The organism is Streptomyces sp. NPDC047028, assembly GCF_040644095.1.
Taxonomy (GTDB): domain Bacteria; phylum Actinomycetota; class Actinomycetes; order Streptomycetales; family Streptomycetaceae; genus Streptomyces.
The window spans coordinates 128,843-180,263 of sequence record NZ_JBEYVS010000009.1; the positions used below are offsets into that span (position 1 = coordinate 128,843).

Annotated in this window: 45 protein-coding genes and 1 tRNA gene; 21 read left to right on the forward strand and 25 right to left on the reverse strand. The window is 71.3% G+C overall.

Annotation, left to right across the window (positions count from 1 at the left end; genetic code table 11):
- Positions 1-267: 267 nt before the first annotated feature.
- Together ABZ854_RS11170 and ABZ854_RS11175 are read right to left on the reverse strand one after the other, a co-directional pair.
- Entirely contained in the window at positions 268-2,850 is a 2,583-nt protein-coding gene (locus ABZ854_RS11170; RefSeq protein WP_361207689.1) for an FtsX-like permease family protein, read from the reverse strand.
- Positions 2,847-3,635 (reverse strand): ABC transporter ATP-binding protein, encoded by a 789-nt coding sequence (locus ABZ854_RS11175; RefSeq protein WP_129308728.1) that lies wholly within the window; start codon positions 3,633-3,635, stop codon positions 2,847-2,849. Before ABZ854_RS11175 ends, ABZ854_RS11170 begins: the two co-directional genes overlap by 4 nt.
- Positions 3,636-4,183: 548 nt before the next feature.
- Between ABZ854_RS11175 and ABZ854_RS11180 the strand changes: the two genes are divergently transcribed.
- Together ABZ854_RS11180 and ABZ854_RS11185 are read left to right on the forward strand one after the other, a co-directional pair.
- Complete coding sequence (locus ABZ854_RS11180; protein WP_361207693.1) at positions 4,184-4,591, forward strand: DUF485 domain-containing protein; 408 nt, start codon at positions 4,184-4,186, stop codon at positions 4,589-4,591.
- 101 nt (positions 4,592-4,692) lie between these two features.
- Entirely contained in the window at positions 4,693-6,276 is a 1,584-nt protein-coding gene (locus ABZ854_RS11185; RefSeq protein ID WP_361207866.1) for a cation acetate symporter, read from the forward strand.
- A gap of 71 nt (positions 6,277-6,347) precedes the next feature.
- Here ABZ854_RS11185 and ABZ854_RS11190 read toward each other — a convergent pair whose 3' ends face one another.
- The 3 genes from ABZ854_RS11190 to ABZ854_RS11200 all read right to left on the reverse strand — a co-directional run bounded on the left by ABZ854_RS11190 (position 6,348) and on the right by ABZ854_RS11200 (position 11,643).
- Positions 6,348-7,265, reverse strand: coding sequence for a cellulose-binding protein (locus tag ABZ854_RS11190; protein WP_361207696.1), 918 nt, complete (start codon positions 7,263-7,265; stop codon positions 6,348-6,350).
- Between the two features lie 240 nt (positions 7,266-7,505).
- A complete protein-coding gene (locus ABZ854_RS11195) occupies positions 7,506-10,637 on the reverse strand; it encodes an SUKH-4 family immunity protein (protein WP_361207699.1) in 3,132 nt (1,043 codons plus the stop codon).
- Between the two features lie 10 nt (positions 10,638-10,647).
- Positions 10,648-11,643: an SMI1/KNR4 family protein gene (locus tag ABZ854_RS11200; RefSeq protein WP_361207702.1), complete on the reverse strand. Its 996-nt coding sequence runs from the start codon at positions 11,641-11,643 to the stop codon at positions 10,648-10,650.
- Between the two features lie 261 nt (positions 11,644-11,904).
- Between ABZ854_RS11200 and ABZ854_RS11205 the strand changes: the two genes are divergently transcribed.
- Positions 11,905-12,423, forward strand: a complete 519-nt coding sequence (locus ABZ854_RS11205; RefSeq protein ID WP_361207705.1) for a YwqJ-related putative deaminase — start codon at positions 11,905-11,907, stop codon at positions 12,421-12,423.
- A gap of 103 nt (positions 12,424-12,526) precedes the next feature.
- The gene (locus ABZ854_RS11210) at positions 12,527-13,024 is read left to right on the forward strand and encodes an SUKH-3 domain-containing protein (RefSeq protein WP_361207707.1); all 498 of its coding nucleotides are present in this window, start codon (positions 12,527-12,529) and stop codon (positions 13,022-13,024) included.
- Between the two features lie 12 nt (positions 13,025-13,036).
- Here ABZ854_RS11210 and ABZ854_RS11215 read toward each other — a convergent pair whose 3' ends face one another.
- Positions 13,037-14,359 (reverse strand): histidine kinase, encoded by a 1,323-nt coding sequence (locus tag ABZ854_RS11215; protein ID WP_361207710.1) that lies wholly within the window; start codon positions 14,357-14,359, stop codon positions 13,037-13,039.
- A 166-nt stretch (positions 14,360-14,525) separates the two neighbouring features.
- On the opposite strand from ABZ854_RS11215, the gene ABZ854_RS11220 reads away from it, so the two are divergent.
- From ABZ854_RS11220 to ABZ854_RS11255, 8 genes are all read left to right on the forward strand, one after another.
- A complete protein-coding gene (locus ABZ854_RS11220; protein ID WP_361207713.1) occupies positions 14,526-15,386 on the forward strand; it encodes a hypothetical protein in 861 nt (286 codons plus the stop codon).
- A gap of 22 nt (positions 15,387-15,408) precedes the next feature.
- Positions 15,409-15,480, forward strand: a tRNA-Gln gene (locus ABZ854_RS11225).
- Between the two features lie 114 nt (positions 15,481-15,594).
- On the forward strand, positions 15,595-17,043 hold the full coding sequence (glmU, locus tag ABZ854_RS11230; protein WP_361207716.1) for a bifunctional UDP-N-acetylglucosamine diphosphorylase/glucosamine-1-phosphate N-acetyltransferase GlmU: 1,449 nt from the start codon (positions 15,595-15,597) through the stop codon (positions 17,041-17,043).
- Positions 17,044-17,197: 154 nt separating this feature from the next.
- A complete protein-coding gene (locus ABZ854_RS11235) occupies positions 17,198-18,178 on the forward strand; it encodes a ribose-phosphate diphosphokinase (protein ID WP_361207719.1) in 981 nt (326 codons plus the stop codon).
- A gap of 233 nt (positions 18,179-18,411) precedes the next feature.
- Positions 18,412-19,011: a 50S ribosomal protein L25/general stress protein Ctc gene (locus ABZ854_RS11240; RefSeq protein ID WP_361207722.1), complete on the forward strand. Its 600-nt coding sequence runs from the start codon at positions 18,412-18,414 to the stop codon at positions 19,009-19,011.
- Between the two features lie 191 nt (positions 19,012-19,202).
- On the forward strand, positions 19,203-19,805 hold the full coding sequence (gene pth, locus ABZ854_RS11245) for an aminoacyl-tRNA hydrolase (RefSeq protein ID WP_361207726.1): 603 nt from the start codon (positions 19,203-19,205) through the stop codon (positions 19,803-19,805).
- Between the two features lie 86 nt (positions 19,806-19,891).
- Positions 19,892-20,383, forward strand: a complete 492-nt coding sequence (locus ABZ854_RS11250) for a hypothetical protein (RefSeq protein WP_361207729.1) — start codon at positions 19,892-19,894, stop codon at positions 20,381-20,383.
- Positions 20,384-20,545: 162 nt separating this feature from the next.
- The gene (locus ABZ854_RS11255; protein WP_361207732.1) at positions 20,546-21,241 is read left to right on the forward strand and encodes an LPXTG cell wall anchor domain-containing protein; all 696 of its coding nucleotides are present in this window, start codon (positions 20,546-20,548) and stop codon (positions 21,239-21,241) included.
- Positions 21,242-21,317: 76 nt separating this feature from the next.
- On the opposite strand, the gene ppc is transcribed toward ABZ854_RS11255, so the two are convergent.
- On the reverse strand, positions 21,318-24,050 hold the full coding sequence (ppc, locus tag ABZ854_RS11260; RefSeq protein WP_361207734.1) for a phosphoenolpyruvate carboxylase: 2,733 nt from the start codon (positions 24,048-24,050) through the stop codon (positions 21,318-21,320).
- A 303-nt stretch (positions 24,051-24,353) separates the two neighbouring features.
- On the opposite strand from ppc, the gene ABZ854_RS11265 reads away from it, so the two are divergent.
- Positions 24,354-25,358, forward strand: a complete 1,005-nt coding sequence (locus tag ABZ854_RS11265; protein WP_361207868.1) for a fatty acid desaturase — start codon at positions 24,354-24,356, stop codon at positions 25,356-25,358.
- Positions 25,355-26,029 carry a TetR/AcrR family transcriptional regulator gene (locus tag ABZ854_RS11270; protein ID WP_361207736.1) on the forward strand — a complete coding sequence of 225 codons (675 nt, stop codon included), beginning with the start codon at positions 25,355-25,357 and terminating at the stop codon, positions 26,027-26,029. The genes ABZ854_RS11265 and ABZ854_RS11270 overlap by 4 nt, the downstream gene beginning before the upstream one ends.
- Positions 26,030-26,035: 6 nt before the next feature.
- Here the strand turns inward: ABZ854_RS11270 and ABZ854_RS11275 are convergent, their stop codons facing one another.
- Together ABZ854_RS11275 and ABZ854_RS11280 are read right to left on the reverse strand one after the other, a co-directional pair.
- A complete protein-coding gene (locus ABZ854_RS11275; RefSeq protein ID WP_361207739.1) occupies positions 26,036-26,398 on the reverse strand; it encodes a glyoxalase in 363 nt (120 codons plus the stop codon).
- Between the two features lie 40 nt (positions 26,399-26,438).
- Positions 26,439-27,254 (reverse strand): trans-aconitate 2-methyltransferase, encoded by an 816-nt coding sequence (locus ABZ854_RS11280; protein ID WP_361207742.1) that lies wholly within the window; start codon positions 27,252-27,254, stop codon positions 26,439-26,441.
- A gap of 88 nt (positions 27,255-27,342) precedes the next feature.
- On the opposite strand from ABZ854_RS11280, the gene tamR reads away from it, so the two are divergent.
- Positions 27,343-27,840, forward strand: coding sequence for a MarR family transcriptional regulator TamR (gene tamR / locus ABZ854_RS11285; protein WP_361207745.1), 498 nt, complete (start codon positions 27,343-27,345; stop codon positions 27,838-27,840).
- On the opposite strand, the gene ABZ854_RS11290 is transcribed toward tamR, so the two are convergent.
- Complete coding sequence (locus ABZ854_RS11290; protein ID WP_361207748.1) at positions 27,799-28,617, reverse strand: response regulator transcription factor; 819 nt, start codon at positions 28,615-28,617, stop codon at positions 27,799-27,801. The genes tamR and ABZ854_RS11290 overlap by 42 nt on opposite strands.
- Positions 28,618-28,895: 278 nt before the next feature.
- Between ABZ854_RS11290 and ABZ854_RS11295 the strand changes: the two genes are divergently transcribed.
- Positions 28,896-29,339, forward strand: a complete 444-nt coding sequence (locus ABZ854_RS11295) for a GNAT family N-acetyltransferase (protein ID WP_361207751.1) — start codon at positions 28,896-28,898, stop codon at positions 29,337-29,339.
- Between the two features lie 13 nt (positions 29,340-29,352).
- Here the strand turns inward: ABZ854_RS11295 and ABZ854_RS11300 are convergent, their stop codons facing one another.
- Together ABZ854_RS11300 and ABZ854_RS11305 are read right to left on the reverse strand one after the other, a co-directional pair.
- Entirely contained in the window at positions 29,353-30,018 is a 666-nt protein-coding gene (locus tag ABZ854_RS11300; protein WP_361207871.1) for an adenosylcobinamide amidohydrolase, read from the reverse strand.
- Between the two features lie 109 nt (positions 30,019-30,127).
- Positions 30,128-30,760, reverse strand: a complete 633-nt coding sequence (locus ABZ854_RS11305) for a type III effector protein (protein ID WP_361207754.1) — start codon at positions 30,758-30,760, stop codon at positions 30,128-30,130.
- A gap of 126 nt (positions 30,761-30,886) precedes the next feature.
- Here ABZ854_RS11305 and ABZ854_RS11310 point away from each other — a divergent pair, with 126 nt between their 5' ends.
- Together ABZ854_RS11310 and ABZ854_RS11315 are read left to right on the forward strand one after the other, a co-directional pair.
- Positions 30,887-31,318, forward strand: coding sequence for an Hsp20/alpha crystallin family protein (locus ABZ854_RS11310; protein WP_361207756.1), 432 nt, complete (start codon positions 30,887-30,889; stop codon positions 31,316-31,318).
- A 145-nt stretch (positions 31,319-31,463) separates the two neighbouring features.
- Complete coding sequence (locus ABZ854_RS11315; protein WP_361207759.1) at positions 31,464-31,901, forward strand: DUF2267 domain-containing protein; 438 nt, start codon at positions 31,464-31,466, stop codon at positions 31,899-31,901.
- A gap of 54 nt (positions 31,902-31,955) precedes the next feature.
- Here the strand turns inward: ABZ854_RS11315 and galK are convergent, their stop codons facing one another.
- The 3 genes from galK to galT are packed head-to-tail and all read right to left on the reverse strand — an operon-like array spanning position 31,956 to position 35,130.
- Positions 31,956-33,110 (reverse strand): galactokinase, encoded by a 1,155-nt coding sequence (gene galK / locus ABZ854_RS11320; RefSeq protein ID WP_361207762.1) that lies wholly within the window; start codon positions 33,108-33,110, stop codon positions 31,956-31,958.
- Positions 33,110-34,072, reverse strand: a complete 963-nt coding sequence (galE, locus tag ABZ854_RS11325; protein WP_361207765.1) for a UDP-glucose 4-epimerase GalE — start codon at positions 34,070-34,072, stop codon at positions 33,110-33,112. Before galE ends, galK begins: the two co-directional genes overlap by 1 nt.
- Positions 34,069-35,130, reverse strand: coding sequence for a galactose-1-phosphate uridylyltransferase (galT, locus tag ABZ854_RS11330; protein WP_361207768.1), 1,062 nt, complete (start codon positions 35,128-35,130; stop codon positions 34,069-34,071). Before galT ends, galE begins: the two co-directional genes overlap by 4 nt.
- Positions 35,131-35,350: 220 nt before the next feature.
- On the opposite strand from galT, the gene ABZ854_RS11335 reads away from it, so the two are divergent.
- Both ABZ854_RS11335 and ABZ854_RS11340 read left to right on the forward strand, forming a co-directional pair.
- Complete coding sequence (locus tag ABZ854_RS11335) at positions 35,351-37,042, forward strand: sodium:solute symporter family protein (RefSeq protein ID WP_129308702.1); 1,692 nt, start codon at positions 35,351-35,353, stop codon at positions 37,040-37,042.
- A gap of 19 nt (positions 37,043-37,061) precedes the next feature.
- Entirely contained in the window at positions 37,062-37,400 is a 339-nt protein-coding gene (locus tag ABZ854_RS11340; protein ID WP_361207771.1) for a hypothetical protein, read from the forward strand.
- 181 nt (positions 37,401-37,581) lie between these two features.
- Here ABZ854_RS11340 and ABZ854_RS11345 read toward each other — a convergent pair whose 3' ends face one another.
- The 4 genes from ABZ854_RS11345 to ABZ854_RS11360 all read right to left on the reverse strand — a co-directional run bounded on the left by ABZ854_RS11345 (position 37,582) and on the right by ABZ854_RS11360 (position 44,401).
- Complete coding sequence (locus ABZ854_RS11345) at positions 37,582-38,253, reverse strand: response regulator transcription factor (protein ID WP_361207774.1); 672 nt, start codon at positions 38,251-38,253, stop codon at positions 37,582-37,584.
- Positions 38,254-38,460: 207 nt separating this feature from the next.
- Positions 38,461-40,398: a PQQ-binding-like beta-propeller repeat protein gene (locus ABZ854_RS11350; RefSeq protein ID WP_361207776.1), complete on the reverse strand. Its 1,938-nt coding sequence runs from the start codon at positions 40,396-40,398 to the stop codon at positions 38,461-38,463.
- A 91-nt stretch (positions 40,399-40,489) separates the two neighbouring features.
- Entirely contained in the window at positions 40,490-42,298 is a 1,809-nt protein-coding gene (locus ABZ854_RS11355; RefSeq protein WP_361207779.1) for a PQQ-binding-like beta-propeller repeat protein, read from the reverse strand.
- Between the two features lie 294 nt (positions 42,299-42,592).
- Complete coding sequence (locus tag ABZ854_RS11360; protein WP_361207782.1) at positions 42,593-44,401, reverse strand: ABC-F family ATP-binding cassette domain-containing protein; 1,809 nt, start codon at positions 44,399-44,401, stop codon at positions 42,593-42,595.
- Between the two features lie 156 nt (positions 44,402-44,557).
- Here ABZ854_RS11360 and ABZ854_RS11365 point away from each other — a divergent pair, with 156 nt between their 5' ends.
- Entirely contained in the window at positions 44,558-45,151 is a 594-nt protein-coding gene (locus ABZ854_RS11365; protein ID WP_361207785.1) for a Uma2 family endonuclease, read from the forward strand.
- Between the two features lie 6 nt (positions 45,152-45,157).
- Here ABZ854_RS11365 and ABZ854_RS11370 read toward each other — a convergent pair whose 3' ends face one another.
- From ABZ854_RS11370 to rsmI, 6 genes are all read right to left on the reverse strand, one after another.
- Positions 45,158-46,051 (reverse strand): 4-(cytidine 5'-diphospho)-2-C-methyl-D-erythritol kinase, encoded by an 894-nt coding sequence (locus ABZ854_RS11370; RefSeq protein ID WP_361207874.1) that lies wholly within the window; start codon positions 46,049-46,051, stop codon positions 45,158-45,160.
- 11 nt (positions 46,052-46,062) lie between these two features.
- Positions 46,063-46,935, reverse strand: a complete 873-nt coding sequence (gene rsmA, locus ABZ854_RS11375; protein WP_361207788.1) for a 16S rRNA (adenine(1518)-N(6)/adenine(1519)-N(6))-dimethyltransferase RsmA — start codon at positions 46,933-46,935, stop codon at positions 46,063-46,065.
- Positions 46,936-47,190: 255 nt separating this feature from the next.
- A complete protein-coding gene (locus ABZ854_RS11380; RefSeq protein ID WP_361207791.1) occupies positions 47,191-48,594 on the reverse strand; it encodes a ubiquitin-like domain-containing protein in 1,404 nt (467 codons plus the stop codon).
- A 127-nt stretch (positions 48,595-48,721) separates the two neighbouring features.
- Positions 48,722-49,618, reverse strand: coding sequence for a TatD family hydrolase (locus ABZ854_RS11385; RefSeq protein ID WP_361207794.1), 897 nt, complete (start codon positions 49,616-49,618; stop codon positions 48,722-48,724).
- Between the two features lie 43 nt (positions 49,619-49,661).
- On the reverse strand, positions 49,662-50,099 hold the full coding sequence (locus ABZ854_RS11390) for a hypothetical protein (protein WP_361207796.1): 438 nt from the start codon (positions 50,097-50,099) through the stop codon (positions 49,662-49,664).
- A gap of 353 nt (positions 50,100-50,452) precedes the next feature.
- Positions 50,453-51,301 (reverse strand): 16S rRNA (cytidine(1402)-2'-O)-methyltransferase, encoded by an 849-nt coding sequence (gene rsmI / locus ABZ854_RS11395; protein ID WP_361207799.1) that lies wholly within the window; start codon positions 51,299-51,301, stop codon positions 50,453-50,455.
- Positions 51,302-51,421: the final 120 nt, after the last annotated feature.

The window sequence follows — 51,421 nt, forward strand, 5'->3', positions numbered from 1 at the left end:
GCTCGGGGGGTCGAGAAGCGGCCCACCCGGGTCGGGGCTCGGGGGGACGAACAGTGGCCCGCAGGGGGGCGGGGCTCCGTGGGCCGAGAAGGAGCCCAGGCCGGTCGGGGCTCGGGGGGTCGAGAAGTGACCCACCCGGGTCGGGGCTCGGTCGGGCGAACAGTTGCCCACCCCCCAGGTACGCCAATGCCCGGCGCCGGAAGTCGGGTGACTTTCGGCGCCGGGCTCCTCCGCAACCCCCGTGTGCGGTGGCTTGTGGGGTGGTGGTCAGTCCGTGGCGATGGCGTTCAGGACGTTCATGCGGCCCGCCCGGAACGCCGGGATCAGGGCGGCGAAGAGGCCCACGAAGGCGGAGCCGATGAAGACGCCGATGATCGTCGGCCAGGGGATGTCCAGGATCTTCAGGCCCTGCAGGGCGAGGAGCTGCTGGGCGGTGGCGCCCCAGCCCATGCCCAGGCCGAGGCCGAGGAGGGCGCCGAAGACGGCGATCACCACGGACTCCAGGCGGATCATGCGGCGCAGCTGGCGGCGGGAGAGGCCGATGGCCCGCATGAGGCCGATCTCCCGGGTCCGCTCCACCACCGACAGGGCGAGGGTGTTCACGACTCCGAGGATCGCGACGATGATCGCGAGGGCCAGCAGGCCGTAGATCATGTTCAGCAGCTGGCCGATCTGGTCCTTCAGCTCCTGCTTGTAGTCGGTCTGGTCGCGGACCGTCACGCTCGGGTCCTTGTGCAGGGCCGTCTTCAGGGCCGTGTAGGCGGCGTCCTGCTGCCCGTCCTTGGCGCTGGCGAAGACCAGCTGGTCGAGTGGCATGCTGCCGGCGGGCACGTACTTCTTCAGCGTGGCCAGGGAGGTGTACTTGGCGCCCTGGTCGATCAGGTCCTTGCTGTTGGTGATGGCGCGGACCGTGAGGTGGGCGGTGGCCCCCTGGTCGAACTTGACGGTGATCTTCGAGCCGAGGTGGATGCCGTGGGCCTTGGCGAACTTCTCGTCGACCGACATCGAACCGGGCAGGTAGGCGTCCTTCAGGTCGCCGGCGACGGTCTTCTTGTGCAGGTCGGTGGCGTAGGTCGGGTCGGCGCCGGTGATGTCCGTCTTCTTGAGCGTCTTGCCGTCGGGGGTGGTGAAGTCGGCCTGGATCGGCCGGTACTCGGTGACGTGGGTCAGGCCCGCGGTGTCCTTGATGGCCTGCACGTCCTGCGGCTTGATGAGCTGGCCGTTGTCGCCCATCACGATGAAGTCCGTGCCGACGGTCTTGTCGAGCTGGTCGGTGGCCGAGGCGACCATCGAGGAGCCGACGACCGACAGGCAGGCGACGAGGGCGAGGCCGATCATCAGGGCGGCGCCGGTGGCGCCGGTGCGGCGCGGGTTGCGCAGCGCGTTGCGCTCGGCCATCCGGCCGACGGGGCCGAAGACGCGCAGGATGATCGCGCCGAGGACGCGCACCAGGCCGCCGGCGAGCAGCGGGCCGATGACGACGAACCCGATCAGGGTGAGCACCACGCCGAGGCCCAGCCAGCCGGAGCCGGCCTTGGCCTTGTCGGCGTTGGCGGCGGCGAAGAGGCTCGCGGTGCCGGCGCCGGTGAGGACCAGGCCGATCACGGCGCGTAGGACACCGGCCTTGGCGTCGGTGGGCGCACCGGAGTCGCGCAGCGCGGCCATCGGCGAGACCTTGCCGGCGCGGCGGGCCGGCAGGTAGGCGGCGAGGACGGTGACGACGACGCCGAGGATCACGCCGAGGACGGGGGTCGTCCAGGCGATCGTCAGGTCGTCGGTCGACAGGTGCATGCCCATCTTGCCCATGAGCTTCATCAGGCCGACCGCGATGCCGACGCCGGCGCCGACGCCGAGCGCGGAGCCGACCAGGCCGAGCAACAGGGCCTCGACGAGCACGGACCGGTTGACCTGCTTGCGGGAGGAGCCGATGGCCCGCATCAGGCCGATCTCCCGGGTGCGCTGGGCGACCAGCATCGAGAAGGTGTTGATGATCAGGAAGATGCCGACGAGGAAGGCGATCCCGGCGAAGCCGAGCATCGCGTACTTCATGACGTTCAGGAAGCCGCTGATCTGCTTCTGGTTGGCGTCGGCGACCTCCTTGGCGGTCTGCACCTTGTAGCCGTGGCCGCCGAGCGCGGCGGTCACGTTCTTCTTCAGCTGGACGTCGCTGACGCCCTTGGCGGCGGTGACGTTGACGTTGGTGTAGACGCCCGTCTTGCCGACGAGGGTCTGCTGGGCGGTCTTCGTGTCGAGGTAGAAGATCGCCGCGCCCGGGTTGGTGACGGTGAAGGTGGCGATGCCGGACACGCGCGCGTGGTGCGTGCCGACGGCGGTGAGGATGCCGATGTCGTCGCCGAGCCCGATGTGGTGCTTCTTGGCGGTGTCCGCGTCGACCATGACCTGGTCCGGGCCCTTGGGCGCCGTACCGGAGGTCACCTTCATGGTGCGGGCGTCGTTGCCGTTCCAACTGCCGACGATGGTCGGAGCGCCGCTGCTCGGGGAGAGCTTGTCGAGCTTGCTGTCGACGACGGTCACCGAGGTGGAGAACACCGTCCCCTCGGCCTTCTTCACGCCCGGCGTGTGGCGCACCCGGTCGACCACGGAGGCCGGCATGACCGGCGGCTTGCCGGTGCTGGAGGTGGTCTCACCGGTGTCGGAGGAGCCCTTGGCGCCCACCTGCACGTCGGAGGACGTGGCCTGGAACAGCTTGTCGAACGTGGTGTTCATCGTGTCGGTGAAGACGAGCGTCCCGCAGACGAACGCCACCGACAGCAGCACCGCGACGGCGGACAGCGCCATCCGGCCCTTGTGCGCGAAGAAGTTGCGCATGGAGGTCTTCATGACGGTCATGACGTACGCCCCCGGGCGTCGAAGTCCTTCATGCGGTCCAGGACCTGGTCGGCCGTCGGCTGGTACATCTCGTCGACGATCCTGCCGTCGGCGAGGTACAGCACGCGGTCGGCGTAGGAGGCGGCGACGGGGTCGTGGGTGACCATCACGATGGTCTGGCCCAGCTCGTCGACCGAGCGGCGCAGGAACCCGAGGACTTCGGCGCCGGCGCGCGAGTCGAGGTTTCCGGTCGGCTCGTCACCGAAGATGATCTCGGGGCGGGCGGCGAGCGCGCGGGCCACGGCGACACGCTGCTGCTGACCGCCGGAGAGCTGGGTCGGCCGGTGCTTGAGCCGCCCGGCGAGGCCGACGGTCTCCACGACCTGGTCCAGCCAGCCCCGGTCCGGCTTGCGGCCGGCGATGTCCATCGGCAGCGTGATGTTCTCCAGCGCGTTCAGCGTGGGCAGCAGGTTGAACGCCTGGAAGATGAACCCGATCCGGTCCCGGCGCAGCTTGGTGAGCTTCTTGTCCTTCAGGCCGGTGATCTCGGTCTCGTCGAGGTAGATCTGACCGCTGGTCACGGTGTCGAGCCCGGCGAGGCAGTGCATCAGCGTGGACTTGCCGGACCCCGAGGGGCCCATGATCGCGGTGAACTGGCCGCGGGCGATGTCCACGTCGACGTGGTCCAGTGCGACGACACGGGTCTCCCCGGCGCCGTACGCCTTCACGACCTGCCGCGCCCGCGCGGCGACGGCCGTAGTCCCTCCAGTACCCCCGTGCCTGGGAACAGTCACAGCCGAAGTCACGGTATATCTCCTATGTCGGTCAGCAAGTCGGTGTCGGCGTCCCGCCGAAGCGGTGCGTCCTGAGTGGTGCGGCGTACGGTGTCTTCGTACGTCGACGAGTCTCGCGGGCGGCAGTGGTGCCGCGCGCTGGTGCGGAGCCCCCTCTTCTCCGGGGGAAATCCCCACCCCCGCTGGTTCGGTCAGCCACCCCCCGGCGGCGTAAAGCCAGGTTAAGGACCGCACGGGGCCCTTCTCGTCCTCCGGGGGGACGAACCCTCCCCGACCCGTAGTACGGAGGAACCCCTAGGGGCTGTCCACCGACGGGTGGAGTCCGCCTAGGGGTCGGCTCCACCCCCCGGCCCTACGCCGGCACCCGTTTCGAACCGGTTCGGACCCCCAGCCTGCACCCTTCCGCGGCGTGAGGGTCAACAGGCAAGCGCATACCGACCGTCCAGTTCGCTGAAACCCTCGCGCATCGCGGCTACCTGCGAGTAACGTGCGTCTCCACTCCCACCCCCCACCTCCCTGCGGTCCGCCGCCGCGGACCCGAACCACGCAAGGAGCCCGGGATGTCACACGACCACCCGCCGCACCTCACCTATCCCTGGCAGCCCCCACCGCCACCGCCCATGCCGCCCGGCCCGCCCCGGCCACAGCCCCCGCGCGAACCCCTCGGCCACCACAGCGACCTGCGCGTCCTGCGCGGCGCCTACCGACTGCAACGGCGCACCGCCACGGTCACCGCGCTCGGCTACTTCACCCTGTTCCTGGTGCTGTCCGCGTTCGCCCCGGACGTCATGACGAGCACCGTCGCCGACGGCATCCCCGCCGGACTGCTGCTCGCCCTCCTCCAACTCCCCGTCACCTGGCTGGCGATCGCCCTGTACGAACACACCGCGCGCCGTCACGTGGACCCCCTCGCGGACCGCATCCGCAAAGAGGCCGAAGTGGACGCACGCCGAGGAGCCGGCCGATGAGCACCCCCCTGACCGCCGCCCTCGGCGCCCCCTTGAGCACGCTCGCCGCCGGGCCGCCCGACCCCGCCGGCTTCACCGGGTTCAGCGGCTCCGGGCAGACGATGTCCCTGGTCGCCTTCTCCGCCGTGGCCACCGTCACCCTGCTGCTGTGCGTGATGACCGGCCCCGACCGCGAGGACGACCTCGACGAGTTCTACACCGGCTACGGCTCCCTGTCCCCCCTGCGCAACGGCCTCGCCATCGCCGGCGACTACATCTCCGCCGCCACCGTCCTCGGCACCGGCGGCGTGGTCGCCCTGTGCGGCTACGACGGTGTCGTCCTCGCCCTCAGCACGGCCCTGTCCCTGCTCCTGCTGATGTTCCTGCTGGCCGAACCCCTGCGCAACGCGGGCCGGTTCACCATGGGCGACGCGCTGGCCCGCCGCATGCCGGGCCGTGCGGTGCGGATCTCCGCCTGCGCGGTCACCATCGCCGCGCTGCTGCCGCTGATGCTGGTCCAGCTCGCCGGCACCGGCCAGCTGATGGCGTTCATCCTCGGCTTCTCCAGCGAGACCCTGCAGACCGGCTGCGTCATCGGACTCGGCGTCCTGATGATCAGCTACGCGGCGATCGGCGGCATGAAGGGCACCGCCCTCATCCAGATCCTGAAGATAGTGATGCTGCTCGGCTCCGGCGCCGTCATCGCCGTACTGATGCTGCGCCGCTTCGACTGGGACCCCGGCGCGCTCTTCCACACCGCCGCCCGGCAGAGCGGCGCCGGAACGGCGTTCCTGCACTCCGGGCTCCAGTTCGGCGGCTCGGCCACCCCCCGCCTGGACATGATCACCTCGGAGCTGACCATCGTCCTCGGCGGCGGCGTGCTGCCGCACGTCACGATGCGCATGTACACCGCGTCCAGCGCCCGCCAGGTGCGCCGCTCGATGTCCTGGGCGGTGTCCATCGTCGCGGCGTTCGTCCTGGTCATCACCGTCGTCGGGTTCGGCGCCACGGCCCTGTTGGGCCGTACGGCGATCGGGCTCGCCGACCCGCAGGGCAACACGGCGTATCTGCTGGGCACGCGCGCGGTGTTCGGCACCGACGTGTCCACGGTGGAGACGTTCCTGTTCACCATGGTCACCACGGCGATCTTCCTGACCCTGCTCGCCTCGGTCGCCGGCATGATCCTCGCCTGCGCCAACTCTCTGGCCCACGACGTGTTCGCCGCCCGCGTCCGGGCGATGCCGGCCCGCCGCGAGATGACCCTGGCACGGCTGTCCGCGCTGGCCATCGGCGTGCCGACGATCCTGCTGGCGACCCTGGTGCAGCACCACAGCCTGCAGCCGCTGGTCACCCTCTCCTTCTGCCTGGGCGCCTCGGCGATCGCCCCGGCCCTGGTGTACGGCCTCTTCTGGCGCCGCTACACCCGCACCGGACTGCTGGCCACCCTGCTCGGCGGCTCACTGACCGTGTTGCTGCTCATGCCGGGCACCAACCTCGTCTCCGGCTCACCCACCTCGGCGTTCCCGCACGCCGACTTCAACTGGTTCCCGTTCACCACCACGGGCATCGTCTCCATCCCGGCCGGCTTCCTCCTCGGCTGGCTGGGCACGGTCCTCTCCGGCCGCGGACAGGCGGAGGAACAGCGCCGCCAGTATGAGGGGGTGGAAGGCCGCATCCTGGCGGGGGCGGTACGGAAGGGAAGCTGACGCACGCCCGTCGTCCGAAGGGAGGCCGGTGTGCGGGCGGTCACTCGGCCGGGGCGCCGGTGTGCGGGCGGTCACTCGGCGGGGGCACGGCCCGTGAGGGTGATCAGGCTGTTGCGCACGTGATCCATGTGGGCCTGGAGGTCGTTGCGCGTCTCCTTGTGCCCGCGCAGCACCCGTTCGGTCTGCCGGGCGACGCGCTCCTCGCGCACCCGCGCCTCCGCGACAATCTCGGCGGCACGCACCTCCGCCTCCTCCAGACAGCGGCGGGCCTCCTCCTCCGCGTCCGTGAACTCCCGTTCCACCTCGGCCAGGGCGGCCTCCGCGCGGGCCACCCGCTCGTCCGGCGACACCTGCGCCGCGACCCCCTCACCGGTGTCCGCTCCCGCGACCGCGCCCTGGGCGTCGAGACCGGCCTCGACCTCGGCCAGCCTCTCGGCGTGCTCCCGCGCCTGCTCGGCGAGCATGCCCGTGGTGCGCTGCCGTACCTCGCGCAGCGCGGCGAGCGCCTCACCGCGCCGCTCCTTCACCTCGCGCCGGGCGCCGACGCGCAGGTCGTCGGCCTCGGCCTGGGCCGCCAGGAGCCGCTGGCGGGCACGGTCCTCGGCCTCCGCGCGAAGCGCGTCCGCGGCCTCCTGCGCCTCCCGGCGGACCGCCTGGGCGCTCGCCTCGGCCTGCGCGACCTGTTTCTCCGCCGCGCGCCGGGCACGCACCCGTACGTCCGCCGCCTCGTCGAGCACGAGCTGGTAGAGGCGCCGGGCGCTCTCCCCGAGCGACTCGTACGTCTGCGGCGCGAGCTGGGCGACGGCCTCGCGCAGCGCGACGGCCTCCGCCTCCATCTCCCTGGCGAGCACGGTCAGCCGCGCGGCGCGCTCCCACGCGGCGTCCCGGTCCCGCGACAGGGCCTCCAGGTACGCGTCGACCTGAGCGGGGCGGTAGCCGCGCCCCCGGATGGTCACGAAGCCATGCGGCGGCACCGATGCGCTGCTCACCCTGGGAACCCCTCTCCACCGGACATACACGACAGGATGATTTCGCGCATATCTTGATGGATCGGACGTAAGTGTTCATAACGCGACACTCCGCAGGCATGTCGCGGTCGAAGCCGGCACGAGTTCGTGCACGACGGTGGTGCGGGGCACGCCGAAGGGCCGGGCCCGACCATCCGACCGGACCCGGCCCCTCGGCCGTTCAACCCCTGTGGGCTGGGACGTCGCCGCCCCCGCGGACTCCTACAGCAGCCCGTCCCACATCTGCTCCAGCAGCACCGACCACCAGCTCTCCGGCGAAGCCAGCGCAGCCGGATCCAGGGAGGACAACTGGGCCTGGAAATCCACCGTCCAGCGGCCCGCCTGCTCCTGGTTCAGCCCGTACCGCAGCCGCCACATCCGGCCCAGCAGCGCCAGACAGCGCGCGAACTCCGGCAGCCCCGAGTTCACGAACTGCGGCGCCACCGGCGCACCGCCCGGCCCCGCCTCCACCGGCACGGCCACGATGTTCGCGGTGCCGTACTGCACACACACGGCCCGGCCGAAGTCCGTCCCCATCACGAGGTACGACCCCGCGTCCGGCGCCGGCTGCACCCCGCGCTCGGCCGCCAGCTCCGCCAGCGTCGGCACCGGACGGCCCGGCTGGGCCTGCGCCCAGAAGAACGGACCGAGGTCCACCGGCAGCCCGGCCGCCACCAGCGTGTGCGCCACGACCGGCGGCACACCCTGCCGCGACACCGCCTGCTGCTCGAACCGGAACACACCGGGCCCGAACACGCCCGCCAGCTCCTGCCCGATCGCCTCCGGCGGCACCGGCGGCACGGGCTGCACCGGCGGCAGCGGCGCCCGCACCGGCGCCGGCCGCGCGGGACCGTCCGCGACCTGGTGCAACTCGCCCTGGTGCGCCAGCAGTTGCTGCATACCCTGCTGCCGGCTGGCGTGATCGGTGCCGTACGGCGCGATGCTCGTGATCCGCGCCTGCGGCCACTGCTCGCGGATCATCCGCGCACAGTACGCGCCCGGCAGCTCACACGACTCCAACTCGGTGTGCAGCTCCAGCACCTGGTCGGCGGGCACGTTCATCGCCCGCAACTCGTGGAAGATCTGCCACTCCGGGTGCGGCGTGCCCGGCGCCGAACGCCGGATCAGCTGCTGCTCCGAACCGTCCTGCGCGCGGTAGCGCAGGACCGCCTGGTAACCGGGGCCGACCGTCGGCTGCCCCTGCGGCGGATACCCGTACGCCCCCGCCTGCCCCGGCAGCGGGACACCGGCGGGCGGCATCGCGCCGGGAGGCGTGGGCTGCGCCATCCCGGGAGCACCGGGCACCGGCGGCGGCATACCGGGCCCGCCCGGAGCACCGGGGCCGGGCGGCATGCCCGGGACACCGGGAACACCGGGAGCGCCAGGAGCACCCGGCGGCATTCCGGGAACACCCGGGGCCGGCGGGGGCGGGGGCGCGCCCGGACCGGCCACCGGCGGCGCGGCCAGGACGGTCTCCGCGTGGTGTACGGCACCCCGCGCGCCCGGAGCACCCGGCGCACCCGGCGGCTGCGGCGCGCCAGGAGCGGCGGGCATACCCGGGGTCCCCGGGGCGCCGGGCGGGTTCGGCATGCCCGGCGCGGGCGGGGGCGGAGGCGGGGTGCCCGGGGCCCCGGGAGCACCGGGGGCGTTCGGCGGCGGCGGTACCGGGCCGGGTCCGCCCAGCAGGCTCGGATCGGCGAACACTGTGGCCGCGTGGTGGACGTTGCCCGGCGGAGTACCGCCCGGCGCGCCGGGCGGGCTGGGCGGGCTGGGAGCACCCGGAGCGGCCGGCACCTCGGGCTGCCCGTCCGGTCCGAGCGCCGACACCAGCTGGGTGCGGACGTAGCCGCCCGGAGGCGTTCCCGGCTCGGCAGGCGCGGGCGGCGGGGGCGTACTCCCCGGGCGTCCGCCCGGCGCACCGGGCGCACCCGGCGGAGGCGGCGGCGCGCCCGCCCCGGCACGGCCCTTCCGCGGCGGCGGCGCGGCCTTGCTCGTCGCGGCGTCCGCGATGTCCCCGGCGTTCGGCGCGAGCGGCCGCCCGGGAACGGCCGAACCCGACTGCGACTGCGCCGCGTTCGGGTCACCGCCCGGCGCCGGCGCCTGCGGGTAGCCGTACGGCGGAGGGGTGCTGCCCTGCGGCGCACCACTCCCCGGGACCGGGGGCGCGGGCGGGGTACCGTGCGCCGGAGCGTACGCCGGTGCGCCCGGCGGGGGCGTACCCGGTGCCGCCTGGGCCGCCGGCGCCTCCGGGTAGCCGTACGACGCCGGACCCGGCGGGGGCGTACTCCCCTGCGGAGCCCCGGGAGTCACCGGAGCCGCCGGCGCCCCCGGCCCGGACGAGTCGTCGAGCGCCCGCGAGACCCTCGTACGCGGCAACTGGCTGCCCCCCGACATCAGCGCCGTCTTCGCGTCCGGCGCGGCCGCCGGCGGACGCGGCGGCTCGTCGGCCTGCTCGCTCAACGGCGGCGCGAACACCGTCGCCGGCAGCGGCACCGAACGATCCTCCCCAGCCTCGGCGTTCGTGTCCGTACCGGCCCACGGCGTCGCCCCGGGGGACGCGTCCCGCACGCCGGACCCGGCGCCGGTACCACCCGTGGGCGCGTCCGCACCGGACCACGGCGCCGCCTGCCCCGACGTGTCCCGCGCCCCGGCCACCGCACCCGTCCCGCCGGTGTTCGTGTCCGTACCGGTCCACGGCGTGGCTCCGGCGGGCGCTTCCTGCTCCCCACCTGTCGCCCCGGCCCGGCCGGCCGCCGCAGCGGGCACCCCGGCCTGCGTCTCGGCCAGGCCACCGGGGGACGGAGCCACACCGGGAACGAAACCCGCGCCGGAACCCGAAGCCCCAGCCGCAGACGGGGACGGAGACGGCGGCGCGGCGGCGGCCGGAGCCGCGACAGCATCCGCGGCCGCGGCCGAACCGGAACCCACCCCCGCGCCCGAATCCGCACCCGCGCCCTCGCCCGACCGGCGGTCCGGGATGCCCATCCTGTCCGCCGCCTCCTGCAACCACTCCGGCGGACTCAGCAGGAACGACGTCTGGTTCAGGTCCACCCGGGCCGCGGCCGGCGCCGGAACCGGCGCCCCGGCCTCGTCGGGACGGCCGTACTCCTCCTCGTACCGGCGGATCACCTCACCCACCGGCAGCGCCGGCCACAGCGTCGCCTCACCCGTGTCCCGGGCCAGCACCAACCGCTGCCCACCCGCGTCCGAACGCGGACCGTCCGCCCGGTCCTCGCCCCACACCACGAAACCCAGCTCGAACTCCCGCACCCGCACCTCACGATGCTGGTACGACGGGACGTCCCCGTTGATCCACTCCTCGGCGCGCTCCTGCGCCTGCGCGAAAGTCACCATCGCTGAACGCTCACTCCCCCACCGGAACCGACGACACCGGAACGGCACGCGCGAAACCGCCGTCCACCATCAGATTCGCCACCGTCTCCAGCTCCGGCGGATTACCCGCCAGCCGCGACAGGAACCCGTCGAAGTCCTCACCGCACGGCAACAGCAACCGCTCCACCCGCTCCGCCGGCGGACACGACGGATCCACGTCCCGCACATCGTCGTACGCGCAGAACCACACCGAACCCAGCCGCTCGCCCTTCACCTTCACCGCGAGCAGACCACCCTGCACGAAACCCACGCACAGATAGTCCTTCGTCAGATGGTCCCGCAGACACTTGTTGACGTACACCAGGTCATTGACCGCCGCCTCCTCACGCACCGTGAAGAACGGCTGGTCCACCAGCAGACCCAGCTCGGCGTCCAGCGCCGCACCCACCGGAGCACAACCACCCGCCGCCTTCAAGAACGACCGGTACGCACCCGGCAGCCGGTACCCGAGGTCCTCCTCGACCCCCTGCACCTGCGCCTCCGACACCGCCACACCCGACTTCGGCAACCCGAAATGCGCCGGACGCGTCTCCTGCAACGGCCGCGTCCCCCGCTTTCCGTGCTCCACCCGAGCCGTCGCCACCCCACCGTGATGCCGCAGCAACGCCTTCACCTCGACCGGCACCAGCTCCAGCCGCCGCGACCCCACCACGTGATGCCACGTCCAGCCGTGCGGCGTCGCCACATCCGGCACCGTGTCCCACAACTCGTGCCCCGTCGCCGCGAGCGCCGCGTTCGCCGACACATAGTCCGTCAGCCGCAACTCGTCGACACCGAAACCCTCCGGCGGATCGGCGATCTCCGCCGCCGCACGCGCATACGGAGAGAAATCGGGGTAACCGCCGTCATCGACCCGTACCCCTCTCGGGTGACGTGCCGCCCGCACCGGATCCGGGAAGTGCACGACCTGCCCGGCATAGGCCGCGTTCGGCGGCGCGGCCTCCTGCCCGAGCCGACCTGTCGTCATGGCGGTTGCCCCCTGCGGCGTCATCTCTGGCCTGAACGGCGGTATCGATCGCGGATGCCGACAGCCTAAGCGCTACCCGCACCCCGGTCACCGGCCCACCATGACGACGAGACAACCGCCACTCCCCCACCGTGACCAGCCGTCACCCCGCCGTGACAGCCCGCCCCCCGCCGGGCGTGTCGCGCCGCCCCAGCTTCCGCACCAGCCACGGCATTTGGCACTCTGTGTCCTTCGGGGGACACCCGGGAGGGGAAGACGACCATGAACACGGCACAGACCGGAGGAACCGACATGCGGGCGGCCGGCGACCCCCGCATCGACTGGAGCGGCACCGACACACCCCCCGCACCCACCCTCCTGCACCGCCGCGACGGCATCCTGCCCACCGTCGCCGCCGCCCTCTCCGTCCGCGGCGCCACCCTCACCGGCACACCCGCCCGCGGCGAGGAACCCCCACCCCTGCACCCCCTCGTCCAGGACTTCCTCGACACCCTCACCAGCGCCCAACGCGACCGCTTCACCGGCCGCTGCGCCGAGACCATCCTCATCTCCCGCCACATCAGCGCCGCCGACGCCGCCCGCAGCAAACGCGCCGCCCGCAAACCCATGAGCAACAGCGAGGCACGCAAAGCCCTCAAACAGGCCAAACTCACCACCCGCCGCATACGCGAGGACGGCGACCCCCTCCACGGCAGCTTCGCCACCCCCTGCCGCACCTGCACCGCGCTCAGCGCCCACTTCGGCGTCCGCATCGTCGACCCCACCGCAACCGGCGACTGACCCCCCGGCGTCCCGACCCCGGAACCAACCGTCCCGGAACCACCCCGTCACCGGAACCACCGCACCCCGCGAACCACCGGCACACCCGACGAGCGAAGAGCATATGCACCCCGACCGCAGCTCCACCACACGCTTCCCCGTGCCCGTCGACGCCGCCCTGCGCGCCGCCGGCTGGCACCCCGGACGCTGGGACATCAAACAAGCCGAGATCTGGGCCGACACCCTCCGCGAACACACCTCACCCGCCGGCCACCAGCACACCGTCTTCCCCGCCGCCGTCGAAGCCTGGGCCGAATTCGGCGCCCTGCGCATCACCCCCACCGGCCCCGGCCGCCAGATCGCCCCCGCCACCCTCCACCTCGACCCCCTCCACGGCCTCCACCACGCCCGCACCCTCGGCGACCTCGGCCGCGCCCTCGGCACCGAGGTCTGCCCCCTCGGCGAGGAAACCGACACCGACGCCCTCCTCGCCATCGACACCGAAGGCCGCGTCTACACCCTCGACCACACCGGCGACTGGTACGCCGGCCCCGACATCGACCACGCCCTCGCCACCCTCATCGCCGGCATCGAACCCCTACGCCTCACCGCCACCCCCTGAGCCGACGGCCCCCTACCCCACCGCCGGAATCACCGCCGACACCCGGAAACCCCCCACATCCGTCGGCCCCGACACGAACACCCCACCCAGCCCCAGCACCCGCTCCCGCATCCCCACCAGACCGTTCCCACCCGACGGCAACCCCACCGCCGACGCCGACGCCGGCTCACCCGGCGGCTCGTTCTCCACCTGCATCGCGATCTCCGCCCCCCGATGCGCCAACCGCACATGCGTCTTCGCCCCCGCCGCATGCTTGTGCACGTTCGTCAACGCCTCCTGCACCACCCGGTACGCCGTCTGCTCCACCTCCGCCGCGTACACCCGCACCTCCCCCTCCACGGAAAGATCCACCACCATCCCCGCCGCGGCCGACTGCCCCACCAACTCCTCCAACTCCGACAGACACGGCCCGCCCTCGTCATCAGCCGCCCGCGAAGCATCAGCATCGGCCGCCGCAGCCGCAGCCACCCCCACCGCAGCCAACGGCACAGCAACAGCACCCCGGCCGCCCGCACCCTCCCCCGCCCGCAGCACCCCCAGCATCTCCCGGAGCTCCGTCAAAGCCTGCCGCCCCATGTCCCCCACCAGAGCGGCATTCCGCACCGCCTTCTCCGGATCCTTCCGCGCCACCGCCTGCAACGCCGCCGCATGCACCACCATCAACGACACCCGGTGCGCGACCACGTCATGCATCTCCCGCGCGATCCGCGTCCGCTCCTCGCTACGCGCCCACTCGGCCCGCTCCTCCGCCCGCTCCGCCAGCAACTGAAGCTCCCGCTCCAGACTGTCCGCCCGCTCCCGCAAACTCTCCATCAAACGCCGCCGCGCCCCCACGTACAGACCCAGCAGCAACGGCGGAGCCGTCAGCCCCACCGACGTCGTGATCGACGCGAACGGCACGAACCAGTCACCCAGCGCGAGATCCCCCCGCGCCATGTCCTGCCGCACCCGCACGAACGACACGATCATCGTCCCCAGCAGCGACATCCCCGCCAACGCCGCGATGACCCGCCGCGGCACCTCGCACGACGCCAGCGTGTACAGGCCCACGATGCCCATCAGGAAGCCCATCTCGGCCGGCGTGATCGCGATCGCGACCAGCACCACCGCGATCGGCCACTGCCTGCGCACCAGCAGCACCGACCCCGCGAGCACCCCGAACAGGACCCCCACCCACACCGGAATCCCCGCGTCCCGCGCGAACGGAACCCCCTCCGCACCGCACTCCACCGCGGACACCAGCGCCAGACACCCGTCCAGCACCGCCCCGCGCCGCCGCGCCCACCACCAGGGGCCGGTCAGCCCCCTGGCGCGGTCTTCCCCCGTCATGGTCATGCACCCAGCCTACGGGCGAGGACTACACCTCTTCCGGTGAGTTTCGCCTACCGGCCCGCAGCACGCTCCCGCCTCGAACGCCGTCGAAACAATCCGGTATCCCTCGAACTGCTGAACGTCCCCCGTTCACGACCGGAACCAGCCATTCCGGCTGGACGGTATGCCTATGACGTACACGAACGGCAAATACGCCGACTTCGAGGCACTGCGCGAGCGAGCGGTTGCCTTGCGGCGGGCCGGACTCAGCCGACGGCAGATCCGCGACCGCCTGCACGTCGACAACAACGACATCCTCAACCGCCTCCTGGAGGGCGAACCGCCGCCGGCCTGGACGAAACGCCCCAACGCGAAGGACGACCTGCGAGCGAGGGCCAGGGAGCTACGACTCCAGGGCTGGACCTACGACCAGATCCAGGTGGAATTGGGCTGCTCCAAGAGCTCGATCTCGCTGTGGGTGCGGGATCTGCCTAAGCCGGAACGCCGGGACCCGTCCGAGCAAGCCAAGCTCGCGTCACAGAAGAGGTGGAAGCACGAACTGGCAGTCCGCGACGAGGAGCGACAGAAGACGAAAGCAGCGGCTCAAAGCCAGGTCGGCCACCTGTCCGACCGAGAGGTGTTCCTGACAGGCGTGGCCCTCTACTGGGCGGAGGGCGCCAAGGACAAGGCATACGACCGCCGCGAAAGGCTGCAATTCATCAACAGCGACCCGGACGTCATCAGCTTCTACCTGCGGTGGCTCGACACACTCGGCGTCGAGCCGGAGCGCCTACGGTTCCGGGTCAGCATCCACGAGTCGGCTGACGTGACGGCAGCCGAAGAGTTCTGGGCTGCCTTGGCGGGCGTGGAGCCCCCCACGTTCCAGAGGGCCACACTCAAGAAGCACAATCCAAGGACGAGCCGGAAGAACACGTTGGAGGCATACCGAGGCTGCCTGGTCATCTACGTATCGAAGAGCGCCGATTTGTATCGTCGCATGGAGGGCGCTTGGTACGGCATAGTAGGAGACGCCACTCGACGGCTGGAGTAAATGTCCGGTTTAGTCGATATATTCCCCCGTGGTGTAATTGGCAGCACTGTGGCTTTTGGTGCCATCTGTCCGGGTTCAAGTCCTGGCGGGGGAGCTTTGCTCAGTTCGGGTCCTGGCTACACAGCCAGGACCCGCTCTCATGCCCCCCCCGAAGTGCCACCGGTATCCTGCGGGATGTCCAACCCCACCCAAAGCCGAAGGGCATCCCGTGAGCGCCATTCGCCCGGCAGCCGTCGTCGTTCTCGCAGCGGGTGAGGGCACCCGTATGAAGTCGGCCACGCCGAAGGTCCTGCATCAGATCTGCGGCCGTTCCCTCGTGGGCCACGTGCTGGCCGCCGCCGGGGAGTTGGCGCCGCGGAACCTCGTCGTCGTGGTGGGCCACGCCCGTGAGCAGGTAGCCGCGCACCTCGCCGAGATCGACCCCGGTGTGCGTACGGCGGTACAGGCGGAGCAGAACGGGACCGGGCACGCCGTGCGGATGGGCCTGGAGGAGCTGGGCGGTGCGGTCGAGGGGACCGTCGTCGTCGTGTGCGGCGACACCCCGCTGCTGACCGGGGACACGCTCGCGCGGCTGGCGCGGACGCATGAGGCGGACGGCAACGCCGTGACCGTGCTGACGGCCGAGGTGCCGGACGCGACCGGGTACGGGCGGATCGTGCGGGACGAGATGACCGGTGCGGTGACCGCGATCGTGGAGCACAAGGACGCCTCGGACGCGCAGCGGTCGATCCGGGAGATCAACAGCGGGGTGTTCGCGTTCGACGGGGCGCTGCTGGCGGACGCGCTGAAGAGGGTGCGGACGGACAACAGTCAGGGTGAGGAGTACCTGACGGATGTGCTGGGGATTCTGCGGGAGGCCGGGCACCGGGTGGGTGCTTCGGTGGCCGGGGATCACCGGGAGATCGCGGGGATCAACAACCGGGTGCAGTTGGCGGAGGCCCGTCGGACCCTGAACGACCGGCTGTTGACGCGGGCGATGCTGGACGGTGTGACCGTGGTGGATCCGGCGTCGACGTGGGTGGATGTGACGGTGGAGTTCGGGCAGGACGCGGTCGTGTATCCGAACACGTTGCTGACGGGGTCGACGCGGGTCGGTGCGGGTGCCGAGGTGGGGCCGAACAGCCGGCTGAACGACACCGTGGTGGGTGCGGGGGCGCGGGTGGACAACACGGTGGCCGATGGTGCGCGGGTGGGTGAGCTGGCGTCGGTGGGGCCGTACGCGTATCTGCGGCCGGGGACGCGTCTGGGTGTGAAGGCGAAGATCGGTACGTATGTGGAGACGAAGAACTCGTCGATCGGTGAGGGGACGAAGGTTCCGCATCTGTCGTACGTCGGGGATGCGACGATCGGTGATTTCACGAACATCGGGGCGGCGAGTGTGTTCGTGAACTACGACGGGGAGAGCAAGCATCACACCACTGTCGGGTCGCACTGCAAGACGGGTTCGGACAACATGTTTGTGGCGCCTGTCACGGTGGGGGACGGTGCTTACACCGCTGCCGGGTCGGTGATCACGAAGGATGTGCCGGCTGGTTCGCTGGCTGTGGCACGCGGTCAGCAGCGGAATATCGAGGGTTGGGTGGCTCGGAAGCGTCCGGGGAGCGCGGCGGCGAAGGCGGCCGAGGCGGCGTCCCGGCGGGGTGGGGGCGAGGCCTGACCGGAAACGGGTGCGCCAAACACGGCGTACCGTGATAAGTGCACATCCGCACGAGTGCATACCCGCACCCCTACCAGCCGATTCGGGCTCGCGCGCGCACGCGTGACGCAGTATGAGCAGTCGGCCGGCTGAGAACCTCTGAGGAGACAGTGCTGTGACCGGGATCAAGACGACCGGCGAGAAGAAGTTGATGTTCTTCTCCGGCCGCGCCCACCCCGAGCTTGCCGAGGAGGTCGCCCAGAAGCTGGGTGTCGGGGTCGTCCCGACGAAGGCCTTCGACTTCGCCAATGGTGAGATCTATGTGCGGTATCAGGAGTCGGCGCGTGGTGCGGACTGTTTCCTGATCCAGAGCCACACGGCGCCGATCAACAAGTGGATCATGGAGCAGTTGATCATGATCGACGCGTTGAAGCGTGCGTCGGCCCGTTCGATCACCGTGATCGTGCCGTTCTACGGTTACGCGCGGCAGGACAAGAAGCACCGTGGACGTGAACCGATCTCGGCGCGTCTGATCGCGGATCTGATGAAGACGGCGGGTGCGGACCGGATCCTGACGGTCGACCTGCACACGGACCAGATCCAGGGCTTCTTCGACGGTCCGGTGGACCACCTGTTCGCGCTGCCGCTGCTGGCGGACTACGTGGGCGGCAAGGTGGACCGGGACAAGCTGACGATCGTGTCGCCGGACGCGGGCCGGGTGCGGGTGGCGGACCGCTGGTGTGACCGGTTGGGTGCGCCGCTGGCGATCGTGCACAAGCGCCGGGACAAGGACGTGGCGAACCAGGTGACCGTCCACGAGGTCGTGGGTGAGGTCGAGGGCCGCGTGTGTGTTCTGGTGGACGACATGATCGACACGGGTGGGACGATCTGTGCCGCCGCGGACGCGCTGTTCGCGCACGGTGCGGAGGATGTCATCGTGACGGCGACGCATGGTGTGCTGTCGGGTCCGGCGGCGGACCGGTTGAAGAACTCGCGGGTGAGTGAGTTCGTGTTCACGGACACGTTGCCGACGCCGGGTGAGCTGGCTGCGGATCTGGACAAGATCAAGGTGCTGTCGATCGCTCCGACGATCGCGAGCGCGGTGCGTGAGGTGTTCGAGGACGGGTCGGTGACCTCGCTCTTCGACGAGCAGTGAGGTTTCTGCAGATCGTTGCGCCGGCTTGCGTTCCGGCGTAGCTGAAGATCCTTTTGGGTACGGCCTTCCCGCCGAGTAGACTGCTGGAGTTGCTCGGCGAGGGAGGCCGTGCTCCGTTTCCGGCGGGTGCCGGTGCGGGGTGTGGTGGTCCGTTATCGACGCGCTCTTCGTAGCAGGCCGTTCGTGGCCGGGTGACCACGTCCGCCGACTAGTTCTACGAGGAGTTGATCCCCATGTCCGAGGTGAAGCTTTCCGCCGAGACCCGCACCGAGTTCGGCAAGGGTGCGGCCCGCCGTGTCCGCCGCGCCAGCAAGGTCCCCGCCGTGCTGTACGGCCACGGCACCGAGCCGCTGCACCTGACCCTGCCGGGTCACGACCTGCTGCTGGCGCTGCGTACGCCGAACGTCCTGATCTCCCTGGACATCGACGGCAAGGCCAACGAGCTGGCGATCCCGAAGGCCGTGCAGCGCGACCCGCTGAAGGGCTTCCTGGAGCACGTCGACCTGCTGCTGGTCAAGCGTGGCGAGAAGGTCAACGTCGAGATTCCGGTGCACACCGAGGGCGAGCTGGCCCCGGGTGGCAACCTGCTGGAGCACGTGCTGAACGCGCTGCCGGTCGAGGCCGAGGCGACGCATATCCCGGAGGCCGTGACGGTGTCCGTGGAGGGTCTGGAGGCGGGTGCCTCGATCCACGCGAAGGACATCACGCTGCCGTCGGGCGTCACGCTGGCCGTCGAGGAGGACGCGGTCGTCCTCCAGGTGCTCGCGGCGCAGGCCGAGGAGGCCGCCGAGGGTGAGGGTGAAGAGGTCGCCGAAGAGGTCGCCGAGGCGTAAGTCTCGTGGCCGCGGCGGTGCTGGGCGGCGTTTGACCGGCGCCCGGCGCTGTCGGCTGTGCCCACCCTCCCCCACCCTCGGCTTCGCTCGGGCGGGGGGACCCCCATCGCCCTGTGGAACGATTGCCCACAGCAGTTGTGGATCAGCCGCTGCTTCCTTCCCGGAGGCAGCGGCTGCCTTCGTGAGGAGTCGTGGACGTGAGTGCCCCCGTCAATGCACCCTGGCTGGTGGTCGGGCTCGGGAATCCCGGGCCGGAGTACGCCATGAACCGGCACAATGTCGGGTTCATGGTGGTGGATCTGCTCGCGGAGCGGATCGGGGGGAAGTTCAAGCGGGCCGGGAAGGCTCAGGCGCAGGTGCTGGAGGGGCGGATCGGTCCGGTGGGGCCGGCCAACCGGCGGGTGGTCCTGGCGAAGCCGATGTCGTACATGAACCTGTCGGGTGGGCCGGTGAACGCGCTGCGGGACTTCTACAAGGTGCCGCTCGGACAGGTCGTGGCCGTCCATGACGAGTTGGACATCGACTACGGCACGCTGCGGCTGAAGCTGGGTGGTGGCGACAACGGGCACAACGGGCTGAAGTCGATGACGAAGGCGATGGGCGCGGAGTACCACCGGGTGCGGTTCGGGATCGGTCGGCCGCCGGGGCGGATGCAGGTGGCGGACTTCGTGCTGAAGGACTTCGGTTCGGCCGAGCGCAAGGAGCTGGGCTATTTCGTGGACCGGGCGGCGGATGCGGTGGAGCGTCTGCTTGCGGAGGGGCTGGAGCGGGCGCAGAGCGCGTACAACTCCTGAGGTGTGTGCGTACAACTGCTGACTTGTCCTGTGATGGCGTCCACTGGAGTTGACCGGTCGTAGCGGTATGGCCAATGATCCCGGCCATGCCTGCCACAGCCATCCGTGCCCGCCAGGCGTCCGTCTCCGCGTTGCGGTGGGGGCGGGTGTCGGTGATGGGCGCGCTCGCCGTGCTGATTCTGTTCGCGGGGGTGTGGGGTTCCTGGGGGACCGCGCAGTACGTGATGCTGACGAAGGGGCGTGAGCGCGGCACCGTGAAGGTGGTGCGCTGTGCGGGGGACGGTTGTACGGGTGCGTTCCGGCCGGTGTCGGAGGGGGCGCGGGCGCGGGACCGGGTGGTGATCGACCAGGCGGTCGCGGTGCGCCGGGGGCGGACGTACGACGTGGTGGTGGAGCCGGGGACGGACCGGGTGGTGCGGTCGGGGCCGGCGGGGATCCTGTACGCGTGGGTGCCGTTGGGCGGTGCGCTGCTGCTGGCGTCGGTGGTGGTCGCGGGCGGTATGCGGCTGACCCGGGTGGCGTGGCTGCTGGCGGGTTCGGGGGCCGTGCTGCTGACGGGGACGTTCCTGGCCCTGTGAGGGTATGGGGTTTGGGCCGCTCTGCGGTGTTGGGCCGTTCTTCACGTTTGTGGGGGGTCTGGATGTTGCGTCTTCGTGATTGACCGAAGGTCAGTGGGCGCCGGAAGCTGAACCGCCCCCTCCACATCTTCCCCGTTCGCCACACGAAGATGGAACTGCCCCATGCGTACCCTCATCCGCGCCGGCGTGCTCGGCGTCGGCCTCTCGGCGGCGCTGCTGTGCGCGCCGGCCGCCCAGGCCGCTCCCCACGGTGACAACGGCACCGTGAAGATCCATGACGCGAAGACCGGCGAGGTGCCGCGCCGGAACGAGCCGCACGTGTGCACGTTCTATCTGGACGCGTTCGGTTTTGACGCGGTGCAGCAGGTGGACTGGCACATCGAGGCCTGGGCGCCGACGGCCCACACGAAGGGCGAGACCGTGAAGTCCGGTGCGATCACGCTGGACGGCGACGGTCACGGCCGTACGGCGGACCTGTCGCTGCCGGACGGGCACTACAAGCTGTTCTGGAACTTCGACGGGGAGAAGGGGTCCGCGAAGCACAAGGTGTTCTGGACGGACTGCTCCGGTTCGCAGGGCGGGGGCGGCGGTACGCCGTCGGGCAAGCCGTCCGGTTCGGCGCCTGCCTCGTCGTCGCCGTCGCCGTCGTCCTCCGCGCCGTCCTCGTCGTCGCCGGTGCCTTCCGCGTCGTCTTCGTCCCCGGGTGCGGCGCCGTCCGTGTCGCCGTCCGCGCCGGGTGGTGGGCTGGCCGAGACCGGTAACGGTGTTCCGGTGGGTCTGGTGTCGGGTGCCGCGGCGGTGCTGGTCGGTGCGGGCGGCTATCTGGTGGCCCGGCGCCGGAAGGCCGTGCGGGGCTGAACCGGCTGTAGCGCATGGGGGTGCCCCCGGGGTCGTACGACCTCGGGGGCACCCTTCGTGTGTCGTGGCCGGCGGATCAGCCGGTGTTGCGCAGGCCCGCTGCCACGCCGTTGACGGTGAGGAGGAGGGCGCGGGAGAGCAGCGGGTCGGGGTCCGCGCCTGCCGCGGCCTCGTCGCGCTGGCGCTTGAGGAGGGTGACCTGGAGGTAGGAGATCGGGTCGAGGTAGGCGTCGCGGATGGTGAAGGTCTGCTTGAGGACGGGCTGGGCGTCGAGGAGTTCCTTCTCGCCGGTGACGCGCAGGACTTCGCGGACGGTGAGTTCGTGTTCGGCCTTGATGGTGTCGAACACGTGCTTGAGTTCGTCGGGGACGAGGGTGTCGACGTAGTGCTGGGCGATCCGCAGGTCGGTCTTGGCGAGGGTCATCTCGACGTTGGAGATGAAGTTGCGGAAGAAGTGCCACTGTTCGTGCATCTCGGTGAGCACGGTGTCGAGGCCGGCTTCGCGGAGGGCCTTGAGGCCGGAACCGACGCCGTACCAGCCGGGGACGATCTGCCGGGACTGGGTCCAGCCGAACACCCAGGGGATGGCGCGCAGGCCGTCGAGGGAGACGCCCGAGCCGGGGCGGCGGGAGGGCCGTGAGCCGAGGTGCAGGTCGGCGAGCTGGTCGACCGGGGTGGAGGCGAGGAAGTAGGTCGGCAGGTCGGGGTCCTCGACGAGCCTGCGGTAGGCGCCGTGGGCGGCTTGGGAGGCGACGTCCATGGCGGCGTCCCAGCGGGCGAGGGCCTCGTCGGACTGGCGGGGTGCGGTGTGCAGGGCGGATGCCTGCAGGGTGGCTGCGACGGTCAGTTCGAGGTTTTCCCTGGCCAGGGACGGGATGAGGTACTTGTCGGAGATGACCTCGCCCTGTTCGGTGACCTTGATCTCGCCTTCGAGGGTGCCCCAGGGCTGGGCGAGGATGGCGTCGTGGGAGGGGCCGCCGCCGCGGCCGACGGTGCCGCCGCGGCCGTGGAAGAGGCGCAGGCGGACGCCGTAGCGGTGGGCGACGTCGCGGAGGCGGCGCTGGGCGCGGTGGATCTCCCACTGGCTGGTGGTGATGCCGCCGAACTTGGAGGAGTCGGAGTAGCCGAGCATGACCTCCTGGACGTCTCCGCGCAGGGCGACGAGGCGCCGGTAGGAGGGGTCGGAGAGCATCTCCTCCAGGATGGTGTCGGCGGCTCGGAGTTCGTCGGTGGTCTCCAGCAGGGGGACGATGCCGATCTTGGCCCAGCCGGCGTGGAGGTCGAGGAGGCCCGCCTCGCGGGCGAGGACGGCGGCGGCGAAGACGTCGTCGGCGCCCTGGCACATGGAGATGATGTAGGACTCGATGACTTCGGGGCCGAAGACGTCGAGGGCGCGCTTGATGGTCTCGAAGACGCCGAGGGTCTTCTGTCCGGCGGCGTCGACGGGCGCCGGGACGGGGGCGAGGGGCCTTCTGGAGCGGAGTTCCTTGGCGAGGAGCTTGGCCCGGTAGTCGCGGGGCATGTCGGCGTAGCGCCAGGATTCCTCGCCGAGGCGGTCGAACAGCTGACCGAGGGCGTGGTGGTGGGCGTCGGCGTGTTCGCGGACGTCCATGGTGGCGAGCTGGAGGCCGAAGGCGGCGAGGGTGCGGATGGTGCGGCCGAGGCGGCCGTCGGCGAAGAGGCCGCCGCGGTGTTCGCGCAGGGAGTTCTGCATGATCCGCAGGTCGGTGAGGAGCTCGGCGGTGCCAAGGTAGTCGTGGCCGTTCTCGTGGGGGGTGCCCTTGGCGAGCCGCTGCTTGGTGTTCTCCAGCTTCTGCCGGATGCAGGTGGCCTTGAGCCGGTAGGGCTCCTCGGCGTTGAGGCGCTTGTAGCGGGGGCTGATCTCGGGGAGGTTGTCGAGGTCGGCCTTGAGGGAGGTGAGGAGTTCCTCGGTGGCGCCGCTGTAGCGGATGGAGTTGGAGAGGTATCCGCGCAGTTCGTCGATCGTCTCCAGGGCGTCGTTGATGCCGTGTTCGTGCTGGAGGATGAGGATGTCCCAGGTGACCTGGGGGGTGACGTTGGGGTTGCCGTCGCGGTCGCCGCCGATCCAGGTGCCGAAGGTGAGGGGGCGGGTGGCGTCGGGGAGCCTGACGCCGACGCGCTCCAGTTCGGCGGTGAGGTCTTCCAGGACGTCTCCGACGGCTTCGGCGTGGAGTTCGTCGAGGTAGTAGATGGCGTTGCGGGCCTCGTCGGCGGGCTCGGGGCGGACGACGCGGAGTTCGTCGGTCTGCCAGACGAGGTCGATGTTCTCGGCGAGCCGGACGTCGTGGCGGCGGCGGTCGGATTCGAGGACGGGGGTGTCCAGGAGTGCGGCGATGCGGCGCAGCTTGTTGAGGACGGAGCGGCGTGCGGCCTCGGTGGGGTGGGCGGTGAAGACGGGGCGGACGTTGAGGTTGGCGACGCTCAGGCGCAGGTGCTCGGGGTCGGCGTCCTTGAGCCGGTCGGCGGTGCGGGAGAGCAGGCCGCCCTCGGCGGCGCGGCGGGCGCGCAGCTCGCGGCCGCGGTGGACCTGTTCGGTGACGTTGGCGAGGTGGAAGTAGGTGGAGAAGGCGCGGACCAGCTGGGCGGCGGTCTGCAGTTCGGTGCCGCGCAGCAGTTCGGCGGCGGCCTCGCCGTCCTCGCGGGTGAGGCGGCGGACCTTCTCGACCAGGTCGAGGAGCTCGGGGCCTTCCTGCCGTACGAGGGTCTCGCCGAGGAGGTCGCCCAGCCGGCGGATGTCGGCTCGCAGCTCGGTGCTGGTCGTGGTGGTCTGGTCGTCGGCACTGCTCACGGGTGCGGCTCCTTGCAGTGTGGAAGCTGGTCTGGAGGGAACCCGGGCGTTTGGCCGCACGGCGGGGTGCCGCATACCGGCCGGGGCGTCCGGGAAGGATTCAGAGCGGACCGCGCTGTCCGACCGACTTCAAGGATAGGTGTCCATGCGGACGCGCAGGCTGTGGGGCTCTTGCCGCGGGACGACTCGCTGCCATACTTACGACGCCGTAGGTTACGGAACCGTAGGGAAGTACCGCTCGCTTCCTGTCCGGTGCCGCAGACCGGGTATCTGTCTCAACCCTCGACCCCACAGGGGACGCGCATGACCTCTAGTTCCGATGTGATCGACGAAGCCCGCGAGGCCGCCGGCACAGCCGCATCCGCCACGCTGGGTGGTGAGAAGAAGCGTTCGATCGAGCAGATCGCGCTGCTGGTGTTCATCATCGTGCCGTTCGTGGCGCTGGTGGGGGCGGTGCCGCTGGCCTGGGGCTGGGGGGTGAGCTGGCTCGACCTGGGCCTGCTGGTGTTCTTCTACTTCCTGTCCTGCCACGGCGTGACGATCGGTTACCACCGGTATTTCACGCATGGTTCGTTCAAGGCGAAGCGGCCGTTGCGGATCGCGCTGGCGGTGATCGGGTCGATGGCGGTGGAGGGGCCGCTGGTGCGCTGGGTGGCGGATCATCGCCGGCACCACAAGTTCTCCGACGCGGAGGGCGACCCGCATTCGCCGTGGCGGTTCGGCGAGACGCTGCCGGCGCTGATGAAGGGCCTGTGGTGGGCGCATATCGCCTGGATGTTCGATGAGGAGCAGACTCCGCAGGACAAGTACGCGCCGGATCTGATCAAGGATCCGGCCATTCGGGCGGTCTCCCGGCAGTTCGTGCTGTGGACGGTGCTGTCCCTGGCGCTGCCGGGGCTGATCGGTGGCCTGGTGACGATGTCCTGGTGGGGGGCGTTCACCGGCTTCTTCTGGGGTTCACTCGTACGAGTGGCTTTGCTGCACCATGTGACGTGGTCGATCAACTCGATCTGCCATGCGGTGGGCAAGCGTCCGTTCAAGTCCCGGGACCGTTCGGGCAACGTGTGGTGGCTGGCGGTGCTGTCGTGCGGGGAGTCCTGGCACAACCTGCACCACGCGGACCCGACGTCGGCCCGGCACGGGGTGATGCGCGGGCAGATCGACTCCTCGGCCCGGTTCATCCGCTGGTTCGAGGTGGCCGGCTGGGCGTACGACGTGCGCTGGCCGTCACGCTCGCGTATCGATTCCCGCCGTAACACCGGGGAAGGCGGCTCCCGGCGCGGGAAGGAGACGGCCGAGGCGGCATGATTGACGCCGTGGCGACCGACTCCAGTACCTCCAGCAGCGAGAAACCGCGGCGCGCGCGCCGGACCCGTATGACCGGTGCCGAGCGCCGCCAGCAGTTGCTGGAGATCGGTCGCACGCTGTTCGCGGCGAAGGGTTTCGAGGGCACGTCGGTGGAGGAGATCGCGGCGAAGGCCGGGGTGTCCAAGCCGGTGGTGTACGAGCACTTCGGCGGCAAGGAGGGCCTGTACGCGGTCGTCGTGGACCGTGAGATGCGGCGGCTGCTGGACATGGTGACGTCCTCGCTGACCGCCGGGCATCCCCGGGAGCTGTGCGAGCAGGCGGCGTTCGCGCTGCTGGACTACATCGAGGAGTACACGGACGGTTTCCGCATCCTGGTCCGGGACTCCCCCATCCCGCAGTCGACGGGTTCCTTCGCGTCGCTGATCTCGGACATCGCGACCCAGGTGGAGGACATCCTGGGCCGCGAGTTCAAGAACCGCGGTTTCGACTCCAAGCTCGCCCCGCTGTACGCGCAGGCCCTGGTCGGCATGGTCGCGCTGACCGGGCAGTGGTGGCTGGACGTGCGCCGCCCGAAGAAGGCCGAGGTGGCGGCGCACCTGGTGAACCTGGCCTGGCACGGCCTGGACGGCCTGGAGCCCAAGCCGCGGCTGATAGGCCACCGGAAGGCGTAGGGCCCGTCAGGGGTTCGGCTCCAGGAACTCCAGGCGGTTGCCGATCGGGTCCTCGGAGTAGCAGCGCCGGTGGCCGGGGAGGTTGTCGTCCCAGATGACCGGCGCTCCGTGGGCGGCCAGCCGGGCCGCGAACGCCTCGATGCCGGTGACCCGGAGCCCGGGGTGTGCCTTCTTCGCCGGGTGGAAGTCCTCCTCGACGCCCAGGTGGAGCTGGACCGCCCCGGCCTGGAACCAGCAGCCGCCGCGGGCGGCGAGGACGGGCGGCTTGGGGATCTCCGTCATGCCGAGCGCGCCGGTGTAATAGGCGCGCAGGGTGTCCTCGGAGCCGGGTGGGGCGGCGAGCTGGACGTGGTCGAGTGCGGCGATCATGCTCAGTCCTCCTTGAGGGCGCTACGGCTCGGCGCGGCCGCTACTGCTTGGTGGCGACGGCGAACAGCCGGCGGAACGGGAGGACCGTGCCGTACGGCGTGGCCGGGTAGGCCTGGCGGAGCAGGTCCCGGTATTCGGTGAGGAAGGCGTCCCGGGCGTCGGGGTCGTCGGCGAGGACGGTGAGGGCGGGCCTGAGCCCGGTGCCCTTGACCCAGTCCAGGACGGGGTCCTCGCCGGTCAGGACGTGGTGATACGTCGTCTGCCACACGTCGGGCGTGCAGCCGAGGCGGGCGAGGTGGTCCAGGTAGACGCCGGGGGCCGGTACGGAGTCCGGGCGGCGCAGGACGTCGGCGAGGCGGCTTTTCCAGCGGGGAGTGGCGGCGAGTTCGCGCATCAGGGCGTGCAGGGGTGCGTCGATGTTGTCCGGCACCTGGAGGGCGAAGGTCCCGCCGGGTTTCAGGCCGGCGATCCAGTCGGGGAAGCGGTCGGTGTGGCCGGGCACCCACTGCAGGGTGGCGTTGGTGATGACCAGGTCGTACGACTCCGGTTCCGCGGGGGTCCAGGTGCGCAGGTCGGCGTGGGTGAAGTCGAGCCGCCCGGCACCGCTCGTGGGTCCCGCGTGGTCGACGTGCGCCTTGTCGAGCATCTCGGGCGAGTTGTCGTAGCCCGTGATGTGGGCGTCGGGCCAGCGTTCGGCGAGGAGGACGGTGACGTTGCCGGGGCCGCAGCCGAGGTCGGCGATGCGGGGGCGGGCCGCCGGCAGGGCGGGTACGCGGGCGAGGAGGTCGGTGAAGGGGCGGGCACGGTGACCGGCGTGGCGGAGGTACTGGCCGGGATCCCAGATCGGCGAGTTCATGATCCCACTGTCCCTCATTAATTCTCTCGACGTCAAGAGACTCGATATCAAGAGACTTCATGTCGACACAACCACTACACTGATCTCCATGGAGGACGAGGTCGATCGGCTGGTCGCAGCGTGGCGCCGGGAGCGCCCGGACCTCGACGTGGAGCCGCTCGAGGTGCTCAGCCGGGTGAGCAGGCTGGCCCGGCACCTGGACCGGGCGCGCCGGCTCGCGTTCGCCGAGCACCAGCTGGAGCCCTGGGAGTTCGACGTGCTGACCGCGCTCAGGCGCGCGGGAGCGCCGTATCAGCTCTCCCCCGGCCAGCTCCTGACCCAGACCCTGGTCACGTCGGGCACGATGACCAACCGCATCGACCGGCTGGCGAAGAAGGGCCTGGTGGAGCGGTTGCCGGACCCGAGTGACCGGCGCGGTGTGCTGGTCCGGCTGACGGACGCGGGGCGCGACCGCGCGGACCAGTCGCTGGCCGGCCTGCTCGCGCAGGAGCGGGCGATCCTCGCCGAGCTGTCGCGCGCCCAGCGTGCGGAACTGGCGGGGCTGCTACGCCAGTTGACCGCCCCGTTCGACAACATCCCGGGCTAGGCCCTGTCCCAGGGTCTCCAGCTCCACCGGGCCGACCCCGGCCCTCCTGGCCAGGGCCACGGCGGCGAGGGTGGAGTGGACGCCCAGCTTGCCGAGGACGTTCTGCATATGGGTGCGGACGGTGTGCGGGGACAGGAACAGCCGTTCGGCGACGGCCTTCCTGCCGAGCCCGGCGACCATGCAGCGCAGCACTTCCCGTTCCCTGGGCGTGAGGGACTGCACCAGGCGCTCGCTCTCGGTGCGGTGTTTGCGCGCGGCCGTGAGTTCCTTCAGGACGCCGGTGAGCAGGGCGGGCGGCAGATGGGTCTCGTCGCGCAGGACACCCCGGATCACGGTCAGCAGCCGGGACAGCGAGCAGTCCTTGGCGACCCAGCCGCACGCCCCGGCCTGCAGCGCGAGGGCGGCGCGCCGGGGGTCGTCCTTCTCGGCGAGGACCACGATCCGCACCCCCGGTTGGGCGGTTCTGACCCCCGCGACCAGGGAGATCCCGTCGACCAGGCCGTCCTCGTCGCCCGCCTGCACCGGCACGGCCGGCCGGGTGCCGGGCAGCCCGATGCCGGACAAGCCGGTGCCGGGCAGCCGGCCGCCCAGGTCGGCGTCGACGAGCAGGACGTCGTAGCGGCGGCCCTCGCCGGCGGCGCGCTCCATGCAGCGCAGCGCGGCCGGGCCGCTGCCGGCGGCGGACACGTCGACGTCGGGCTCGGCGGCCAGGGCGGCGGCGAGCGACTCGGCGAAGATGCGGTGGTCGTCGACGACCAGGACTCGGATACGAACCACGAAACCCCCTTCCCCCGTGCTCCTCGCGGAGCGGGGGACGATCAAGGTCCCAGAAGGCGACGGCGTCGCGCGGTCACGGCCTCTCGGAGAGGAGCGCGCGCACCGCACGGCAACCACCGTGCGGACACCTCTACCCCCACCGCGGGCGCCGTACCCGCCCGGTTCGCCCCTGAACGGCACCGGCCCCCCGCCGACACCGTTTCTCAGCTTACGGACGGTGCGCGAGAGGGGAAGGCAAAGTGCAGAACTGGCTGCCAGAGGCGTTTATCGTGTGCCGCATGTTTCGTATCGAGGCGGAAGTCGACAAGGCGAGGCGCGATCTTCTCCGTTCCCGGCTGCGGGACACCAATACGGCGGCCTCCCCGGTCCTGGCGGCCCTGCGCGGAACCCCGGGCGAACACGAATCGCCCCTCCACGTGTGGGCGATGACCGAGACCGGGGCCCTGGCCGGCGGCCTGGTCGGCCACACCTGGACGACCTGGCTGCACGTCACCTACCTCTGGGTGGCCGCCCCCCACCGCGACGCCGGCCTCGGCAGCCGCCTGCTGCGCAGGGCGGAACACCTCGCCCGCACCGAGCGCGGCTGCACCCACTCCCGCCTGGAGACCTGGGACTTCCAGGCCCCGGAGTTCTACCGCCGGCACGGCTACAAGGTGGTCTGCGCCATCCCGGACTACCCGCCGGGGATCACCGAGTACACCCTGGTGAAGCCGCTCCCCTGACGCGGCCGGCCCCTCAGGCCCCGGCGTCGATCGCGGACCGCACGGCCCCGTGCACCGCACGGGCCAGCCGGGCGCCCCACAGCGACCGGGGCCCCGCGAAGGCGTGCACCTCGTCGCCGGGCGCCGGAACCCGGGCGGCGACGCACACCGCGTCCGTCGGCGTGCCGGAACAGTCGTGACCGGAGTCGAGCAGGGCCTGCACCTTGGCCTCGGTGGCCGTGGTCGCGGCGTTGACCAGGGCGGCGTCGGTGAGCGGCACGGGGACCCGTACGACGAGGTTGATCGTGCCCGGCCTCCCGGGACCTTCGCTGCCCTCCACGGGGGAGGCGGCCCACCCCCGCACCCCTACCCCGGCGGTGACCAGTGCCTCCGCGCCCCCGTCGGCCGCGTACCCGTACCGCGCCACATCGGCGGCGGTCATCAACCCGACCCCCGGCCCGGCCAGCCCGGCGTCAGCGGCGAGTTCGGCGAGATGCCGCTCCGGATCGGTGCGCCGGTAACCGTGGGACACCTGGGCGTTGAGCACCCAGCCCCGCTGCCCGATCCCCCCGCCCAGCACAGCGCTGCTCACCATCCGCCACCCCGGCCCCGGCACCCACACCAGCGCCCCCAGCCGCTCCCCGTCCTCGCACCGGGTCAGCTGCCGCACCGAATCCAGCCCGGTGACCGCGCCGGCCAATGGAACGACGACGGCCACCGCTCCCCCCTCCCCATCCTGGACACCGCCCGATCGTATGCGCCGCGTCTCGTGGGCATCCCCCCGCCCTGGGCCCGCCGTTTCCAGTGGTTCAGGGCGGGGGGAGGGTGTCGAGGCGGGCGGTGAGGTCAGGATGCGCGCCGGCCAGGTGGGGGCGGATGGCGGTCAGGGGTTCGAGGAGGACGGCGGGGTCGTCGTGGGCGAGAGCCACGTCGAGCCTGTCGAGCGGACGGCGGGCCGCGGCGGGCAGGTCGGAGAGCGCGCTGATCTGTCCGGCGAGGCGCCGCAGGACGGCGGCGTTGGCGCGGGCCCAGGTGGCGGTGGTGCGCTCGGCGGCCCGGGCCTGACGGGTGGCCGTCACCCGTTGCTCGCCGGTGGTCCCGGCGGGGCCGGGGCGGCCGCGCAGATAGCGGCGCTCGGCCGCCTGGCGGCTGGCGACGCCCAGGGGACGGGCGAGATCCGCCCAGCTGGCTCCCGCGTCGCGGGCGGTTTCGATCAGGCCGGTCTCCCATCCGGCGAGCCGCTCGCGCACCTGCCGCAGCAGCATCAGGGAGGCCAGCGCCTGATCGGCCCCGGGATCTGGGTCCTCGGAGGTGGCCGTCGCGTCTCGCTGGGCCTCGCGCAGGGCGTCGTCGATGGCGTGGAGTGCCGCCGCCGCGGCGAGGAACGAGGCCGGACTGTGCGCGTTCGCGCCGGTCGCGGGCGGTTGGTCGGCTGCGGTCACGGACACCTCCTCCATGTTGTCATCGCGTTGACGACATCGTGTTTGTCATCCATTGGATGACATGTTACAACGGTGGCGTAAGGCGCATTGGCAGCAACTGCCTGAACCGCTGGAGGTGTTTTCCCGATGTTGATGCGCACTGACCCCTTCCGTGAGCTGGACCGGCTGGCACAGCAGCTGATGGGCCCGGGCACGTGGTCCCGCCCGTCGGCGATGCCGATGGACGCCTACCGCGAGGGCGACGAGTACGTGGTGGCCTTCGACCTGCCCGGCGTCCCCGCCGACGCGATCGACATCGACGTCGAGCGGAACATGCTCATCGTCAGGGCCGAGCGCCGGCCGGTGACGAAGGCCGAGGACGTGCAGATGGAGCTGTCCGAGCGGCCGCTGGGTGTCTTCTCCCGCCAGATCGTGCTCGCCGACACCCTCGACACCGAGCGGATCCAGGCCGACTACGAGGCGGGCGTGCTCACGCTGCGCATCCCGATCGCCGAGCGCGCCAAGCCCCGCAAGATCTCCGTCGGAGTCGGCTCCGGCCGCAAGGAGATTTCCGGCTGACACCGGCCGGACGCGTGCGGAGGGCGGGCAACCGCGTCTCCCCCTCGCCCCGCTCTCCGCACCGCGTGGGCAGTCCGCCCAAGAAGCATCCCATCGAGCACCCGGTGCCCGAACACGGGCCACAGGGAGAAGGGCAAGCACGTCAGTGATCTCCGACCGGCACGCACCGCACCCGCAGCCGTACGGGACGGCGTACGAACAGATGCTGGAGCAGGTCCGCTACGAAGGCGCCTACCCCACCCGCGAGCGGGCCGACGAAGCCGTCCGCCTGGTCCTCGCGGGACTCGGACGCCAGTTGACCGGCGACGAACGCGTCGATCTCGCCGCCCGTCTGCCCCTGGAGGCGGCCCGCGTCCTCACCGCGCAGATCCCCGACACCCGGCCCCTGACCGGCTGGGCGTTCGTCAAGGACCTCGCCACCCGGGCCGGCGCCTCCCTGGCCACCACCCGCTGGGACACGGGATCCGTCTTCTCCGCCGTCTCCGCCCACGCCGGCCCCGACCTCGTCACCCTCATCCTCGGCCAACTCCCCCCGGGCTACGCCCTCCTGTTCGGTCGCGCCGAACTCGCCCCCGCCGCCTAGCCGACCACCGGGGCCGCCCGGGCGCGGCCCCGCACCGTGCCGGCCGTACGCTCCTCAGCCCAGCCGCCGCGCCCCCGCCGAAGGCACCGCCTCGAAGACACGGGGCGCCTTGTACCCCGCTGCCGTGAAGGCCTCTTCGACCGCCTTGGTGATCAGGGGGACGTCGGGCTCGGGGGTGAGGACGATCGCTGAGCCGCCGAAGCCGCCGCCGGTCATGCGGGCGCCGAGGGCGCCGGCGGTGAGGGCCGTGTCGACGGTGAGGTCCAGCTCCGGGCAGGAGACGCGGAAGTCGTCGCGGAGGGAGGCGTGGCCCTCGGTGAGGATCGGGCCGATGGCCCGGGGGTCGCCGGAGCGGAGGAGGGAGACGGTCCGTTCCACCCGGTGGTTCTCGGTGACGACGTGTCGGACCAGGCGGGTGAGCTCCGGCTCGTCGGCCAGGCGGGACAGGGCCGGGGTGAGGTCCGTGTGCGGGATGTCGCGCAGGGCGTGCACGCCGAGGAGGCTCGCGGCCCTCTCGCAGCCGGCGCGGCGCTTGCCGTATTCGCCGCCGCTGTGGGCGTGGGTGACCTGGGTGTCGACGACCAGCAGGCGCAGGCCCGCGGCGGCCAGGTCGAAGGGGATCTGCTGCTGGGAGAGGTCCCGGGTGTCGAGGAACAGGGCGTGGCCCGGCTCGCAGCAGGCGGAGGCGGTCTGGTCCATGATGCCCGTGGGGGCGCCTACGTAGATGTTCTCCGCTCGCTGGCAGAGGCGGGCCAACTGGCTGCCGGGCACGGCGAGTTCGTAGAGGTCGTTCAGGGCCAGCGCGGTCACCACCTCGACGGCCGCCGAGGAGGACAGGCCCGCGCCGGTGGGGACCGTGGAGGACAGGTGGATGTCGGCGCCGGTCACGGCGTGGCCGGCCTCGCGCAGGGCCCAGATGACCCCGGCGGGGTAGGCGGTCCAGGTCGCGTCCGTGCCGGGGGCAAGGGTGTCGAGGTGGAGTTCGGTGACTCCGGCGTCGATGTCCGCCGAGTGCAGGCGTACGACGCCGTCCGTGCGGCGGGAGACGGCGGCGGTCGCCCGGTGCGGCAGGGCGAACGGCATGACGAAACCGTCGTTGTAGTCGGTGTGTTCGCCGATCAGGTTGACCCGGCCCGGCGCCGCCCAGACGCCCTCGGGCGCCGAACCGTACAGCTCGCTGAAGCGAACACCGACTTGCTGCGCGCCCATTAGTGCTCCCTCGTGTTGTGCCGGGTGAACTCCCAGGCGTCGGCGACGATTTCCTTGAGGTCCGCGCGGGACGGGGTCCAGCCGAGCCGCTCGCGGGCCGTGTCCGCCGAGGCGACCAGGACCGCCGGGTCGCCGGGCCGGCGCGGGGCGATCACCTCAGGGATCGGGTGGCCGGTGACCTCGCGGACCGTTTCGACGACCTCGCGGACGGAGAAGCCGTTGCCGTTGCCGAGGTTGCAGATGAGGTGTGTGCCCGGTGCGGCGGCGTCGAGGGCCAGCAGGTGGGCCTCGGCGAGGTCGGCGACGTGGATGTAGTCGCGGACGCAGGTGCCGTCGGGGGTCGGGTAGTCGTCGCCGTAGACGGAGATCGACGCGCGGCGGCCCTGGGCGACCTGGAGGACCAGCGGGATGAGGTGGGACTCGGGGTCGTGCCGTTCGCCGCAGCGGCCGTAGGCGCCCGCCACGTTGAAGTAGCGCAGCGACACCGCGGCCAGGCCGTGGGCGTGTGCCTCGCTGGTGATCATGTGGTCGACGGCGAGCTTGGTGGCGCCGTAGGGGCTGGTGGGGCGCGTAGGGGCGGTCTCGGCGATGGGGCTCTGCTCGGGTTCGCCGTACGTCGCGGCCGTGGAGGAGAAGACGAGGCGGCCGATGCCCGCCTCGCGCATCGCGGCGATGAGGGCCAGGCTGCCGCCGACGTTGTTCTCCCAGTACTTCTCCGGCTTCGTCACCGACTCGCCGACCTGCGAGAACGCGGCGAAGTGCAGGACGCCGTCGTAGGAGGCGTCGAGCCACTTGGCGGCGTCGCGGATGTCGCCCTCGATGAACGCGGCCCCGGCGGGCACGCCCTCGCGGAAGCCGGTGGAGAGGTTGTCGAGGACGGTCACCTCGTGGCCGGCCTCCAGCAGGTGCTGGGCCACGACCCCGCCGACGTAACCCGCGCCACCCGTCACCAGGTACTTCATGAACTCGCTACCTCTCGCAGTCGCTCGGCCGCGCGCTCCGGCGGCACGTCGTTGATGAACACGCTCATGCCGGACTCGGAACCCGCGAGAAACTTCAGCTTGCCGGAAGTACGGCGGATGGTGAAAAGCTCGAGGTGGAGCGCGAAGTCGTCGCGGCTCACCCCGTCGAACTCCTCCAGCGCGCCGAACGGGGCCTGGTGCCAGGCCGCGATGTACGGCGTCGGAGACTCACCGGTGCCGAAGATCCGGTCGAAGCGCCTCAAGAGTTCCAGATAGATCTGGGGGAATTCTGTGCGTGCCGCCTCGTCGAGAGCGAGGAGGTCGGGGACCCGCCGCCTCGGGTACAGGTGGACCTCGTACGGCCAGTGCGCCGCGTACGGCACGAACGCCACCCAGTGTTCACCCGCAAGGACGACCCGCTCACCGGCGAGTTCCCGTTCCAGGACGGTGTCGAAGAGGTTCGCGCCGCCAGTCGCCTCCTGGTGCGCGGCGAGCGAGCGGAGCATGAGGGCGGTGCGCGGGGTGGTGAAGGGGTAACCGTAGATCTGGCCGTGCGGATGACCGAGGGTGACGCCGATCTCGGCGCCCCGGTTCTCGAAGCAGAACACCTGCTCGACGGAGGGCAGATGGGACAGCTCGGCGGTGCGGTCGGTCCAGGCGTCCAGGACCAGGCCGGCCTGTTCCTCGCTGAGGTCGGCGAAGGACGCGTCGTGGTCGGAGGTGAAGCAGACGACCTCGCAGCGGCCGGAGTCCCCGGCGAGCGAGGGGAAGCGGTTCTCGAAGACGACGACGTCGTACGACGGTTCCGGGATCTCGCTGAGCCGCTCGCCCCGGGTGGGACACAGCGGGCACTCGTCGGCCGGGGGGTGGTAGATCCGGCCCTGGCGGTGCGAGGCGACGGCGATCGAGTCATCGAGCAGCACGTCCCGGCGGACCTCGGAGGTGGTGACCGTACGGTCCAGCGGGCGCCGGTCCACCGTGTCGCGCACGGTGTCGTCCCGCAGGTCGTAGTAGATCAGCTCACGGCCGTCGGCCAGCCGCGTCGAGGTCTTCTTCACCGGGACTCCTTGTTCAGCACACCGCTCGCCGGGATCCGAGAGGGATCCGAGAGGTGTGTCCGCACCCAATCACTCAACACAAACAAACATAACAAACCACAACTCGACAACTCCTTGGATCATCACAATCAAACAAAGAACACCAACAGAACTGTTCAATTGCTGAACGCGGAGGCGTAGGTTCCGCCGTGGATCAGTTCGCCCGACGAAGCGAGTACGCATGCAAACCCCCCCATACGTCCCCATCGAGCTGGCGGCGGGGCTACGGCTCCCCACCAACGGGCTGGACTACGCGATCCTGGCGATCTACTTCGTCGTCGTCCTCGGCATCGGTTTCGCGGCCCGCCGCTCGGTGAAGACCAGCCTCGACTTCTTCCTCTCCGGACGCTCACTGCCCGCCTGGATCACCGGCCTCGCCTTCATCTCGGCGAACCTCGCCGCCACCGAGATCCTCGGCATGGCCGCGAACAGCGCGCAGTACGGCGCCTACACCGTGCACTGGTACTGGATCGGCGCCATCCCGGCCATGGTCTTCCTCGGCCTGGTGATGATGCCCTTCTACTACGGCAGCAAGGTCCGCTCCGTCCCCGAGTTCCTGCTGCTGCGCTTCGACCGGGGCGCGCACCTGCTCAGTTCGATCCTGTTCGCGCTGGCCGCGATCCTGATCGCCGGCGTCAACCTCTACGCCCTCGCGATCGTCGTCCAGGCGCTGCTCGGCTGGCCGCAGTGGGTGGCCATCGTGGTCGCCGGCGCGTTCGTGCTGGCGTACATCACGCTCGGCGGGCTGTCCTCGGCGATCTACAACGAGGTGCTGCAGTTCTTCGTGATCCTGGCCGCGCTGATCCCGATCACCGTGCTGGGCCTGAAGAAAGTGGGCGGCTGGGGCGGGCTGACCGACAAGCTCACCGCGAGCCACGGGGCCGACTTCACCACCGCGTGGGGCGGGACCGGCATCGGCCACGCCAACCCGCTCGGCGCGAACTGGCTGACCATCGTGCTCGGGCTCGGCTTCGTGCTGTCCTTCGGCTACTGGACCACCAACTTCGCCGAGGTGCAGCGCGCGCTGTCCGCGAAGAACCTCTCCGCGGGGCGGCGTACGCCGCTGATCGCCGCCTACCCGAAGATCTTCATCGTCTTCCTGGTGATGATCCCGGGGCTGGTCGCCGCCGCGATCGTGCCGAAGTTCGGTACGCCGGCGTCCGGTTACCAGTACAACGACGCCATCCCGTACCTGATGCAGGAGCTGCTGCCCAACGGCGTGCTCGGCATCGCCGTCACCGGCCTGCTGGCCGCGTTCATGGCGGGCATGGCGGCCAACGTGTCCTCGTTCAACACGGTGTTCACCAACGACATCTGGGCGCGGTACGTGGTGCGGGGGCGCGAGGACGCGTACTACGTCCGGTTCGGGCGGCTCATCACCGTGGTCGGTGTGCTGGCGTCGGTCGGTACGGCGTTCCTGGCGTCGTCGTTCTCGAACATCATGAGCTACCTGCAGACGCTGTTCTCCTTCTTCAACGTGCCGATGTTCGTGGTGTTCGTCGTCGGCATGTTCTGGCGGCGGGCGTCCGCGAAGTCCGGGTTCTGGGGGCTGCTCGCGGGCACGGTCGCCGCGATGGTCAACTACTTCCTGTTCTACAAGAAGGGGATCATCTCCATCCCCACCGACCAGGGCGCCAACTTCGTCTCCGCGATCGCCGGGTTCGTCGCCGGGGCGGTCGTGATGGTCGCGGTGTCGCTGTTCACCAAGGCCAAGCCGGAGCGGGAGCTGCGGGGACTGGTCTACGGCACGCGGTCCCCCGGCATGTCCGAGCCGCCGGCCGCCGGCGACGACGCGTGGTACCGCAAGCCGGCCCTGCTGGGCTGGGGCGCGGTTGTTCTGGCCGCCGCCTGCTACATCCCGTTCTCGTTCTGAACGGGGGGATGAGGAAACCATGAGTGAACGTCCCGACCACGAGTCCTTCCACTCCTCCGGTTACTCCGAGGACGATGTCCAGCGCGAGGTGTCCGAGCTGGAGGCGAGGTCCGCGACGGCCGCGCGCATCTTCGATCTGCGGCGGATCATCGGTGGGCTGTTCGTGCTGTACGGCGTCATCGTGACGATCGCCGGGATCACGGATTCGCAGTCCGCGATCGACAAGGCGCAGGGGGTCAATATCAACCTGTGGACCGGTATCGGCATGCTGCTGCTGGGCATCTTCTTCCTGGCCTGGCTGAAGCTACGCCCCACTCCGCCGGCTCCTCCGGAGAGCTTGCCGGAAAAGGGGGAGTAGGCAGACCGGCGTGCCAAGTGCGGGCCCGTGGTGGCTGATCGCGCAGTTCCCCGCGCCCCTTTGGGGAGTTGCCGTTCCGTCGGCCGTCCGGGCACCGCCGCCTCAGGCCGCCCACCCAAGCCGCGGGTCCGTCGTGACTGATCGCGAAGTTCCCCGCGCCCCTTGAGGGTTGCCGGTACGGCTAGGGGAGAGGGCCCGCTCGGTCCAGTAGACCTGTTCGCGCGGCCAGTGCTGCTGCTTCCAGGCGGGAGCCTACGCCCAGTTTCATGAGGACGCGTTGGACGTGGGTGCGGGCCGTGCTGGGGGCTATGTGCATGCCGGCGGCGATGAGGCGGGTGTCCTCGCCGTCGGCGACGCGGAGGAGGACCTCGACCTCTCGCGGGGTCAGCGCCTCCAGGAGGCGCTGGCCCTCGTCGTCCGGCTGGGCCGCCGGGTTGAGGAGGTCGGCGAAGGCACCCTGGAGGAGTTGCGGAGCGACCGCCGCCTCGCCGGCCCGGGCCTTCATGATGGCCCGCTCGACGCCCTCGATCCGCTCGTCGTGACGGACGTACCCGGACGCCCCGGCCGCGAAGGCCGCCGCGATGCCGCGCGGCGACGGCACGGGGCCGAGGACCAGGACCGCGATCTGCGGCCGCTCACTCTTGATCCGCACCACCGGGTCGAACGCCCCCGCCTCGGCCGGCGCCGCCGTGCCCAGCAGGCACACCTCCGGCGCCCGCGCGATCACCAGCTCGGCCGCCCCCGCGGCCGGAGCGGCCGCCGCGAGCACCCGGTGCCCGCGCAGTTTCAGCGCCGAGGCCAGAGCCTCCGCGAGCAGGCGGTGGTCGTCGACGACCATCAGCCGCACTCCCATAGAGCAACCCCCCAGTCCCCCCCATGGATGCCCCAACTATGGACGCCCACCGGTGCACAAAGACAGAGCGCCCCCCGGCACCCGCCCCTCATGCCCCCGGAAGCTACACGCTTGTTCGACGTCGCGCTGCCGTACCGACGAGAAGTGCCCCGGATCGATGAAATCCGGGGCACTTCCAGGTCACACGCGCATTCGGGGGGCGCGCGATCAGCCGTCCACGCCGAAGGCGGCCGCGAGGTAGTCCTTGTCCTTGCTCACGGAGTCCGGCTTGTCGGCGTACACCGCCGACATGTACAGCCGGCCGTTCCCGAAGAGGATCTCCGCGAAGTCCGGCTGCATGCTGATCTCGATGTGCTGCACGGCCTCCGTGGCGGCGGTCTCCAGCAGCGTGGTCTCCTTGAAGGAGCCGCCGTCGATGCTGACGACCTGGGCGCCCTTGTCGTAGGGCGGCTGCTTGTAGGCGAGCAGGTTGGTGCCGTCCATGCGCAGCGGGGAGATCGTGTAGCCGTCGCCGGCGTCGGCGCGCTGGCCGGTCTGCTTGCCGGTGCTGAGGTCGAAGGCGATGATCTCGTTGGTCTGGCTGTAGCTGTCGCCGCTGCCGTCGTGCTCCTCGGTCGGCACGTACAGCTTGCCGTTGCCGACGACGATCTGCTTGCAGCCCTCGACCTGGGTGATGCCGTCGCAGTCACCGCCGTACTGCTTGCCGGGCGCGGAGATGCGGGTGAGCAGCTTGCCGGTCTTGTTGTCGATGGAGAAGTAGTCGGAGATGCCGCTGCCGTCGCCGGCGCTGTCACCGACATCGGCCGCGACGACCAGCGGGTCGGTGGAGACCACGGACGCGTACTCGATGCCGGACGTCATCTTGTACTCGGAGATCACCTTCCCGGAGTTCGGGTCGATGGTCTGGATGTGCAGCTCGCGGCTGTCGTAGTCGCCGCACTTGCGGACCGCGACCAGCTTGGCGCCGCCGCCGTACCCGGCGTCGTAGCACGTGTCGTCCGGCTTGGGCTGCCACAGCTGCTTGCCGGAGTCGATGTTCCAGGCGGCACCGCCGCTGGTGCTGCCGACGGCGACGGTGTGCTGCGAGACCGTCACATTGCTGAAGTTGATCGGGTAGTCACCGGAGTCGACCGACTTCGTCCACAGCTTGGTGCCGGCGTCGAGGTCGATCGCCGCGACCTTGCTACAGCCCGCGGAGGAGTGCGCGGCGGGCATCTTCGGCTGGAACGCGACCGCCGTCTTGCCGTCCGCGGTGACGTGCTGGCTGGCCGCGCACACTGGCCCGGGCAGCTTGATGGTCCACAGCTTGGTGCCCTTGGCCGGGTCGTAGCCGTTGATCTCGGCGACGCCGCTCTTGGCGTACACCTTGTCGGTCAGCCAGGAGCCGTCGGTGACGACGGTGTCCTTGACCTTGGGCATGTCGACCTGGAAGAGCGTCTTGGCGGACGGGTCGGACGGCGCCTTCTCCTTGCCGCCGGAGGACGTGCCCCCGGAGCCGCCGCCCGTGCCGTTCTTGCCGCCGCTCTTGCCGCCGCTGGAACTCGCGGTGTTGTGCGTCTTGTTGTCGTCGCCGCCCGAGGACTTGGCGTACCAGACACCGCCGCCGACGATCAGCGCGATGGCGGCGACCGCCGCGACGACGATGATCAGCGTCGTGTTGTTCCGGCCGCCGCCGGACTGTCCGGGCTGCGGCTGCATCGGCGTGTTCGGGCCGCCCGGGTAGCCGTAACCGGGCTGGGTGGGCTGGCCGTAGGCGGGCGTCGGCGGCTGGCCGTACGCGGGGGTGGGCGGCTGGCCGTAGGCGGGGGTGGGCGGGGCGCCGTACGGGTTCTGCGGCTGGCCGCCCGGGTAGCCGTAGCCCGCCGGGGGCTGGGGCGGCTGGGGTGCCTGCGGGTAGCCGTAACCGGGCTGGGGCGCCTGCGGGTAGCCGTACCCCGGCTGCGGCTGGGGCGGCTGCGGCGGCTGGGACTCCTGGCCCTTCTGCAGGCTCGGCGGGGTCGCCGGAGCAGCGGGCGGCGGGGTCGCCGGAGCAGGCGGGGGCGGGGTCGCCGGGGCCGCCGGCGGCGGGGCCGGCTGGTTCTGGGGCGGGCCGAAACCGCCCTGCTGCGGGGGCTGGTTGGGGGGCGGAGGGGGCGGCTGGGTCATGACGGAGGTACCTCGGTGAAGCTCGAAGGGCCGGACGGCGGAAGGGGTACGACGGACGGGCCGGGGACGATGGACGGGGCCGGGCCGGGGCTCACTTGCCGAAGGCCATCATCAGCTTCTCCTTCGAGTCGTCGTTGCCGGTCAGCCGGGTGGAGGAGATGTAGAAGCGGCCGTCCACATAGTCCGTGTCACCGTCGAAGAAGCCGTTCTCGATCTCCGCCGTGCCCGCCGGGTTCTGCAGCAGCTTGGCCGGCTGGTGCGAGGAGCCGGTCGTCGGGATCGCCACGACCTGGCCGCCCGCGTCGTACGACGGGCTCACGTAGGCGATGAGCTTGCCGTTCTCGATCTTCATCGGCGACATCGACTCGTCCGAGGGGGACTTGACCCGCCACTTCTCCTTGCCGCTGGACAGGCTGATCGCGACGATCTCGTTGGCCGCGCCCGTCTTGTCCGTGGGCAGGTACAGCGTGGAGGAGTCGACGACGACGCCCGAGCAGCCCTGCAGGTCGCGTTCGAGGATCGCCCAGCCGCACTGCGGGGCGAACTTCTCGTTGACGGTGACCTGGGAGGTGAACTTGCCCGTGCCGCTGAGCATGGAGATGTTCCATGCCTTCTTCTTCTCGTTCGTCAGGTAGATCACGAGCGGGTTCAGGGAGTACGCCCGCGCGACCTGCCAGCCCTTCTTCACCTTCTGGGTCCAGCGGACCTTTCCGGTCGCGGGGTCCAGCTCCTGGATCTCGTCGTGCTCGTTGCTGCCCATGGCGTCGCAGGAGGCGACCTGGATCAGCCGGTTCGGGCCGCCGGCGAACGCGGTCGGGAAGCAACTGTCGCCGTACTTCTTCTTGTCGTACAGCTTCTTGCCGCTGGCCAGGTCGTACGCCGTGCCCGACTGGGAGCGGCCCACCATCAGGGTCTTGCCGCTGATGGTCAGCTCGACGTTGAGCGCGCTGTCGAACAGGCCGCCGTCGGCGACCGTGCCGCTCCAGCCCTTCTTACCGGTGTTCAGGTCGATCTGCTGGAGCTGGTTGCACTTGGCGCGGTCGCTGGTACCGCTCATGTAGGCGATGACGGCCTTGTCGTCGGCCGACTTCTGCGAGGTGACCGCGCAGATCTTCTGCGGGAAGGTGATCGGGGACCAGGCCGGGTCGCCGTCGCCGACGTTGTACGCGAAGACCTGCTTGTACGCCGCCTTCACCGCCGTCTTGCCGGTGATCCACATGCCGGGGGCGTCCGCGCCGGAACCGGGCGCGTCCGGCGCCGACTTGTACCAGAGGACCTTGGCCTCGCCGGGCTGCCGGCCGTCGTTGAGGTTTTCCGGGTCCTTGCCGCCGTCGCCGCTGCCGTCACCGGGGTTGGCGGGCGCGCCGGACGCGGAGGGCTTGTCGTCGTGGCTCTTCTCGGCGACCGGCTTCTTCTTGCCGCCGTCGTCGCCACCGCTGCTGACCGCGTACACGGTGCCGCCGATGACGAGCAGCGCGGCGACCGCGGCGCCGATGATCAGAGCCGGCTTGCCCTTCAGCCCGCTCTTCTGACCGCCGGGACCGCCGGGGCCGCCCGGGTATCCGGGCTGCTGCGGGTAGCCGTAGCCCTGCGGGGGCTGCTGGGCGTACGGGCCCGGCTGCTGCGGATAGCCGTACGGGCCGGGGGCGCCGGGCGCGGCCGGGGCGCCGTAGGGGCCGGGCTGGGCGGACGGCTGCTGGGGCGCCTGCGGGTAGCCGTAGCCGGGCTGTTGCGGCGGGGGGCCCTGGGGTGGCTGGGCGGGCGGCGGGGGCGCGCCGAAACCGCCCTGCGCGGGCGGGGTCTGCGGTGCCCCGAATCCTCCGCCCTGCGGCTGCTGCGGCGGCTGCTCCGGCGGCGGTCCGAAACCGCCCTGCGGCGGCTGGTTGGGTGGCTGACTCATCAGCGCTCTCCCCCGTTTCACTGATTTCTCGCCACGCCCCGAGGTTCGTGACCGACCCAAGGCCGCGTATCGACAGTTCTCAGACGGCCCTTTCTATCACCCGCCGCCGACAGCGAAGGGGGCCGGTTCCGCCCCTGTTCCCAAGGGAGAACCGGCCCGTGATGCCCTCGTTACGCGCCTTCACGCCCCCTTCACGCCCCGTGCGCAACCGGCGCCGCGCGCGCCACCGCCCGGCCTGATCCGAACGAAAGACCCAAGGGCCTGTCCGGCGGATCTTCGTGCGCCCGACAGGCCCTAGGCGTCCTCCGCCAGTTCCAGCCAGCGCAGTTCCAGTTCCTCGCGTTCCCCGGCCAAGTCGCGGAGCTGGGCGTCCAGTTCGGCGACCTTCGCGAAGTCCGTGGCGTTATCGGCGATTTGGGTGTGGAGCTTGGACTCCTTCTCGGAGATCTTGTCCAGCTGGCGCTCGATCTTCTGGAGTTCCTTCTTGGCGGCGCGCTGGTCGGCGGCGCTCTTCTCGGGGACGGCCGCCTTGGGCGCGGTGGCGGCGGCCTGCGAGGCGACCGCCTCCTCCATCCGCTGCCGCCGCTCCAGGTACTCGTCGATGCCGCGCGGCAGCATCCGCAGGGTGGCGTCGCCGAGGAGGGCGTACACGCGGTCGGTGGTGCGCTCGACGAAGAACCGGTCGTGGGAGATGACGATCATCGAGCCGGGCCAGCCGTCGAGGAGGTCCTCCAGCTGGGTCAGGGTCTCGATGTCGAGGTCGTTGGTGGGCTCGTCGAGGAAGAGGACGTTGGGCTCGTCCATGAGGAGGCGCAGCAGTTGCAGCCGCCGCCGCTCACCGCCGGACAGGTCGCCGACGGGCGTCCACTGCTTCTCCTTGCCGAAGCCGAACGTCTCGCAGAGCTGTCCGGCGGTCATCTCGCGGCCCTTGCCGAGGTCGACGCGCTCCCGGACCCGCTGCACGGCCTCCAGGACCCGCCAGTCGGGGTCGATCTCGGCGACCTCCTGGGAGAGGTAGGCGAGCTTGACGGTCTTGCCGACTGCGACCCGGCCGCCCGCCGGCTGTGCCTCGCCCTCGCTGCGGGCGGCCTCGGCCATGGCCCGCAGCAGGGAGGTCTTCCCGGCGCCGTTGACGCCGACGAGGCCGATGCGGTCGCCGGGGCCGAGCTGCCAGGTGACGTGCTTGAGCAGCACCTTCGGCCCGGCCTGCACGGTGACGTCCTCCAGGTCGAACACCGTCTTGCCGAGCCGGGAGGACGCGAACTTCATCAGCTCGGAGCTGTTCCGGGGCGGCGGCACGTCCGCGATCAGCTCGTTGGCGGCCTCGACGCGGAAGCGCGGCTTGGAGGTGCGGGCGGGGGCGCCGCGGCGCAGCCAGGCCAGCTCCTTCCTGACCAGGTTCTGCCGCTTGGTCTCCTCGGTGGCCGCGATCCGCTCGCGCTCGGCGCGGGCGAAGACGTAGTCGGAGTAGCCGCCCTCGTACTCGTAGACGTCGCCGCGCTGCACGTCCCACATGCGGGTGCAGACCTGGTCCAGGAACCAGCGGTCGTGGGTGACGCAGACGAGCGCCGAGCGCCGCTCCCGCAGGTGCCGGGCGAGCCAGGAGATGCCCTCGACGTCGAGGTGGTTGGTGGGCTCGTCCAGGACGAGCAGGTCCTGGTCCTCGATGAGCAGTTTGGCGAGCGCGATCCGGCGCCGCTCACCGCCGGACAGCGGCCCGATGACGGTGTCCAGGCCCTTGGGGAACCCCGGCAGGTCCAGGCCGCCGAACAGTCCGGTCAGTACGTCCCTGACCTTGGCGTTCCCCGCCCACTCGTGGTCGGCCATGTCCCCGATGACCTCGTGGCGGACGGTCGCCTCCGGGTCGAGCGAGTCGTGCTGGGTGAGGACGCCGAGCCGCAGCCCGCCCGAGTGGGTGACCCGCCCGGTGTCGGCCTCCTCCGCTTTGGCCAGCATCCGGATGAGGGTCGTCTTCCCGTCGCCGTTGCGCCCGACCACCCCGATCCGGTCCCCTTCGGACACGCCGAGTGACACGCCGTCCAGCAGGGCACGGGTGCCGTACACCTTGCTGACGTTCTCGACATTGACCAGGTTGACGGCCATTTCACTCCTGCCCGGGGGGATGGATCAGCCTTCAAGCGTAGGCCCTGAGGGGGGTGGGGCGGCGCGTGGGAGTGCGGTCACTCTTTGTGATGACGTGATCGGGAAGGGGCCGCTACGGTGGAGGGCAGGCAGCAGGATCCCGTCCATGGAGGAACCATGACCGCCGAGTCCGTAGAGCACCGCACCGAGTGGCCGGTGCCGCCGCAGGACGGCTACACCGTGGACGACCTGTTCACGCTGCCTGATCTCCCGCCGCACACCGAGTTGATCGACGGGAGCCTGGTTTTCGTGCGTCCGCAGCGCCGTTTTCACGCGAATGCGATCGACCTTCTGGTCTGGGGGCTGCGCACCGGGTTGCCCGCCGAGTTGAGGGTCAGCCGTGAGATGACCGTCGTCATCGACCGCCGCAACGGCCCGGAGCCGGAGGTCTCGGTCATCCGCGCGGAAGCCGTCAAGGGCCCGGAGCAGACGTACTACGACGTCGCCGATGTGCTGCTCGCCGTCGAGGTGGTGTCGCCCGACTCCGAGGCGCGGGACCGCGACTACAAGCCGCACAAGTACGCGGCGGCGGGCATCCCGCACTTCTGGCTGGTCGACATGGCCGGCCAGGACAAGCACCCGGTGGTCCAGGTCTACGAACGTGGTGAGGCCACGGGCACGTATGCCTTGACCGGCATCTACCACGACCGGCTCAAGGTCAGCGTTCCCTACGACATCGACATCGACCTGACCGCCATCGACGCTCTCTGAGCCGGCTCACACCACCGTCGCCCCCGGCACCGGCCCCGCCGCCGTCCGCACCGTTCTGCACGTGCCGGACGTCCGCAGGGCCGCCGCCACCTTCTCCGCCGACTCGGCGTCGCGCGTGAGGAAGGCCGTGGTCGGGCCGGAGCCGGAGACCAGGGTGGCGAGGGCGCCGGCGGCGCGGCCCGCCTCCAGGGTGTCCGTCAGCTCGGGGAAGAGGGAGAGGGCCGCGGGCTGGAGGTCGTTGGAGACGGTGGCGGCCAGTGCCTCCGCGTCGCCCTTGGCCAGCGCGTCGAGCAGGTCCCGAGAGGCCACCGGCTCGGGGATGTCCCGACCCTCGGCGAGCCGGTCGAACTCCCGGAACACCGCCGGGGTGGACAGCCCCCGCTCGGCCATCGCGAACACCCAGTGGAAGGTGCCGCCGGTCTCCAGGGCCGTCAGCCGCTCACCGCGGCCGACGCCGAGCGCGGCACCGCCGACCAGGCTGAAGGGGACGTCGCTGCCGAGGTCGGCGCAGATCGCGAGGAGTTCGGCGCGGGAGGCGCCCGTGCCCCACAAGGTGTCGCAGGCCAGCAGCGCGCCGGCGCCGTCGGCGCTGCCGCCCGCCATGCCGCCGGCGACCGGGATGTCCTTGGCGATGTGGATGTGGACGTTCGGCTCGATGCCCCGGCGGGCGGCGAGGGCGAGGGCCGCGCGGGCGGCGAGGTTGCTGTGGTCCAGGGGGACCTGGGCGGCGTCCGGGCCCTCGCAGGTGACGCGGAGGCCGGCGGCGGGGGTGACGGTGACCTCGTCGTACAGACCGACGGCGAGGAAGACGTTGGCGAGGTCGTGGAAGCCGTCGGGGCGGGCGGCACCCACCGCGAGCTGGACGTTGACCTTGGCGGGGACACGGACGGTGACGCTCACCGGGGTGACGCTCACTGGGGTGCGGGCTCCTTGTGCTCGGCGATGCGCGCGAACTCCTCGACGGTCAGCGACTCGCCGCGCGCCTGCGGGGAGACGCCGGCGGCGACCAGGGCCGCCTCCGCGGCGGCGGCGGAACCGGCCCAGCCGGCGAGGGCAGCGCGCAGGGTCTTGCGGCGCTGTGCGAAGGCCGCGTCGACGACCGCGAACACCTCCCGCTTCGAGGCGGTCGTCTTGACCGGCTCGGTCCGCCGGACCAGGGAGACCAGTCCGCTGTCGACGTTCGGGGCGGGCCAGAAGACGTTGCGGCCGATGGCGCCGGCGCGCTTCACGTCGGCGTACCAGTTGGCCTTCACGGAGGGCACGCCGTACACCTTGTTGCCGGGGGCGGCGGCGAGGCGGTCGGCGACCTCGGACTGCACCATGACGAGGGTGCGCTCGATGCTGGGGAAGGTGTCGAGCATGTGCAGCAGGACGGGGACCGCGACGTTGTACGGCAGGTTCGCGACGAGCGCGGTCGGCGGGGGGCCGGGGAGCTCGCTGACGTGCATGGCGTCGGAGTGGACGAGGGCGAAACGGTCGGCGCGGGTGGGCATGCGGGCGGCGATGGTGGCGGGGAGGGCGGCGGCGAGTACGTCGTCGATCTCGACCGCGGTGACCCGGCCGGCGGTGTCCAGCAGGGCGAGGGTGAGGGAGCCGAGGCCGGGGCCGACCTCCACGACGACGTCGTCGGGGCGGACTTCCGCGGTGCGGACGATACGGCGGACCGTGTTGGCGTCGATCACGAAGTTCTGGCCGCGTTGCTTGGTGGGGCGGACGCCGAGGGCGGCGGCGAGTTCGCGGATGTCGGCGGGGCCGAGGAGGGGGTCGGTCTGCGGGCTGCTCACCCGACAAGGGTACGGGGGTGTACTCGCCGGTGCCGCCAAGCCGCCCAGCACCGCAGCGGGCCGGGGGTGGGCCCGCTTACCGGCGCCGCCAGGGTGCCGCTGCGCCCACCCGTGCCGCCCCTGGGGGTCCCCCAGGCCCTTAAGGCACTGGGGGAGGCACGCATGCCCGCAGCTACGACGTGCCCCGCAAGGGGCGCGGGGAACTGCGCGAGCGGCCACGGCGGGCCCGCACGCGAACACGGGGCCGGGAAGAACTCAGCCGTGGAGGCGGGGGCCGCAGTGGGGCCAGGGGGTGGCGCCTCGGCGGATGTACAGCTTTTTGGCGCGGTAGGTCTGTTCCGAGGGTGAGGCGTCCTGAGGGCGCCCCGTGCCGCCGAGGCTGTGCCAGGTGTGGGTGTCGAACTGGTAGAGCCCGCCGTACGTCCCGGAGGGGTCGACCGCGTGCGGCCGGCCTCCCGACTCGCACGCGGCGAGCCCGTGCCAGTCGAGGTGGTCCGCGCCGTGCACGGACGGCGGCAGCGGCTTGGTGCCCACCTTGACGATCTGCCGCCGCGGCTTGCGCACGACCTCCTCGCCCTCCTGCCGCGGCTTCTCCCGCACCCCGTTGACCGTGCGGACCAGATAGGCGACCCGGCGCAGCCCCGGCCGGCCCGGCCGTTCGACGACCTCCGTGCCCTTGAACAGCGTCGGGTCCTCCACCCGTTCCACGGCGAACGGGATCTGCTCCTCGCGGACCTCCCGGTGCCCCCGCACCCGCAGCACGGTCACCGTCTGCCCGTCGCGCGGGAAGCTGTCGAGCGGCACGGAGGTGGTGTCCTGGCCCCGGAGGGTGACCCCCGCCTCCTCGACGGCCTGGCGGACGGTCGCCGCGTTGGTGCGGACGGTGCGAGTGCGGCCGTCGGCCATGACGTTGACGGCCCGCTCGGTGCGCACGTCCAGCGCGAGCCCGGCGCGCCCGATCGGCTGGGAGCGCGACGTCGACACGTACGCGCCCTCCGCGCGCACCCCCAGCTGTCTGAGCGCCCCGTCGACGGTGTGCGCCGTCGTCCAGACCTCGCGCCGCTCGCCGTCCAGGGTGAGCCGGACCGGACGGCCGTAGCGCACCGCGACCTCGTCCCCGCTGGCCAGGTCCGTGCCGCCGGTGGGGGCGACCATGTCGTGCGCGCCGACGTCCACGCCCTGCTCGGCGAGGAGTTCGGACACGTCGTCTGCGAAGGTGTGCAGGGTGCGCGTGTGACCGTCGACGTTCAGCTCGACCGCCTTGTCCTTGGCGACGAACGCGGTGGTGCCGCCGGCGAGGAAGGCGACGACCAGGGCCTGCGGCAGCAGCCGGCGCACGGCGGACGGCCCGCCGGACTCCGGGCGCTCGGCGCCGTGCGTCCTGCGCCGGCGCGCGGCGCGCCCGCCGGTCCCCGCGGGCGCCTCGTGCTGCGAGATCACCACCAGGGGTTCCGTCACGGCCTCGGCCGACTGCCTCGGCAACGGCAGCGCCGGCTCGGTGACGAAGTACGCCTGGGCCTCGTAGGCGGGCCGGTAGGTGTCCTCGTACAGCCCGTACGGCAGGGTCTCCGCGGTGTGCACGGAGGTGTCCTGGCCGTACGGGCCGTACGCCTCGTACGCCTCGTACGCCTCGTGGGTCTCGTACTGCGACTTGCTCACGCCGACACGCTCCAGGGGGATCCTCAGGGGTCCGGATCGGGCCCCCAGAACCTAGCGGAGCGGGCGTCACTCTCCAAAGCGACGCGGCTACGGACAGTTGTCCTGGCGAACGTGCGCCCAGTACCGCTCAGTACCCGAACGCGCGAGCGGTGTTCGCGCCCAGCGCCGTCGCCAGGGTGTCCTCGTCGACGTCCCGCACGGCGGCCATCGCGCGCACGGTGACCGGCACGAGGTAGGGCGCGTTCGGCCGGCCGCGGTAGGGCGCCGGGGTGAGGAAGGGCGCGTCGGTCTCCACCAGGACCAGCTCCAGCGGGGCGACGGCGAGGGCGTCCCGCAGGTTCTGGGCGTTCTTGAAGGTGACGTTGCCGGCGAAGGACATGAAGTAGCCCTCGCGGGCGCAGATCGCGGCCATGTCCGCGTCGCCGGAGTAGCAGTGGAAGACGGTGCGCTCGGGGGCGCCCTCCTCCTTCAACATGCGCAGGACGTCGGCGTGGGCGTCCCGGTCGTGGATCACGAGGGCCTTGCCGTGCCGCTTGGCGATCTCGATGTGGGCGCGGAAGGACCGCTCCTGCGCCGCCATGCCCTCGGGCCCGGTGCGGAAGTGGTCGAGTCCCGTCTCGCCGACGGCCTTGACGTGCGCGAGCGCGGCCAGCCGGTCGATCTCGGCGAGCGCCTCGTCCAGTGCGGCCTCGCCCCCGCCCTCCCGCGCGCCCTGCCGCGACCAGCCGTCGGGGTCACCGTGGACGATGCGCGGGGCCTCGTTGGGGTGCAGGGCGACGGCCGCGTGGACGTGTCCGTACGCCGCCGCGGTGTCGGCGGCCCAGCGTGAGCCCTTGAGGTCGCAGCCGACCTGGACGACGGTCGTCACCCCCACCGACGCGGCCTTCGCCAGCGCCTCGGCCACCGTGCCGGACTGCATGTCGAGGTGGGTGTGCGAGTCGGCGACGGGCACCCGCAGGGGAGCCGGCAGCGGCGGTGCCGCGCTCTTGTCGCCCTTGTGCTCGTCCTTGGCGTTCGAAGGCATGCCCCGATCCTACGAAAGGGGCATGCCCCGGCCTCCGGCCCGGTCAGCCGGCCTTGCGGTGGCGGAAGAGGTGCAGCAGGTCGGACAGGTGCCAGTGGTGCTGCTCGTCGGCCCGCGCCCGCTGGGACTCGGGGGCCTCCCGCAGCCGGGTCCCCTCCGGCTTCTCCGGCAGCACGGGCTCCGGCACGTGGTGCTGGTACTGCTCCTCGGCGCTGCGCACGGAGGAGACACGGCCCGGCCTCATGATCCGCACCTCGTGGCCGTCGCAGTTCTGGCACGTGGGCCGGGTCAGCGGCGAGGGCACGACCCTTCCGTCGGCCACGTAGGTGACGTACTGGTGGCCGTCGACGCCGGTGTGGTGCTCAATCGCGTACGACTGCTCCCAGCCGTGCCCGCACCGCATGCAGGCGAACGAGTACGACTCGTGTACGACGGCTGTGGCCGTGCCGCTCAGGCCGGTCCGCCCTGCGATCTCACTCATGCCAGCTGCTCCTCTTGTCCGCTGGACAAGCACCCCCGGCAAGGGTTCCCCCGGAACCCGAGGGGGCGAGGGACGGGTGCGCCCCTACGACAAGTGGACGCCTCAACCAGCGCGAATGCATCCGCCCTGTCGAGTATTGGAGGCAATTTGGACGTTCCTTGCCCCGGGCCCCCCATTCAGAGGACCCGATCTTTGCCTACAGCGAGAGCAATTTTACTCCGCTTTGCCCCAGGGAGCCGCCTCGCGGGGCGTCCACCGGAATGCCCCGGCGAGGGCGTGGGGAACTGCGCGACCAGCCACAACGCACCCGCACCAGACACCGCACCGCACCCCACAACGCACCGGGAGCCGTCTTACCCGGCGGAGCGCTTCGCAGAAACAACCGCGTCAAATACCACCCTCTTAGGCACCCCCACCTCCACCGCGACCGCCGCGATCGCCTCCTTGCGCCGCTCCCCCGCCTCCTCCCGCACCCGCACCCTCCGCACCATCTCCGCCGCGTCGATCTCCTCGGGCCCGGATTCCGGTGCGCCCTCGACGACCACGGTGATCTCCCCCCGTACCCCCTGCGCAGCCCACGCCGCCAGCTCGGCGAGCGGACCGCGCCGTACCTCCTCGTACGTCTTGGTCAGCTCGCGGCAGACGGCGGCCCGCCGCTCCGCGCCGAAGACCTCGGTCATCGCGGCGAGGGTGGCGTCCAGCCGGTGCGGGGACTCGAAGTACACGAGGGTGCGCCGCTCGGCGGCCACCTCGCGGAGCCGGGACAGCCGCTCGCCGGTCTTGCGCGGCAGGAACCCCTCGAAGCAGAAGCGGTCGACGGGCAGCCCGGACAGCGCGAGCGCGGTGAGCACGGCGGACGGGCCGGGTACGGCGGTGACGCGGACGTCCTGCTCCACGGCGGCGGCGACCAGCCGGTAGCCGGGGTCGGAGACGGACGGCATCCCGGCGTCGGTGACCAGGAGCACGCGCGCCCCGCCGAGCAGTTCCCCGACGAGTTCGGGGGTGCGGGCGGACTCGTTGCCCTCGAAGTAGGACACCACCCGGCCCTTGGGCGTCACGCCCAGCGCCTGGGTGAGCCGGCGCAGCCGCCGGGTGTCCTCGGCGGCGACGACGTCGGCGGCCGACAGCTCCTCGGCGAGCCGGGGCGGCGCGTCCGCGACGTCGCCGATGGGGGTACCTGCCAGGACAAGGGTTCCAGTCACGCCCCCATACTCCCAGGGCACCGGGCACCGGGCACCGGGCACCGGGCACCGGGCACCGGGCACCGGGCACCGGGCACCGGGCACCGGGCACCGGGCACCGGGCACCGGGCACCGGGCACC

Excerpts from the sequence above, each read along its gene's own strand:
- ABZ854_RS11180 (WP_361207693.1), top strand. The coding sequence starts at position 4,184 with ATGTCACACGACCACCCGCCGCACCTCACCTATCCCTGGCAGCCCCCA.
- ABZ854_RS11210 (WP_361207707.1), top strand. The coding sequence starts at position 12,527 with ATGCACCCCGACCGCAGCTCCACCACACGCTTCCCCGTGCCCGTCGAC.
- ABZ854_RS11255 (WP_361207732.1), top strand. The coding sequence starts at position 20,546 with ATGCGTACCCTCATCCGCGCCGGCGTGCTCGGCGTCGGCCTCTCGGCG.
- ABZ854_RS11185 (WP_361207866.1), top strand. The coding sequence starts at position 4,693 with ATGTCCCTGGTCGCCTTCTCCGCCGTGGCCACCGTCACCCTGCTGCTG.
- ABZ854_RS11350 (WP_361207776.1), bottom strand. The coding sequence starts at position 40,398 with ATGACCCAGCCGCCCCCTCCGCCCCCCAACCAGCCCCCGCAGCAGGGC.
- ABZ854_RS11340 (WP_361207771.1), top strand. The coding sequence starts at position 37,062 with ATGAGTGAACGTCCCGACCACGAGTCCTTCCACTCCTCCGGTTACTCC.
- ABZ854_RS11390 (WP_361207796.1), bottom strand. The coding sequence starts at position 50,099 with ATGAGTGAGATCGCAGGGCGGACCGGCCTGAGCGGCACGGCCACAGCC.
- ABZ854_RS11215 (WP_361207710.1), bottom strand. The coding sequence starts at position 14,359 with ATGACCATGACGGGGGAAGACCGCGCCAGGGGGCTGACCGGCCCCTGG.
- ABZ854_RS11220 (WP_361207713.1), top strand. The coding sequence starts at position 14,526 with ATGACGTACACGAACGGCAAATACGCCGACTTCGAGGCACTGCGCGAG.
- ABZ854_RS11365 (WP_361207785.1), top strand. The coding sequence starts at position 44,558 with ATGACCGCCGAGTCCGTAGAGCACCGCACCGAGTGGCCGGTGCCGCCG.
- ABZ854_RS11205 (WP_361207705.1), top strand. The coding sequence starts at position 11,905 with ATGAACACGGCACAGACCGGAGGAACCGACATGCGGGCGGCCGGCGAC.
- ABZ854_RS11275 (WP_361207739.1), bottom strand. The coding sequence starts at position 26,398 with ATGATCGCCGCACTCGACCACGTCCAGCTCGCCGCCCCACCCGGCTCC.
- ABZ854_RS11335 (WP_129308702.1), top strand. The coding sequence starts at position 35,351 with ATGCAAACCCCCCCATACGTCCCCATCGAGCTGGCGGCGGGGCTACGG.
- ABZ854_RS11385 (WP_361207794.1), bottom strand. The coding sequence starts at position 49,618 with ATGCCTTCGAACGCCAAGGACGAGCACAAGGGCGACAAGAGCGCGGCA.
- ABZ854_RS11170 (WP_361207689.1), bottom strand. The coding sequence starts at position 2,850 with ATGACCGTCATGAAGACCTCCATGCGCAACTTCTTCGCGCACAAGGGC.
- tamR (WP_361207745.1), top strand. The coding sequence starts at position 27,343 with ATGGAGGACGAGGTCGATCGGCTGGTCGCAGCGTGGCGCCGGGAGCGC.
- galE (WP_361207765.1), bottom strand. The coding sequence starts at position 34,072 with ATGAAGTACCTGGTGACGGGTGGCGCGGGTTACGTCGGCGGGGTCGTG.
- ABZ854_RS11345 (WP_361207774.1), bottom strand. The coding sequence starts at position 38,253 with ATGGGAGTGCGGCTGATGGTCGTCGACGACCACCGCCTGCTCGCGGAG.
- ABZ854_RS11195 (WP_361207699.1), bottom strand. The coding sequence starts at position 10,637 with ATGGTGACTTTCGCGCAGGCGCAGGAGCGCGCCGAGGAGTGGATCAAC.
- ABZ854_RS11270 (WP_361207736.1), top strand. The coding sequence starts at position 25,355 with ATGATTGACGCCGTGGCGACCGACTCCAGTACCTCCAGCAGCGAGAAA.
- ABZ854_RS11355 (WP_361207779.1), bottom strand. The coding sequence starts at position 42,298 with ATGAGTCAGCCACCCAACCAGCCGCCGCAGGGCGGTTTCGGACCGCCG.
- galK (WP_361207762.1), bottom strand. The coding sequence starts at position 33,110 with ATGGGCGCGCAGCAAGTCGGTGTTCGCTTCAGCGAGCTGTACGGTTCG.
- ABZ854_RS11280 (WP_361207742.1), bottom strand. The coding sequence starts at position 27,254 with ATGAACTCGCCGATCTGGGATCCCGGCCAGTACCTCCGCCACGCCGGT.
- ABZ854_RS11295 (WP_361207751.1), top strand. The coding sequence starts at position 28,896 with ATGTTTCGTATCGAGGCGGAAGTCGACAAGGCGAGGCGCGATCTTCTC.
- ABZ854_RS11265 (WP_361207868.1), top strand. The coding sequence starts at position 24,354 with ATGACCTCTAGTTCCGATGTGATCGACGAAGCCCGCGAGGCCGCCGGC.
- ABZ854_RS11240 (WP_361207722.1), top strand. The coding sequence starts at position 18,412 with ATGTCCGAGGTGAAGCTTTCCGCCGAGACCCGCACCGAGTTCGGCAAG.
- ABZ854_RS11200 (WP_361207702.1), bottom strand. The coding sequence starts at position 11,643 with ATGACGACAGGTCGGCTCGGGCAGGAGGCCGCGCCGCCGAACGCGGCC.
- ABZ854_RS11310 (WP_361207756.1), top strand. The coding sequence starts at position 30,887 with ATGTTGATGCGCACTGACCCCTTCCGTGAGCTGGACCGGCTGGCACAG.
- ABZ854_RS11250 (WP_361207729.1), top strand. The coding sequence starts at position 19,892 with ATGCCTGCCACAGCCATCCGTGCCCGCCAGGCGTCCGTCTCCGCGTTG.
- ABZ854_RS11360 (WP_361207782.1), bottom strand. The coding sequence starts at position 44,401 with ATGGCCGTCAACCTGGTCAATGTCGAGAACGTCAGCAAGGTGTACGGC.